Origin of the sequence: Euzebya sp. (assembly GCF_964222135.1) — a bacterium.
GTDB lineage: Bacteria > Actinomycetota > Nitriliruptoria > Euzebyales > Euzebyaceae > Euzebya.
In genome coordinates this window covers 57,672-115,342 of record NZ_CAXQBR010000067.1, presented here as the reverse complement: position 1 = coordinate 115,342, position 57,671 = coordinate 57,672, and the positions used below count along the sequence as shown (strand labels likewise).

51 protein-coding genes (1 of these 51 only partly in view) are annotated in these 57,671 nt (G+C 70.3%); 36 read left to right on the top strand and 15 right to left on the bottom strand.

The genetic code is table 11. The features are described from left to right. Positions 1–951 precede the first annotated feature (951 nt). The 5 genes from ACEQ2X_RS14870 to ACEQ2X_RS14850 all read left to right on the top strand — a co-directional run bounded on the left by ACEQ2X_RS14870 (position 952) and on the right by ACEQ2X_RS14850 (position 6,438). A complete protein-coding gene (locus tag ACEQ2X_RS14870; RefSeq protein ID WP_370326611.1) occupies positions 952–2,127 on the top strand; it encodes a glycosyltransferase family 4 protein in 1,176 nt (391 codons plus the stop codon). After that, positions 2,124–3,260 (top strand): glycosyltransferase, encoded by a 1,137-nt coding sequence (locus ACEQ2X_RS14865; RefSeq protein ID WP_370326610.1) that lies wholly within the window; start codon positions 2,124–2,126, stop codon positions 3,258–3,260. Before ACEQ2X_RS14870 ends, ACEQ2X_RS14865 begins: the two co-directional genes overlap by 4 nt. Before the next feature lie 2 nt (positions 3,261–3,262). Further along, the gene (locus tag ACEQ2X_RS14860) at positions 3,263–4,006 is read left to right on the top strand and encodes an FkbM family methyltransferase (RefSeq protein WP_370326609.1); all 744 of its coding nucleotides are present in this window, start codon (positions 3,263–3,265) and stop codon (positions 4,004–4,006) included. Between the two features lie 56 nt (positions 4,007–4,062). Further along, positions 4,063–5,106, top strand: a complete 1,044-nt coding sequence (locus ACEQ2X_RS14855) for a glycosyltransferase family 4 protein (protein WP_370326608.1) — start codon at positions 4,063–4,065, stop codon at positions 5,104–5,106. A gap of 216 nt (positions 5,107–5,322) precedes the next feature. Beyond that, positions 5,323–6,438, top strand: coding sequence for an O-antigen ligase family protein (locus tag ACEQ2X_RS14850; RefSeq protein WP_370326607.1), 1,116 nt, complete (start codon positions 5,323–5,325; stop codon positions 6,436–6,438). Between the two features lie 296 nt (positions 6,439–6,734). Here the strand turns inward: ACEQ2X_RS14850 and ACEQ2X_RS14845 are convergent, their stop codons facing one another. Then, positions 6,735–7,952 (bottom strand): glycosyltransferase family 4 protein, encoded by a 1,218-nt coding sequence (locus tag ACEQ2X_RS14845; protein WP_370326606.1) that lies wholly within the window; start codon positions 7,950–7,952, stop codon positions 6,735–6,737. 72 nt (positions 7,953–8,024) lie between these two features. Next, entirely contained in the window at positions 8,025–9,587 is a 1,563-nt protein-coding gene (locus tag ACEQ2X_RS14840; RefSeq protein ID WP_370326605.1) for a cell wall-binding repeat-containing protein, read from the bottom strand. Between the two features lie 821 nt (positions 9,588–10,408). Here ACEQ2X_RS14840 and ACEQ2X_RS14835 point away from each other — a divergent pair. The 4 genes from ACEQ2X_RS14835 (at position 10,409) to ACEQ2X_RS14820 (ending at position 16,512) form a co-directional block, all read left to right on the top strand. Beyond that, a complete protein-coding gene (locus ACEQ2X_RS14835; RefSeq protein ID WP_370326604.1) occupies positions 10,409–11,065 on the top strand; it encodes a hypothetical protein in 657 nt (218 codons plus the stop codon). 132 nt (positions 11,066–11,197) lie between these two features. Then, positions 11,198–13,078, top strand: coding sequence for a DUF4012 domain-containing protein (locus tag ACEQ2X_RS14830; RefSeq protein WP_372530569.1), 1,881 nt, complete (start codon positions 11,198–11,200; stop codon positions 13,076–13,078). Positions 13,079–13,094: 16 nt separating this feature from the next. Beyond that, the gene (locus ACEQ2X_RS14825) at positions 13,095–14,768 is read left to right on the top strand and encodes a Wzz/FepE/Etk N-terminal domain-containing protein (RefSeq protein ID WP_370326602.1); all 1,674 of its coding nucleotides are present in this window, start codon (positions 13,095–13,097) and stop codon (positions 14,766–14,768) included. Next, positions 14,761–16,512 carry a cell wall-binding repeat-containing protein gene (locus ACEQ2X_RS14820; RefSeq protein ID WP_370326601.1) on the top strand — a complete coding sequence of 584 codons (1,752 nt, stop codon included), beginning with the start codon at positions 14,761–14,763 and terminating at the stop codon, positions 16,510–16,512. Before ACEQ2X_RS14825 ends, ACEQ2X_RS14820 begins: the two co-directional genes overlap by 8 nt. A 9-nt stretch (positions 16,513–16,521) precedes the next feature. Here ACEQ2X_RS14820 and ACEQ2X_RS14815 read toward each other — a convergent pair whose 3' ends face one another. The 7 genes from ACEQ2X_RS14815 to ACEQ2X_RS14785 all read right to left on the bottom strand — a co-directional run bounded on the left by ACEQ2X_RS14815 (position 16,522) and on the right by ACEQ2X_RS14785 (position 23,297). Further along, the gene (locus ACEQ2X_RS14815) at positions 16,522–17,016 is read right to left on the bottom strand and encodes a hypothetical protein (RefSeq protein WP_370326600.1); all 495 of its coding nucleotides are present in this window, start codon (positions 17,014–17,016) and stop codon (positions 16,522–16,524) included. A gap of 47 nt (positions 17,017–17,063) precedes the next feature. Further along, a complete protein-coding gene (locus ACEQ2X_RS14810; RefSeq protein WP_370326599.1) occupies positions 17,064–19,403 on the bottom strand; it encodes a cell wall-binding repeat-containing protein in 2,340 nt (779 codons plus the stop codon). Beyond that, on the bottom strand, positions 19,351–20,343 hold the full coding sequence (locus ACEQ2X_RS14805; RefSeq protein ID WP_370326598.1) for a HipA domain-containing protein: 993 nt from the start codon (positions 20,341–20,343) through the stop codon (positions 19,351–19,353). The genes ACEQ2X_RS14810 and ACEQ2X_RS14805 overlap by 53 nt, the downstream gene beginning before the upstream one ends. Next, positions 20,333–20,650 carry a HipA N-terminal domain-containing protein gene (locus ACEQ2X_RS14800; protein WP_370326597.1) on the bottom strand — a complete coding sequence of 106 codons (318 nt, stop codon included), beginning with the start codon at positions 20,648–20,650 and terminating at the stop codon, positions 20,333–20,335. Before ACEQ2X_RS14800 ends, ACEQ2X_RS14805 begins: the two co-directional genes overlap by 11 nt. Continuing rightward, on the bottom strand, positions 20,647–20,871 hold the full coding sequence (locus tag ACEQ2X_RS14795; RefSeq protein ID WP_370326596.1) for a helix-turn-helix domain-containing protein: 225 nt from the start codon (positions 20,869–20,871) through the stop codon (positions 20,647–20,649). The genes ACEQ2X_RS14800 and ACEQ2X_RS14795 overlap by 4 nt, the downstream gene beginning before the upstream one ends. Before the next feature lie 156 nt (positions 20,872–21,027). Further along, positions 21,028–22,203: an acyl-CoA dehydrogenase family protein gene (locus ACEQ2X_RS14790; RefSeq protein ID WP_370326595.1), complete on the bottom strand. Its 1,176-nt coding sequence runs from the start codon at positions 22,201–22,203 to the stop codon at positions 21,028–21,030. Further along, the gene (locus ACEQ2X_RS14785) at positions 22,200–23,297 is read right to left on the bottom strand and encodes an acyl-CoA dehydrogenase family protein (protein ID WP_370326594.1); all 1,098 of its coding nucleotides are present in this window, start codon (positions 23,295–23,297) and stop codon (positions 22,200–22,202) included. The genes ACEQ2X_RS14790 and ACEQ2X_RS14785 overlap by 4 nt, the downstream gene beginning before the upstream one ends. 131 nt (positions 23,298–23,428) lie before the next feature. On the opposite strand from ACEQ2X_RS14785, the gene ACEQ2X_RS14780 reads away from it, so the two are divergent. Genes ACEQ2X_RS14780 through ACEQ2X_RS14760 form a run of 5 tightly spaced genes read left to right on the top strand, consistent with a single transcriptional unit; the run spans position 23,429 to position 27,406 of the window. Further along, entirely contained in the window at positions 23,429–24,385 is a 957-nt protein-coding gene (locus ACEQ2X_RS14780) for a Rieske 2Fe-2S domain-containing protein (protein WP_370326593.1), read from the top strand. A gap of 25 nt (positions 24,386–24,410) precedes the next feature. After that, positions 24,411–25,256, top strand: a complete 846-nt coding sequence (locus ACEQ2X_RS14775) for an enoyl-CoA hydratase (protein ID WP_370326592.1) — start codon at positions 24,411–24,413, stop codon at positions 25,254–25,256. Continuing rightward, positions 25,253–25,969 (top strand): SDR family oxidoreductase, encoded by a 717-nt coding sequence (locus tag ACEQ2X_RS14770; RefSeq protein WP_370326591.1) that lies wholly within the window; start codon positions 25,253–25,255, stop codon positions 25,967–25,969. The genes ACEQ2X_RS14775 and ACEQ2X_RS14770 overlap by 4 nt, the downstream gene beginning before the upstream one ends. Then, positions 25,966–26,739 carry an enoyl-CoA hydratase-related protein gene (locus tag ACEQ2X_RS14765; protein WP_370326590.1) on the top strand — a complete coding sequence of 258 codons (774 nt, stop codon included), beginning with the start codon at positions 25,966–25,968 and terminating at the stop codon, positions 26,737–26,739. Before ACEQ2X_RS14770 ends, ACEQ2X_RS14765 begins: the two co-directional genes overlap by 4 nt. Before the next feature lie 16 nt (positions 26,740–26,755). Further along, on the top strand, positions 26,756–27,406 hold the full coding sequence (locus tag ACEQ2X_RS14760) for a hypothetical protein (RefSeq protein WP_370326589.1): 651 nt from the start codon (positions 26,756–26,758) through the stop codon (positions 27,404–27,406). Here the strand turns inward: ACEQ2X_RS14760 and ACEQ2X_RS14755 are convergent. Continuing rightward, on the bottom strand, positions 27,400–27,627 hold the full coding sequence (locus ACEQ2X_RS14755) for a hypothetical protein (protein ID WP_370326588.1): 228 nt from the start codon (positions 27,625–27,627) through the stop codon (positions 27,400–27,402). The two genes, ACEQ2X_RS14760 and ACEQ2X_RS14755, sit on opposite strands and share 7 nt — an antisense overlap. A gap of 38 nt (positions 27,628–27,665) precedes the next feature. Here ACEQ2X_RS14755 and ACEQ2X_RS14750 point away from each other — a divergent pair, with 38 nt between their 5' ends. From ACEQ2X_RS14750 to ACEQ2X_RS14705, 10 genes are all read left to right on the top strand, one after another. Continuing rightward, a complete protein-coding gene (locus tag ACEQ2X_RS14750) occupies positions 27,666–28,517 on the top strand; it encodes an acyl-CoA thioesterase (protein ID WP_370326587.1) in 852 nt (283 codons plus the stop codon). Between the two features lie 25 nt (positions 28,518–28,542). Continuing rightward, on the top strand, positions 28,543–28,932 hold the full coding sequence (locus tag ACEQ2X_RS14745) for a nuclear transport factor 2 family protein (RefSeq protein ID WP_370326586.1): 390 nt from the start codon (positions 28,543–28,545) through the stop codon (positions 28,930–28,932). A gap of 12 nt (positions 28,933–28,944) precedes the next feature. Beyond that, on the top strand, positions 28,945–29,745 hold the full coding sequence (locus tag ACEQ2X_RS14740) for an SDR family NAD(P)-dependent oxidoreductase (RefSeq protein ID WP_370326585.1): 801 nt from the start codon (positions 28,945–28,947) through the stop codon (positions 29,743–29,745). A 146-nt stretch (positions 29,746–29,891) separates the two neighbouring features. Next, positions 29,892–31,286, top strand: coding sequence for an ABC transporter substrate-binding protein (locus tag ACEQ2X_RS14735; RefSeq protein WP_370326584.1), 1,395 nt, complete (start codon positions 29,892–29,894; stop codon positions 31,284–31,286). A gap of 30 nt (positions 31,287–31,316) precedes the next feature. Beyond that, on the top strand, positions 31,317–32,195 hold the full coding sequence (locus ACEQ2X_RS14730; protein WP_370326583.1) for a branched-chain amino acid ABC transporter permease: 879 nt from the start codon (positions 31,317–31,319) through the stop codon (positions 32,193–32,195). Positions 32,196–32,199: 4 nt separating this feature from the next. Continuing rightward, positions 32,200–33,996 carry an ATP-binding cassette domain-containing protein gene (locus ACEQ2X_RS14725; RefSeq protein WP_370326582.1) on the top strand — a complete coding sequence of 599 codons (1,797 nt, stop codon included), beginning with the start codon at positions 32,200–32,202 and terminating at the stop codon, positions 33,994–33,996. Continuing rightward, on the top strand, positions 33,993–34,796 hold the full coding sequence (locus ACEQ2X_RS14720) for an ABC transporter ATP-binding protein (RefSeq protein WP_370326581.1): 804 nt from the start codon (positions 33,993–33,995) through the stop codon (positions 34,794–34,796). The genes ACEQ2X_RS14725 and ACEQ2X_RS14720 overlap by 4 nt, the downstream gene beginning before the upstream one ends. Positions 34,797–34,822: 26 nt before the next feature. After that, entirely contained in the window at positions 34,823–36,436 is a 1,614-nt protein-coding gene (locus ACEQ2X_RS14715; RefSeq protein WP_370326580.1) for a class I adenylate-forming enzyme family protein, read from the top strand. After that, positions 36,437–37,351 carry an SDR family NAD(P)-dependent oxidoreductase gene (locus tag ACEQ2X_RS14710; protein ID WP_370326579.1) on the top strand — a complete coding sequence of 305 codons (915 nt, stop codon included), beginning with the start codon at positions 36,437–36,439 and terminating at the stop codon, positions 37,349–37,351. It abuts the gene before it with no gap. 7 nt (positions 37,352–37,358) lie between these two features. Continuing rightward, complete coding sequence (locus ACEQ2X_RS14705; RefSeq protein ID WP_370326578.1) at positions 37,359–38,159, top strand: FadR/GntR family transcriptional regulator; 801 nt, start codon at positions 37,359–37,361, stop codon at positions 38,157–38,159. Between the two features lie 67 nt (positions 38,160–38,226). Here the strand turns inward: ACEQ2X_RS14705 and ACEQ2X_RS14700 are convergent, their stop codons facing one another. Together ACEQ2X_RS14700 and ACEQ2X_RS14695 are read right to left on the bottom strand one after the other, a co-directional pair. Continuing rightward, entirely contained in the window at positions 38,227–40,203 is a 1,977-nt protein-coding gene (locus ACEQ2X_RS14700; protein WP_370326577.1) for an FAD-dependent oxidoreductase, read from the bottom strand. After that, positions 40,200–41,213 carry an LLM class F420-dependent oxidoreductase gene (locus ACEQ2X_RS14695; protein WP_370326576.1) on the bottom strand — a complete coding sequence of 338 codons (1,014 nt, stop codon included), beginning with the start codon at positions 41,211–41,213 and terminating at the stop codon, positions 40,200–40,202. The genes ACEQ2X_RS14700 and ACEQ2X_RS14695 overlap by 4 nt, the downstream gene beginning before the upstream one ends. Positions 41,214–41,294: 81 nt before the next feature. On the opposite strand from ACEQ2X_RS14695, the gene ACEQ2X_RS14690 reads away from it, so the two are divergent. From ACEQ2X_RS14690 to ACEQ2X_RS14650, 9 genes are all read left to right on the top strand, one after another. Beyond that, on the top strand, positions 41,295–42,218 hold the full coding sequence (locus ACEQ2X_RS14690) for a CoA-transferase (protein WP_370326575.1): 924 nt from the start codon (positions 41,295–41,297) through the stop codon (positions 42,216–42,218). After that, positions 42,215–43,081: a hypothetical protein gene (locus ACEQ2X_RS14685; RefSeq protein WP_370326574.1), complete on the top strand. Its 867-nt coding sequence runs from the start codon at positions 42,215–42,217 to the stop codon at positions 43,079–43,081. The genes ACEQ2X_RS14690 and ACEQ2X_RS14685 overlap by 4 nt, the downstream gene beginning before the upstream one ends. Then, the gene (locus ACEQ2X_RS14680) at positions 43,081–43,845 is read left to right on the top strand and encodes an enoyl-CoA hydratase/isomerase family protein (RefSeq protein ID WP_370326573.1); all 765 of its coding nucleotides are present in this window, start codon (positions 43,081–43,083) and stop codon (positions 43,843–43,845) included. The genes ACEQ2X_RS14685 and ACEQ2X_RS14680 overlap by 1 nt, the downstream gene beginning before the upstream one ends. Continuing rightward, positions 43,842–45,053, top strand: coding sequence for an acyl-CoA dehydrogenase family protein (locus tag ACEQ2X_RS14675; protein WP_370326572.1), 1,212 nt, complete (start codon positions 43,842–43,844; stop codon positions 45,051–45,053). The genes ACEQ2X_RS14680 and ACEQ2X_RS14675 overlap by 4 nt, the downstream gene beginning before the upstream one ends. A 9-nt stretch (positions 45,054–45,062) precedes the next feature. Next, positions 45,063–46,157 (top strand): acyl-CoA dehydrogenase family protein, encoded by a 1,095-nt coding sequence (locus ACEQ2X_RS14670; RefSeq protein ID WP_370326571.1) that lies wholly within the window; start codon positions 45,063–45,065, stop codon positions 46,155–46,157. 62 nt (positions 46,158–46,219) lie between these two features. Beyond that, on the top strand, positions 46,220–47,455 hold the full coding sequence (locus ACEQ2X_RS14665; protein ID WP_370326570.1) for an ABC transporter substrate-binding protein: 1,236 nt from the start codon (positions 46,220–46,222) through the stop codon (positions 47,453–47,455). 40 nt (positions 47,456–47,495) lie between these two features. After that, the gene (locus tag ACEQ2X_RS14660) at positions 47,496–48,383 is read left to right on the top strand and encodes a branched-chain amino acid ABC transporter permease (protein WP_370326569.1); all 888 of its coding nucleotides are present in this window, start codon (positions 47,496–47,498) and stop codon (positions 48,381–48,383) included. A 41-nt stretch (positions 48,384–48,424) separates the two neighbouring features. Then, the gene (locus ACEQ2X_RS14655; RefSeq protein ID WP_370326568.1) at positions 48,425–50,314 is read left to right on the top strand and encodes an ATP-binding cassette domain-containing protein; all 1,890 of its coding nucleotides are present in this window, start codon (positions 48,425–48,427) and stop codon (positions 50,312–50,314) included. After that, a complete protein-coding gene (locus ACEQ2X_RS14650) occupies positions 50,314–51,021 on the top strand; it encodes an ABC transporter ATP-binding protein (RefSeq protein ID WP_370326567.1) in 708 nt (235 codons plus the stop codon). The genes ACEQ2X_RS14655 and ACEQ2X_RS14650 overlap by 1 nt, the downstream gene beginning before the upstream one ends. 15 nt (positions 51,022–51,036) lie before the next feature. Here the strand turns inward: ACEQ2X_RS14650 and ACEQ2X_RS14645 are convergent, their stop codons facing one another. From ACEQ2X_RS14645 to ACEQ2X_RS14635, 3 genes are all read right to left on the bottom strand, one after another. Next, positions 51,037–52,566: a class I adenylate-forming enzyme family protein gene (locus ACEQ2X_RS14645; protein WP_370326566.1), complete on the bottom strand. Its 1,530-nt coding sequence runs from the start codon at positions 52,564–52,566 to the stop codon at positions 51,037–51,039. Between the two features lie 70 nt (positions 52,567–52,636). Continuing rightward, on the bottom strand, positions 52,637–53,893 hold the full coding sequence (locus ACEQ2X_RS14640) for a TetR/AcrR family transcriptional regulator (RefSeq protein ID WP_370326565.1): 1,257 nt from the start codon (positions 53,891–53,893) through the stop codon (positions 52,637–52,639). A 5-nt stretch (positions 53,894–53,898) separates the two neighbouring features. After that, positions 53,899–55,377 carry a class I adenylate-forming enzyme family protein gene (locus ACEQ2X_RS14635; protein ID WP_370326564.1) on the bottom strand — a complete coding sequence of 493 codons (1,479 nt, stop codon included), beginning with the start codon at positions 55,375–55,377 and terminating at the stop codon, positions 53,899–53,901. Positions 55,378–55,450: 73 nt separating this feature from the next. On the opposite strand from ACEQ2X_RS14635, the gene ACEQ2X_RS14630 reads away from it, so the two are divergent. The 3 genes in view from ACEQ2X_RS14630 to ACEQ2X_RS14620 are tightly spaced (each overlapping or abutting the next) and all read left to right on the top strand, a layout consistent with a single transcriptional unit that may run on beyond the window. Further along, entirely contained in the window at positions 55,451–57,079 is a 1,629-nt protein-coding gene (locus tag ACEQ2X_RS14630; protein WP_370326563.1) for a methylmalonyl-CoA mutase family protein, read from the top strand. Beyond that, complete coding sequence (locus ACEQ2X_RS14625) at positions 57,076–57,513, top strand: cobalamin B12-binding domain-containing protein (RefSeq protein ID WP_370326562.1); 438 nt, start codon at positions 57,076–57,078, stop codon at positions 57,511–57,513. Before ACEQ2X_RS14630 ends, ACEQ2X_RS14625 begins: the two co-directional genes overlap by 4 nt. Further along, positions 57,422–57,671, top strand: partial view of an LLM class flavin-dependent oxidoreductase gene (locus ACEQ2X_RS14620; protein ID WP_372530568.1) — the 5' end (the start) only. The gene runs 824 nt beyond the window's last position; 250 of the gene's 1,074 nt are visible here — the first part of the coding sequence; the start codon lies at positions 57,422–57,424; its stop codon lies beyond the right edge, outside the window. Before ACEQ2X_RS14625 ends, ACEQ2X_RS14620 begins: the two co-directional genes overlap by 92 nt.

Sequence of the window (57,671 nt, the reverse complement as noted above, 5' to 3'; positions counted from 1 at the left end):
GACTGGGGGGCTACTCTGCGCAGTATTCAGCCAGATAGCACCTAGCCCCTTGGCAGAGGCTACATGGCAACTCACCCCTTGGATACCAGGCCTTCTAGGGCTTGAGCTAGTCCGGCAGTTCGCATTCGGGAGCGGCAACCCGCGCCTAGTTGCAGCCCTCGACGGAACCTGGCTCCTAGGGCTCGGACTGGGCATCCTCCTCATAGCTGACGGCGTGGGACCGTCAAAGCCTCTCGTCGCTTGGGGACTGGCTGCGTCGGTTGCCTTCGCTGCATCCTTGATATGGGTTCGACCAGTGCTCGGAAGGCCAAGCGAGCTTGTGCAGTGGTTGACTGATACCCGCCATCTTGCGCTGCCCTACACAATAGAGTTCATGGGCTCCATCGTATCGGGGCCCGGTGTCGCCCTGGTTCTAGGAGTAGGATTTAGTGCGGCCACTGTGGCTGGCTTCAGGGGATCTCAGCTACTTCTAGGTCCTATATCTATCATCTATGCCACAGCCGGTGCGGTCTTCGTGCCTTGGGCGTCAAAGCGTTTCGCGCTGGGCCAGGACATCCGTAATGTTCTAATTACCATCTCGGTCCTGATGACGTCAGCGGCGGTTCTAGCGAGCGCCTTTTGGATAGTGGACCCGCTATCCCTTGCACCCGACTTGCTTGGGGCAAGCTGGAGTGCCGCACGCGCATTCTTGCCAGCCGTCGCAGCAATCACCATCAGCAATGCACTTGGTGCGGCCGGCCTGCTGTACCTTCGCGCCGGTCAGCTCGCGCGACGAATCGCTGCCGTCCGGTGGCTGTCTGCCGCCCTGAACGGACTGGCGCTCATGCTGGGTCTCGTCTTGGGAACCGGCGAGGCGACTGCGTTGCTCCTAGCGTTGGCATCAGCCGCCACGACCCTCCTGTGGCTATACAGCGCGAGGTCTTCCGCCCGTTCGGAGAAAGGTGGCCAAGCATGATGCCGCTGGAACTTCTAATTATCACCCCATATCCCATTCACTACCAAATGCCAGTGTTTGAGCGCCTGGCAGAAACGCGGGAAATACATGTGCTCTTTCTGAGGCAAGCGCGAGGGGCATCGGGGTACGATTGGGAATTCGGCAAGAAGGTTGATTTCGGAATCCGCAAAATAGGGTTTGGGAACAGCTTGGCCCTTCCCACCACGCGCGATGAGAAGAGCGAGAGCCAACTCAGCGCAGAGCAATTGCGCCGAGCGCTTGCCGTCATACGGGCCATCGTCCGCTTGAGACCGAAGGCCGTTTACGTGCACGGCTTCGCGGGATTGCCCGAAGTGGCGGCACTACTGACCTGCCGATTGACTGGCATACCTACTCTGCTCAGATCCGTGTCGTATGACCTTGGCGAGCGGAGTCGCCTAAGGAGTGGATTGCGTAAGGTCCTCTATCCGCCAATTCTGAGTCTGGCAACGCGGATTGGATACATAGGCTGGCACAACCGGGCCTTCTTTCTGAACCATGGAGTGAAACCGCACCGCCTCCGCTACGTTCCCCATGGGGTGGACAATGCATCGTTCGACACCGACCCAGAGCCTGACGAAGAACTGGACATGGTTGCTAGACGCAAGTTCACCTTTGTCTTCGTTGGCAAGCTCATCGATAAGAAGGCCCCCGACCTTTTGCTGCGAGCGTTCCGGGCAATGCCAGATCGCGATACAGCCATGCTCGCCATCGTCGGTTCCGGCGCCATGAAGGGGGACCTCCAACGATATGCCGAACAAGAGGATTTAGACGTAGACTTCTTCGACTTCCTTGCTCAACGGCAATTGGCAGCCTTGCTTGGCAGGTGCGACTGTCTGGTGCTGCCCTCGAGGTATCAAGAGACGTGGGGCCTTGTAGTCAACGAGGCACTCGCCTCCGGTCTTCCCGTAATCGTTAGCGACCGCGTTGGCTGCGCGCCGGACCTTGTGATGGGCAAGACAGGGTACGTGTTTGCCTCAGATAGTGTCGAGTCGCTCGTACAGGCTATGGACTCAATGAGGCGTCAGGGACCCAAGTCGGACTATAGAGATCGCACCAAGATGGTTGTGGACTCGTACTCGGCGTCTGCTATTGCCGAGGCTCTCTCTTCAGTCGTCGGGGAACTATTGGTGATGGAGGGGAGTATGGCATGAGAGTGCTCCATCTGATCGATTCGCTCCGGCCCGAAGCAGGCGGCCCGAGTTACGCCGTCCAAAAGATGGCCGAGTCGGTAGCTCTTCGAGGGCATGAAGTGCATGTACTGGCTATGCGGCGACGTGGCGAGACCATTGAGGCGAATGATCCGGATGGTGTCCGACTCTCTACCTATGCGGCCCAGTATGCCGGTCCTGCACCGATATCCTACTCATGGTGGAGGGAGTCGCTCAGGGAGGCCGAGCGGGCGGATCTTGTCCACGCGCATGCGCTGTACCTGCCGCAGAGCCTCGCAGCCTACTTGCGCCGCTCTTCGACGCCGTACGTTGTGTCGCCTCACGGAGCCTTTGATAAGTACCATTACGAACAGCGAGCTGTGAAGAAGCGCATGTATGAGGCTCTCATAGAGAATCGAGTCATTGACGGTGCCAGCGGCGTGCACTTCATGTCCGAACATGAGCGCGACGACGCTTTGAGAGTACGCCATTTTCGGAACTGGTCGATCATACCCCCCGGAGTGGAGACAGCAACTGATGAAGTAAGTGCCGATAAGCCCCGGAAGAACCTCGTTCTGTTTCTCGGCCGCCTTGCAACGAAGAAGCAACCATGGCTCGTCGTAGATGCGCTGGCGTGGACCAAACAGGCCGGACTAGTAGCCCAGGCGATCATCGCCGGACCTGAGGAGGATATTCGCCACTCACTTCTACAGAAGAGGATTAATGATCGTGGGCTGAAGGACGATGTCAAGCTGATTGGTCTTGTACGTGGGGAGGCAAAGCAACAATTGTTACGGAGAGCGAGCGTCTTTGTGTTGCCTTCCTTGGACGAGAGCTTTGGCATTGCGGTTGTCGAGGCTATGGCTTATGGGGCTGTGCCCATCGTCACTCCGGAGGTTGGTGCCGCATCGATTCTATCGGGCACACAGTCAGGGGTCGTGACAGAAGGAAGTGCCGAAGCCCTTGGAAAGGCGCTACTCAACCTTTTGGAACGACCTGGCATGCTGAGCGACATGAGGCGAAATGGCGTGGCCGCAGCGCGTCAGTTGACGTGGGCCAAGGCCGGCAGCGACCTTGAGGCTTGGTACTCAGGAATCGTCAGTAGAGACATCATTCAGCCGGAGGGTGAGCGGTGAGCATGCGCGGTCTCTTGGCTCGGCTGTCCATTCAGATTCCTCCGTTCGCACGGTGGATCGCCTGGAAGGTTCTAAGCCGATTTCTCTTTCCCAGCCATGCTGCCTCCTTGGTCATGTTGCGCAATCGGGCGTGTTGTTTGCGCACGATTATCGATGTTGGCGCTTTCGAGGGCGAATGGACAAGTCTGGTGCGTCTGGTCTTTCCTGGGGCCCGCGTCCTTATGGTTGAGGCACAGGAGTCGAAGGCTGGAGCATTGAGATCTTTGGTGGAGAGCGGCCACGGCGATGTTCAGTTGGCGATCGCCGTTGCTGGGCCGAAGGATGGGCAGTCGGTCAACTTCTATGAGATGGAGACGGGGAGTTCGGTGCTCGGCGAGCTGTCCGATGTGTCGCGCACTGTGACGACTGCCAAGGTTAGGACCTTGGATTCGATTGTCGCCGATCTTCCTTCGCACTGGGGGGCGCCTGACTTCATCAAGGTTGATGTGCAAGGCTACGAACTCGAGGTCCTGCGTGGTGCAGAGGCCGTCCTGTCCAGTGCCCGCTTTGCAATGCTTGAAGTGTCCTTGATTCAATATAATGAGGGCGCGCCGCTGTTGGCAGAGGTCATAGCATTTATGGATGACCGCGACTTCCGTGTTGTAGATATTTTCCAAGAGATGAGGCGCAGGGATGGCCAACTGATCCAACTCGACGTCCTCTTTGAGCGGCTACCAAGCACTGATGAGGATCCGCTGGGCGCATGAGGATTGGTATTGTGCAAGGTCCGTTCTTGCCCATCCCGCCTCTACTCGGTGGAGCCGTGGAAAAGGTCTGGTTTGACCTAGCGAATGAATTCGCCGCTAACGGTCATGACGTTTGGCACGTATCCAAGAGATACCCCGGCCTGCCGGATCATGCGGTTGTGGGCGGAGTAGAGCACGTACGTGTCGGGGGGTTCTCCCAAACACACAATGGCTTGGTTCGTCTCATCCGGGACCTGACATACTCAACTAGGGTGGCGGCCGCGATATCCGACGCCGATGTCATCGTCACCCACAGTTTTTGGTCCCCGGTCATCCTACGAAACACTCGCGCCGTACTATACGTCCATGTGGCGAGGTTCCCGAAGCAGCAGCATCGCTTGTATCGTAGCGCAGACAGACTACAGGCTGTTTCCTCACCCGTAGCGGAGGCTCTGGTTCAGCAGGGAGTACCGTCCACAAAAGTTGTGGTGATTCCCAATCCAGTGCGCCTGCCGGAACTTCGGTCGACATCAGAAAATCCCGTCGACGATATTTGCTTCGCTGGGCGAATTCATCCTGAGAAGGGCGTCTTGGAGTTGTTGCGTGCTGTTGTCACGGCCGAAGGGATCTTGGGTAGACCTATCAATGTCCGTCTTGCCGGACCGACAGACACTGCGGCCGGCGGCGGCGGACGTGCCTACTTCGAGGACTTGAAGCGTGTGGCGGTGCGTATGCGTGGGTCCGTCGACTTCCGTGGTCTCATCGTGGACCGCGAGGAGCTCAACCGTTACATATCGGGAGTGCGAATATTTGCTTATCCGTCATTGGCTGAGCGCGGCGAGACGTTCGGGCTTGCGGTACTCGAAGCGATGTCACTGGGCGTACCCGCATTGGTTAGCGACCTGAGGTGCTTCCTAGACTTCGTTCTTCCGGGGCGGAACGGCATGGTCTGGGACCGTGCGAGTGGCTTGCACGGCTTGGCGCAGGCACTGAGCACGGCACTAGACCAAGAGGGTAGGATCGAACAGATGGGAATGGCGGCTCGAAGGACGGCGGAGGGCTTCACCGTTGAGAAGGTCGCAGGAATGTACTTGGCAGACTTTGAATCAGCAATCGCGTAGCCATCGGTTAGACTGTGAACTGCGGCGTCAACAGCGTGCGTATGCGCGTGTGTTCGAGCCTAGGAATCGTGCCAGTTGCTCGTCTGGTTCGGGTACGCGCTTAGATCGGGGATCTGACCTTTGAATGGCGGACAGCGCGGTGAAGGAGTTCGAAGGCTGCCACTCTTCGGTGGCGAACGGGTGCTGCTTCCTCGCATAGTAGGTTTGGCGGATAGCGTGGGGGCAGCCGGATATCTACTCCTTGGCACTGCGCTGCCTCTACAAGTACTCGGGCTAATATTGAAGGCGGGCCTCCTTCTACGCGAGCGGCCGACAAGATTTGCCATTGGGCGTGATCAAGGTCTTTTCTTGACCGGTATCGGTGTGCTGGCTGCAGTCTCGTTTATCATGAACGTGGGGACGGGAGGCTTTGACTTCCGGGGCTACCTTGTATACGGCGCGGTTGCTGCGTCGGTATGCCTTACTCTATTGCTGGTTGCCCGAGACGACTTTACGCAGTATGCGGTCGGGTTTGTCTCAATTCCGTATGCCGTTGCGGTCGTACACGTCTTCCTCGCCGTTTCAGGGGGCGTTGATGATCATTTTGGACGCGTTCTCTATGTTGGGAACACTCATCCAAACCTCGGTGGGGAGATTGCGTCGGCAGCGGTGCTGCTAGCTAGCCTTTCACTGAGGCCGCGTTCGTTCACAGTTGTGGTGATACCGCTTACGATCAGTGTGCTTCTTCTTCAGGCTAGGGCTGCGTTGGCGTGCATACTCTTGCTCGTCCTGGTGTGGGCCGTTTACGAGTTCAGGCGCTTGCGCTGGTCCCGTGGCGCGCGGTTCGCCGCCGTGAGCCTACTGATGCTAATGGTGATGTCCCTTTGGACTCATGGATCAACTGGGGCACGGTTCGTGCGTGAGGACGTCTTGAGAGTGTCGGACGAGAACCGAGGGATCGGCAGTGGATTCACTGGAAGGGTAGAACCGTGGGGATCGGCCTGGGAGGCATTTCTGGAGACCCCGCTCATCGGGTCAGGGATCGACTTTCGAGCGGAAGGGGATGTGTCCGGCGTACACAATGCCGTGCTGTATGGCCTTGCGCGGCACGGTGCACTTTCTCTGCTCATTTGGGTACCGCTGGTAAGAGCATTTGCAAATATATGGTATCGGGACCGCAAGGCCAGTCTGTGTTTACTCGCATGCCTGCCTCTGGTCTTCCTTAACGATCGATTCATTAACCTCAACCCGTATCCGTTTGGAATGTACGTGACTGTGTTGGCATTGGGCCGCGGGTCGCGTCTGGGGCCCCTGCAACGAATCCGAGGGAGACACATGGTCAAACAGGGCTAGTCGTTGCTCACGGGGACTGCCCAGCGGCCGTTGATGTCGGCACGTTGGCCGGGTCCTCGGCACGAACGGATGTGGCTGTTCGCGTCCCCTACGCCCGCTTGTCCCGCGAAGACGTCGCGTCTTGTGGGCCGGGACCGTGGCTAGACGGTTGTGCCAATAGCTTGCGGCTGACGTTGCAGTACTCTAGGCGTGCCTGACCGATTGGGCGCTGGCCGTTCACCTCGGGGAACGGCGTCGGGGCCGGCAACACCGGCGACGGCTACCTCGGACGTGTGGGATTGGTTCAGCGAAGCGAGCTACGGAATTGGGTGAGGTGTCGCCCGTAGCAGACTCTGCTCCACAATGGATAGAAGCGCTGTGCGGTCGTGATGTGCTCTCGCGTAATCCAAGCCATGGCCGGCGACTCGCGCTGCCAAACCGCGATTGCGGGACAGGTCTAGGATCTGCTTGGCAACTGCAGTAGGATGGATAGGCGCCCAGAAGCCAATGCCGTCTTTGATCAAGGTCTGGAGCGGATCCCCTTCGTCGCAGATGGCCAACATCGGGCGTCCGGACGCGAGAATATTGACCACCTTCGACGGCATTGCGAATGTGCCCGTACCGGATACTTGTGGAACTAGATGGAGGTCCACCGTTCGAAGGGACTCCACGAGCTCATCGGCGGGCACGAACTCCTCAAGCTTGATATTGGTGAGACCACGGGCGGCCACAGTTCGTTCGGCAGCTTCGCGAAGGGCTCCGTGTCCACGGAGGGCCATGGTGACCGGCGCGTTCCGTTCAGCCAGTTCGGTCGCTACGTCGATAAGTAGTGGGATGCCCTGCTTGCGGCCGAAATTCCCGCTGTAGCCAACCGTGAACATGCCATGCGGATCGGTCGGAGCCGAAACGTCAGTAGCTATTGGTATGTCTGCCCAGATGGGTACAACTTCGATAGGTTGGACAACGCCGATCCGCTTGAGCTCCTCCTTCATGCGTTCGGATAGGACCAAGATTCGATCCGCAGCCGATAGGGCCGTGCGCTCAAGGTCTTGCATGATCCTTGCCACGGGTTCCGGTGCCATGCCGGTGGTGCTGGCAAGCCCCGACTGGATGTCATGGACGATGCATGTGGTGGCTACCTGAGTGTTCCAGAGTCGGGCGGCTGGCACGACCAAAGGAGTTCCGGGTGAGAAGGTCAGGATCGCATCCGGCCGAGGGACTGTGCGTTGAAGACCGCGCCATGCGGTCTGGAACGCGAAGTTGATCTCCGACGCGGCACGCCAGCCGGGTTGCCCGCCTCTTGGGACAACCGTTGGCATGCGGAGGATCTGGATCCCGGCCACCTCGTCCCTACGGCGGGACGGCCCCCAGCCCTCGTATAGCTCGAACTGCGGGTAGAAGGGCTGTGCGGTGACGACCGCAACTCGCCAGCCGTTGTCACGAAACCACTGAGCAGCGTCGAAGGCGTACTTGGGTGTGCCAACCGGCTCGGGCCAGAACGTCGGACTGACAATGAGCAGTCTGCGAGCTCTCACGAGCGAGCGTTCCCCCTTCCAGACCGAGGAAAGGGCGGCCCTGACGAGCCGCCCTCCGCCTCGCGCCTTGCGCTAGCTGATGGCGTCCTCGATCGCGTCCTCAACCTCCTGGGACACCGCCGTGGTGCCACCGAAGATCGCGACGGACGTGATGTCCTGGTCGGTCAGGTACTCCTCGACCACCATCGGCAGGCTGTCGGTCTCGACGAACAGCACCGGGCCGGGTACCTGACCGATGAGGGCGCCGCCGGTCAGGGCGTCGGCGAACTCGTCGACGCGGGCGAGGCCGACAGCGGTGGCGTCGGGGAAGTACGTCTCTGCGACCAGCACCGAGGTGTTGACGGCGTCGGCCCCAGCGACGGAGTCCGCCTCCGGCAGGGCTGCGGCCGCCGTCTCGCCGATGGCGGTCACGTCGACCCCCTCGGTGGCCAGGTAGTCAGCGGTCGCGGGCGGGACGGTCTCGCCGTCGGTCAGCAGGACCGCGCCATCGACCGTCGCGGCCGCGGGGCCGGCAACCAGGGCGTCCTGGAAGCTGCCGCCGTCAGCGGCCAGCACTTCCGTCGGGCTGTTCAACCCCTCCTCGGCGATGACGACCGCGGTCTCGAAGCGGTTCGACCCGCCGTACCGGATGACGTCGTAGCCCAGGGTGGTCAGCTCGCTCTCGACCTCTTCGGAGATCGCCGCGGTGCCGCCCAGCAGGTAGACGGGGTCACCGGTGTCGAGCAGCCGGTCGATCTCGGTGTCCGCTGCCGGGCTCAGGGCGTCGGTGGTCGTCAGCAGGATCGGGGCGTCCAGCTCGATGGCCAGCGGGGTGCCGGTCACCGCGTCTGCGAAGACGTCCTGGCGGGCCAGGACGACGGCGTCCGCCCCGTTCGGGTAGGCCTGCTGGCTGATCAGGACCGAGGTCTCGATGCGCTCGTCCCCGCCCAGACGGGTGATGCCCTCGGGCAGGCCGCCGGCATCGAGCTCACCTTCGAAGCCGCCGCCGTTGGGGGCGCTGTCGAAGGTCGCGACGCCGTTGAGGTCCTCGACACGCTGGTCGTAGATCAGCCCGGGGCTGACCGCGACGGACTGCTCGGAGCCGATGCAGTCGGCGGCGAGCGTCACGGACAGGACGCCGTCGGCGTAGTCCCAGTCGACGTCGCACTCGATGTCCTCGGCGGGCTCGCCCTCCAGGCGGTCCTCCACCCCGGCGACGACCTCGCCGGTGTCCGCGTCGGTGTACAGCTTGGCGAAGAACTCCCCGCTGTCGTCGCCGTTCGCGTCGATGAACCACCCGAGCTGCGAGGACTCCCAGTTGACATCCGTCTCGGGGTCCGTCGGCTCAGCGACCTCAGCCGACAGCATCAGGCTGTCGCCGGCGTAGTTCGCGCAGTGCTCCACGATGTCGCCGCGGTCCTCGTCGATGGACGCGTTCTCGTCCTCGAGGTTGATGACGTCGTCGGTGGGGTCGTCCCAGCAGTTCTCGGCAGCGAAGCCGCCGGCGGTGACGGCTGGCGAGAAGTCCTGCCCCGCACCGGCGGCCAGCATGACCTCGGCGGTGGACGGTTCGGCGCTGCCAGCGGGCACGGTGATGCCGAGCATCGCCACGGCCAACGTCGCCAGCATGATCAGACGGGTGCGTCGCGTTTGCATCTGGGTCTCCCCCACATCTCGGAGCTGCGATGCCTGTGATCTCCCGCCACTGAGTCGAAGCACGGGCACACGGCGGAGCAGACGTTACCCCATCATCCCGGGGTAGCGGAAGGCGAAGCTGTTTCAGAAACGCGATCGTTACCGAAGGCGGCGGGCGCGGGCCGGTTGCGAGGCGATCCGGTGCAGGTCGACGTCCTGCCCATCCCCAGTCCGGAGTCGGCTGCTCACGATCTGTGACACGCGGACGCCCGTGAGGGCGCGCGAGGGCCCGTCTCCCTGTGTCGCGGCCGCCTTCCGACGGCGGCGGCGCGGACGCCGGCGTCCGTCCTGCGCCTCGTCAGACGTCTGGGGAACGTCCGGTGCCCCGTCGTCTCTCCCGGCTCGTGGTGCCCGTCCCGGCTCCGGCGGTGCGGGATCTACGATCGATGCCCGTGCGAGTTCGGCGACGCCCCTCGGGCCGGACGTCATCTCGAGGAGCCGGCCGTGCTCGACTGCGCGCGCGAAATCCGACAGGCACATCGTCGAGCACAGATGCCGGCCGTGGTGCAGGGGATGGGCGTCGGGGACGACCTCCGCGAGGTCAGCCAACGGGCGGACCTCGAGCCACCCCTCGCGGCCCGCATCGACGCGACGCTGCAGGCTTCCGCAGACGTCACAGACCAAGGCTTCGCTCATCGTGGGGTTCCCCTGTCGACACGTCCCTTTAACAACCCAGCGTGGAACTTCGTGGTAGACATGTTCACGCCGAGGATTCAGGATGGCAGTCTATGTAGGCGGTCGGCGTCATGTCGTCACCGTCCACCCAGGGGAGGACCCGACCGATGAAGCGAACGATGATCTTGGCAGCGGTCGCCGCACTGCTCGTGCTGACGGCGTTGCCGGCAGCGGCCCAAGGGCCGTACCCGCCGGTCCCTGATGACACCGTCGTCCCCCCCGCCGAGGTCGGGGACGTGGAGACCACCACGCCGTGCAGCACGATCCTCGTTCGCGGTGACGACTGGGGCCCCGGGACTGAGATCTTCATCGACCGCGAGTTCGACGGCGAGGGCTGCTCCGGCGAGGGGAACCCCGACGACGTCGAGGCGGAGCTCGGGGACGGGACCCAGGACGACGAGGAGACGGCTGCATCCTCGTCCGCCTCCTCCGCGAGCAGCCCTTCCGCCGCTGCCGCACCCTTCGCCCAGACCCAGCAGGTGACGGTCGCCGAGGACGGCACCTTCACCGCCCAGGTCGTGGTGCCGGCCGAGGTCGCCGGCGACTACACCGTCACCGTCCGCGGCACCGACCTGTCGGGTCAGGCCAAGGAGCAGACGTTCAGCTACGACGTCGTGCCCACCGCCAACTTCGTCCCCGCCACGACGACCGAGTCCACCCAGGCCCAGGGGTCGACGCCCATCGCCCTGATCGCGATCGTCGCCGCGCTCGTGCTGGCCGTCGGGTTCAACGCCCCGTCGCTCGTCGCCCGGCTGCGCCGCTGATCCCGGACCACGTCATCGCAGGCCCCGGCCAACCGCCGGGGCCTGTCGCACGTCGGGGCTGATCTGGTGCGAGGGGGAGTGGTGGGCAGGACCGCTCGAGGGTGGCCGCGTGGCGTCCGGATCGGGATCGGGGTGGGGCTGGTCGTCATGGTCCTGGCGGGCGTCGCCGCTACGGCAGCCCTGACGTTCCTCGACGCCGAGGACCGGCTGCAGGTGGTCCGCGACCGGCTGCAGGTCGCCGTCGACGCGGTCGGTGCCGGTGACATCGCTGCGGCCGACGACGCGTTCGCCCAGGCCGAGGACGCGGCGGGTGCTGCGGTCGGCCGGGTCCGGTCGCCCCTCGTGCGCCTGGTCGGCTTCCTGCCGGTCATCGGCCCGACCGTCGACTCCGTCGTCGCCACCACCGAGGCCGCCGACCTGATCGCCGGCGCCGGACGCCAGATCACCGCGTCCCTGCGCGACATCCCCGGCGGCCTCGATGCGCTGACCCTCGGCGGGGGAGGGGAGGCGGGGTGGCTCGACGCGGTCCAGACCCTGCAGGACCCGGTCGTCGACGCCGCCGCCCGCCTCGAGCTGGCCCGCGACCTGGTCGAGCACGCGCCGGCGCGCACGCGCGTGGCACGGGTCGACGCCGCACGGACCCGGCTGCTCGACGAGCTGACCCAGATCAACCCGATCGTGCAGAACGGCGCCGCGCTGGCCGGGGCCCTCCCGACCCTCTTCGGCGACGAGCAGCCACGTCGGTACTTCCTGGGGGCGCACAACCCCGCCGAGCTCCGCGGCACCGGCGGGTTCATCGGGGCCTACGCGATCCTGATCGCCGAGGCCGGCGAGGTGACCATCAGCCCGTTCACCCCGACCCAGGAGCTGCCGCAGGACGTGCTGGACGAGGACACGGCCCCCACGGCGACGTTCCTCGAGCGGTACGGCGAGCGCATCGCCGGCAACGGCACGTGGCTGAACGTCAACCTCTCCGCGGACCTCCCGACCGTGGCCGACGCCATCCAGGCGATGTACCAGGCGGCGGAGGGCCAGCGCCTGGACGGGGTCATCCTGGTCGACCCGTTCGCCCTGGAGGCGATGCTGCGCACCACCGGACCGGTCACCTCACCCGACCCCGACGTGGGGACGCTGACCGCCGACACGGTCGTGCCGTTCATCACCACCGAGGCACCGATCGCGCTCGGGTTCGGCGGTGAGCGCAAGGAGGTGCTGGGCGAGTCCGCCCAGGTCGTCCTGGACGAGTTCCTCTCCGGCGACGTGCCCGGCCGCGCCCGGATCGACGCGCTGGCCGAGGCCGTCAGCGGCGGCCACCTGCTGATCCACGCCGCCGACCCCGAGGTGCAGGCGGTCATCGAGGCCGTCGGCGCCGGGGGGGGGCTGCCCGAGCCGGAGGGGACAGTCGCGGCGCTCAGCCTGGTCAACACCACGGCTGGCAAGGCCGACGTGTGGCTGGACCGCACCGTCGACTGGGACGTCACCCTGGACCCCGACGGAACAGCCTCCGCGATCGTCACGGTGGCGCTGTCCAACGGCACGCCGGAGGACCCCTCCCTCCCCCGCTACATCACCGGGCCGGCGGATCACATCGATCTGCCGCCGGGGACATCCCGCCCCCAGGTCAGCCTGGCCTGCGGCGAGTGCGAGCCGTTGCAGGTCAGCTGGTCCGACGCCGGCGACTACGGCTACAGCGTCCACCGCGAGGCGGGCCACGTCACGATCGTCACCTCCCCGGTCCTCGAGCCGGGGGAGGAGGTCACCGTCCGGTTCGTCGTCGACATCCCCCGGGCGTGGGGGAGGTCGGGGACCGGCGGGGTCGTCACCCCGACGTTCTGGACCGCGCCGTCGATCCTGGGGACGGACGTGGACGTGACCCTCACCCCTCCCCCCGGGTGGGCGTTCGACCAGCCCGAGCAGGATGGCGATGTCCGCATCGACGGCGGACGCGCCATCATCGAGGGCACGGACGTGCGCGAGCTCAGCCACGAGCTGACGCTCTCGGTGCAGCGATGACGATCGGACCCCTCACATGAGCCAGCCCGCCACCGCGACGGCGGAGCCGATGTTCGACACCGGCCCGCCGGTGCTGCCCGCGCTGTGGGCGGCGCGGTGGAGCATCCTGCTGTCAGCGGTCATCGCCGGGCTGTTGGGGTTCGGGTTGTCGGCGCTGCAGCCCTCGAGCTACCAGGCCACCGCGGAGCTGCTGCTGGCGGACCCGCGCAACTCCGGGGTGTTCGAGGACACCGGCGTGAACTTCCTGGACCCCTCCCGATACGTCCGCAACCAGGCGGAGCTGGCCCGGTCCGGTCCGGTGATGGCCGAGGCGTCGGCGCTGGTCGGGGGCCGGTTCACCCCCGAGCAGGTGGCCGATCGGGTGGACGTCCGCCCCTCCGTCGACCTGGACCTGCTGACGATCACCGCGTCGGACGGGACGGGGGCCGGGGCGGCGGACCTGGCCAACGCGGTCGCCGAGGCGTACCAGACGGTGGTGCGCCAGCAGGTGGCGGACCGGACCGAGGCGTCGCTGACCGAGCTGCGCGGCCAGCGGGTGCAGCTGGAGGAGACGATCGCGGCGGCGGAGGAGGCGGTCGCGGCGGATCCGGGCGACACGGCCGCGGCGGCGCAGCGTGATGCGGCAGTGGACCAGCTGGTCAGCATCAACAACCGCATCGACCAGATCGCGGTGGACGCCAGCCTGTTCGGGGCCGGTGTGGACCTGGTGGAGGAGGCGGAGATCCCCGGGGCTCCCGCCGCCCCGCAGCCGTACCGCAACGCGGTGCTGGCGACGGTGCTGGGCGCGCTGGCCGCGGCGGGGTGGGCGTGGTGGCGGGCGGACGAGACCGCGACGGTGGATGGGCGGAACGATCCCGCTGAGGTGCTGCGCGCGCCGTTGCTGGGGGTGGTGCCGTCGTATGAGGAGACCCGGACGGACACGGCCCTGCCGACGGTGGCCAGCCCCACGTCGGGGATCAGCGAGGCGTACCAGTTCCTCGTGTCGGCGATCGCCCACCAGCTCGAGGAGATCGACGGCAGGGCGATCCTGATCACCTCGGCAGGGCCGACGGACGGCAAGACCTTGACCGCGGCGAACCTCGCGATCGCCGCGGCCCAGGACGGCCGGGAGGTGCTGTTGTTGGATGCCGACACGCGGGTGCGGGGGTTGACCAGGTTGTTCGAGGTCGAGCCGCGCGGGGGGCTGGCGGACCTGGTGCAGGGCGACACGCTCGAGGACGTCATCACGATCATGCACCTGGAGGACCGCAAGGCCGTGCCGATGATCCCCGCGGTCCCGCTGGGGGACGACACCGCCGCGTTCTTCCGGACCCCGGAGTTCCGGCGGGTCGCGGCGGACCTGTCCGAGGCCGCGGACCTGGTGATCTACGACACCCCGCCGATGTTGCTGGCCAGCGACACCGCGGCGATCGCGAGCAGCTGTGACGGGATCGTGCTGGTCGTGGCGCGGGGGACGTCGATCCAGCACCTCACCCAGCTGCGCGAGCGGCTGGACCGCATCGGCACCCCGGTGCTGGGCTACGTGTTCACCAAGGCCCGCGCGGACCGGTCCTACGGGTACGACTACTACGGCTACGGGTACCGCCACCTCGACTTCACCGAGGAGGAGCAGGCCCGCGCCAGCCGGGCGACGGCGGGCGGGGCGGCTCGCGAGGAGGCTCCGGGCCGGAATCGGAACGCGCGTGCGTAGGCGCGTGCGCCGGCTGGCGGGGCTGGCGGGTGCGTGCATGGTCCTGTCGCTCCTCCCCATCGCGTCCGCATCGGCTCGGGACATCGCCGTGCACCGGATCGCTGGTCCCACCCGGCTCGAGACCGCCGTCGAGGTGTCGCAGGCGGTGCACCCCGCCGACGGGACGGCGGCCGTGGTCGTCCTCGCCAGGGCCGACGATCCGGCGGACGCGTTCGCTGCCACGACCTATGCCAGCGACCGAGGCGGAGTCGTCCTCCTCACCGGTCAGTCGGCGGTGCCGGACCCGACCATGCAAGAGCTCCGAAGGGTGCTCGTCCCCGGCGGTCGGGTCGTCCTCGCGGGAGGAACCGCCGTCATCACCGACGACGTGGTCACCCAGCTGCAGACGTCGGGCGTCGGCACCATCGAGCGGATCGCCGGGGCCACCCGGTACGACACCGCAGTCGCGTTCGCCGACGCGATGGGCGCGGACGTGGACGACGTCCTGCTGGTCGACGGCGATGACTACCGCATGGCCCTTCCGGCGGCGGCCGCTGCGGGGAGCATCGGAGGGGTGGCCGTGCTGACCGCCGGCGAGGAGCTGCCCGACGGGACCGCGGCGTTCCTGGAGGCAAGACTTCCCGACAGCCGGCTGTACGTCGCCGGCCGGGCTGCCCACCGGGCCGTGCAGGACGCCGGCATCGCCTTCGACGGGTCGTCGCCGTCCGCGAACCCCTCCCAGGTGGCGTCGGATCTCGCGGATCTGGTCGCCGGTCGAACCGGGCAGACCACGGCCTTCACGCTCGCATCCGCCGGGACCTTCCCCGACGCGCTGACCGGTGGTGTCCACGCCGCGGCCGAGCGGGCACCGCTCCTCCTGCTGGGTGACGACCTCGATCCCGTCCTGACGACCGCGATCCGGCGGTACCCGGTCAGCGCGTTCACGGTGCTCGGCGGGGCGGCGGCGGTCTCGGACGAGGTGCTGGACGAGGCGATCGTGACAGCGGGCGGGAAACCGCTGACCCCTCCACCGCCACCGCCGCCCCCTCCGTCGCCACCGGATCCGGATGCGGTCCGGATGGAGCAGGCCCGGGCGCTGGCGGATCATCGCCAGTTCGCCTACGACTCCTGCGCGCCCCGTCCCGAGAGCCCGCTGATCCCTGCCGACGCGACGTGCGTCACCGTCTTCAAGACCGACCTGGACGGTGACGGGCTCAGTGCTGACCGACTCGACCCGGTGATCATGTACCACGACGGGACGGGAGAGTCGGTGACGGTGGCGGGGTTCTCGACGGCGTTGGGGACGTTGGCGCCGTACACGACCGCTGCCTGGGTTCCCTGGCCCGATGAGGACGGGACAGCGCGCAGCGGATATGCGACGGAGTGCATCGCCAGCGTCGACACCGACCCAGCGGTCGAGATCTTCGTGACCACCAGCGTGGGGGCGAACACGATCATCGGGTTCATCGCCGACGTCCGGGATGGCGCGATCCGGCCCGTCGTCGAAAGCGGCGTCGAGCTCACCTGGTCGTGGGGCGGTGGGGTCCGGTTCGGATCGGGCTACCGGATCTCGTCCCCGAACGTCATCCTCACCTCGTACGACGACGGGACGGGCAGCCCGTACGGCTGGGCCGAGAGCCACTTCCGGATCGAGGGCGGCGTCGCAAGGCTGACCGGATCGCGCAGCGGATCGACGGCGGACCTGAGCCCGTACGGCACGTCGGGCTGCCCTGGCGGGACAGGGACGTTCGCGCCAGGGCCGTGATCCTCGAGTTCAGTAGAGTTCGAAGCAGGCGCCTTCCTCGCAGATCACGTCCGGACGCCACCTGGGGTCCTCGGTGACCTCGCGGCAGTTGTAGCCGCTGTTGTCACACAGCGTCCACGTCTGCGGAGGTGGGGCGGCCGCACGTATGGCCAACTGCTGCTCGGCATCCTCGAGGGCGGCGGTGACGTCTGCTAGCTCTGCCCGGACGGTCTCGAGCTCGCTCGCGAGGGAGTTGACTCGCTCCTCGGCGGCGGCCGCCGCCGCCGCGGCAGCGGCGCGGTCGGCGTTCACATCGTCAAACTCGGCTTCGACGCTGTCGAGCGCGTCCGTGAGGTCGTCCCGCTCCTCAGAGGTCCGGTCCAGTGCGTCCCTGACTTCTGCGAGCTCTGCCTGCATCCCGGCCAGTTCGCCACGGACGTCCGTGACCCTCTCGGACTGTGTGCGCCACGCCAGGGCGACACTGACCAGTCCCGCGCCGAGGGCGACGAGGAGGACCACGACCACGGTCCGCACGGTCTTGCGGGATGCTCCAGCGGGACGCGATCCCGAAGTCACTCGCCGCACCCGCCTCCGAAGTTGAAGGACTCAATCCGGTTGGTTTGGGGATCGTTGGTGTCGGCGAAGGCGTACAGGCCGTCACCGAAGTCCCAGATCGGGGGTGGGTACCCGTCGTCGTAGCCGGGGTGGAACTCGGCCTGAGCGCCGTAGGCGGCCTGGATCTCTGCACCGGTGGACCCGAGGCCGATGCCGCGCTCGGTCATGAAGCCGTGGGGATCGGGGCGTGGGGTGAACGTGTCGGTTCCGGGATCGTAGTCGAACCCGCCGTAGTACCCGCCCCAGAAGACCTGGCGGCCGGTCCCTGGGTTCCCGAACATGTCCTCGTCCGGATCGATCAGGAACAGCGTCAAGTTGCCCCACTCGTAGGCGCGACCGCGTCCGACGGCCCCGGGTTCACAGAACGGGAAGTACTCCGGTGAGACGTACGTCGGTTCCCCCAGGGCGTCGGTGAGGACGGCCACCGTGTCCTGGGCCGAGGCGCCCAGGTCGACGACCCCCAGCCCGTCGGCTCGGATGGTGATGGGGGGTGTGGGACAGCTCCCGCCATCCTGCGCGTCGATCAGGGCCGTCACCTGGGACGACAGCACAGACGCGTCACCGAGGAGCAACGTCTCGAGTCCCGGTGGTCCCGTCTCGCAGCCGACCCCGACCTTGGCCAGCGTCGCGTTGGGTACGGAACCCGTGTCGGCGACGAGGAGTGGCATCTGCAGGTCGGAAGCCAGGCCAGCACCGGCCAGCCCGTAGGCCCAGCCGTCGTCGCGGTAGCCGTTCAGGACGATGTATCCGGTCGAGTTGCCCCACAGCTGGCTGGCGATGGCCGCTGCGGTGGACGCTCGCTCGGGCCCAGCGATCCGGCGAGGGTTGGGCAGGCCGGCCATGACGTCATCACCGATGGCTGCCGTGCCGCCGAAGACCACCGTCTCCTGGGTTCCGAGGTTGGCCAGGAGAGCCGAGACCCGGGGGTCCAGGCCCGTCGAACCCGTGATGACCAGCGGAGTGCCGGACTGCGCCGTCCAGCCCCCGCCCGTCACGGAATCCGCCCACCCCGCTGTGCCGTCGCCGTACGCGCGTGCGATCGCCACCCTGGATCCCGCGCCGGTCCGTCCGGCGACGAACTCGGCGACCGCGATGGACGTCGCGATCCGGTCCGGTCCTTGGACCCTCTGTGTGGTGAACCCCCGCGCGCTCACCACCTGCTCCACGGCGGGAGTGATCGCGGCCTCACCGCCCAGGACGAGTACCTCACCTCCTGCTGGCAGCACACGACTGATCTCCGCCTCCACCTCGGCTGGCAGCCGATCGCCGGGGGTCAGGAGTAGAGGGGCGTCGTCGAGCAGCGGCGAGGCGGCCAAGGCGTCCGCGAAGCCAGCGGAGGTGGCCAGAACGACGCGCGCTGCTCCCTGGTGCCCGAAGCGCGCCTGGCTGATCGTCACGGCCCCGGCCACCGGCGTACCGACGTTCAGCCGATCAGTCGTGGCGGGGTTGCCATCCGTCGCGACGATCGGGGGATCCGAAGGCGACGTTGGCGGCGGAGCCGTGGGTTCACCGCTGCTCCCGACTGGGGTGCCGTTCCGACCCAGTGTGGGACCGGAGTGCCGCGCCACGGCCAGCAGTCCCGGACGGGCTGGATCCTCGTCGTACATCCAGCGACCGTCCTCGCGCTTGAACACGAAGGCGCCGACGTCAACCCGCTGGGGTGTCCCGATGCACTCGGCGGGAACGAGTGCTTCGATGTACCCCTCTACGACCTCCGCGTCCACGTGGCAGGCGACCGTGGAGTTCTTGCGCTCGAAGACGGTCCCGAATGTCGTGCCGGCATCGGTGTGGACGTTGAGGTCGTAGTCGTCGGCATCGGTGTCCAGGGCCAACGCATGCGTGCCGTCGGCCTGCGCGAACCCCGCTGCGATGGGAGTCGCCGTCGTGAGGGCGAACGCCACGCCGTCATCGCCGTAGTCGACGCACCACCGAGTGAGGTCCGCGGTCTGTGGGTCAGAGCCGGTGATTCCGGTCTCTCGGTCCTCGACGTCGCCAGAGGCGTCAGTTCGACAGATCGGACCACCCCCCTGGAACGAGTCGAGGCCAGGCTCGTCGGGCAGCGGGGCGTTGTCGACGTCTGGACGAGTCCGGTGCGCGGAACTCAGTTCGGGCGCAGCGGCTGCCGGCAACAACCCGCCGACGAACAAGATCGCTGCCAGGATGACCGTTACCCGCATCAGTTCCCCCACTTCCGGTTGCCTATGGCTGAGTCGTCGACGGAGGGTAACAAGAGGGTGGACGGGCTCAGGGCCGGTGCGACAGTCCGCCCCACATCGACGACCGCAGTTGGTCGACACGCGACCTGACGTAGCCCCGGAGCCGCTCGATGACCGGGTGCTTGCCGAGATCACGAGCAGGGTCGGTCACGGCGGCCTCCAGGGCATCGAGGGCCGTGCCGACGATCTCCTCGGCTTCGTCGATGCGCAAGATGCCCCACTTGACCGCACCCTCGATGACCAGGTCCTCTCCGGTGACCTCCGACAGCAGGGATCGGCCGTTGACGAACATCGCTGCTCGATCCGCGAGGGTGGGCCAGAGCGCCGTCGGGACGGTGTCGTAAGCCGGTGCCAACTCGATGCGGTCCGGCGTCGGGTGCAGCAGTCCGACGTTCTTGCCGTGCGCGTCGCCGTTTCCGATGGCGACGGTGAACGTGGCCAGCGCCAGCAGGCGACAGTGCTCCTCGACCGCATCGGCGGCGAAGCGGTCGAGCAGCTGCGCGATGTCGGCGAACGACGGGCCGCCGCCGACCTGGTACTTGCCCATCCGCCTGGGCCTGCCCCCCGCGTCGACGTGCATGCGTTCGGGATCGACGCCGAGGGCCTGGCAGGCGTCCTCCTGGTGGATGCGCCGGACCTCCCCGCCCTCGCCCAAGGCGCGGTCGAAGCGCTCGACGATGACGACGGGGATGCCGCCGATCGTCGTGGCCTCTGCGTGGACGGTGGTGACCCCCACGGCGCGGCCGAGGGACAGGCATGCCGCCTCGGCTGCGGCCAGGCCGTCGAAGCGACGATCCTCGACCTTGAGGGTGTGGGTGGAGGCGTACCCCTCGGCCGGCCGCGCCCACCCGTCGGGGGTCTCCACCAGCAGCAGCTTGTTCTGCAGCCCGGCCAGGGACAGCTCGGAGTCGTCAGCGAGGTCGAAGGACTCCTCTGCCACGCGGCCGACGCTCTCTGCCAGGGCCACATCGTCGTAGGGGACGGTGTGGGGGTTGCGGTCAGCTGTGGTGTCACCGATCACCAGGGCGCCGGCGACGTCCCGCCCGTAAGCGGGCCAGCAGGCCGAACACGTCGGTCGTGAGCACTCCGGCTCTGGCGGCGACGGATTCCAGGTGGCGGCCCTCGGGCAGCAGGCCGGCGAGGAACAGCCGGGCATCGTGCGGACGGCTGCGGACGGGAAGCGAGCAGGACAGCCACGGTTGGTTGCCGTCGGCCGCCACGGTGTCGGCGCGGTACCGGAGGTTGACCTGCGGCCCGCGACCTTCGGTGAGGTCGGCGACGACCTGCCCGTCGATGGCGACCTCCAGTGCGGCGGGCCGTGGGGTCACGACGTCCAGGTGACCGTCACCGTGGCGCCCGCACGCCGCAGCGCGGTGAACAGGTGCTCGATGAGGCGGGTGGTCCTCCCCGTCTCGACCTTCGACAGGTAGGAGCGGGACACGCCGACCCGCTCGGCGAACTCCTGCTGGGTGAGACCGGCATCACGACGGATCTCCGCCAACGCCGCGCCCAGGTCCTGGCCGGTCCGGATCGTGAACGTCCGCTCCACCGGCGACCTCCTCGTGTCTGGGTGACAGTACTGTCCCACGCTACTGCCCCGTCCGTGGCGTGACAATGTTGTCGCACCCCACAGGTAGATGCGGCTGTGACGATTCCGGCACATCGATGACTGGACGTGCTGTACCGGCCCACCTGGCCGGGCCGGTCAGTACGGGCGTGGAAGGCCGAGCTCGCCAGCGGCGATGTTGTTGCGGTAGATCTCCGACGTGCCGCCGTAGATCTTGGTCGCCGGTGCGTGCAGGCGGGCCTCGCTGACCACGCCGGCTGCGGCCGCGCCGACGGCGCCGTGGTCCAGCACCCCGAACGGGGCGGTCAGGTCCGCCAGCGCGTCGGCGTGGCGCAGCAGGGCCTCAGCCGACAGCGGCTTGCCCATCTCGCCCGGCGCGCCCCGGCACAGCTCGACGTCCAGCAGCGCGTCGGCCAGGGCCAGCTCGAGGTGCTCGTCGTCGATCGGCCTGGACCCGTCGGGACCTGCGGGTGTCATCGCCCACACCGCGGTGTGCTCCACGAGCCGCTCGAGGGTGCGGCTGAACATCGTGCCCATGACGCCGTTGATGTCCGCATACGGGTCGGCCTGTCCATCGCGGCCGTGCTCGGCGGCCAGCGGCGCGGACAGGACCTCCCAGCCGCCGCCGACCTCACCCAGCCGGTGGGTGTCCGGGACCACGACGTTGGAGAAGAAGACGATGTTGGTGCGGACCCTCGCCATGCCCTGGACCGGCCGCCACTCGACGCCGGGGCTGTCCATCGGCACCAGGAACATGGTCAATCCACGCTTGCGGTCCTCCGGCGCCCCGGTTCGCGTCAGCAGGAACACGTAGTCGGACTCATGTCCGAACGACGTCCACATCTTCGCGCCGTCGATGACCCAATCCCCGTCCGGCCGCTGCACCGCCCGGGTCCGCACCGCCCCCATGTCCGACCCGCAGTCGGGCTCTGAGTAGCCGAGGCACACCGTCGCATGCCCGCTGGCCAGCTGGGGCAGCACTGTGCGCGTCAGCTCGTCCGACCCGAACGCCTGGATCGCCGGCACCACCGACACGATCAGCGTGTCCCCGCCGGTGGGCACCAGGTAGGCGTCGAGCAGCAGCTCGAGCAGCCGGGCCTCCAGCGGGTCCAGGCCACCGCCACCCTCGGCCACCGGCGCGGTCGGGCGCAGCCAGCCGCGGTCCGCTATCGCACGGCGCAGACCCTCGGGCATGCGCTCGTGGTCCATGGCGATCGCCGTGGGGTCGGGGGACCAGTGGGCCTCCAGCACCGCGCGGACGTCGTCGATGAACGCCTGCTGGGCCCCGGTCAGCTGCACGGTCGCGAAGTTCATCGGGCGGCCACCTCGTGGGCGTGCTGGAAACGGGGTCTCAGGTCGGCCGCGACGTCACGCAGGACCTCGACCGAGCTGCCGCCGACCTGCGCCACCGCGGCGGCGCGGCGGTAGTGCAGGCTGACGTCGGCCTCCAGGGTGATCCCCACACCCCCGTGCACGTGCACCGCACTGGCGGTGACCTCGCGGGCGCAGCGCGTCGCCGTCAGGTGGGCCATGGCAGGCAGCTCTGGCCGTGCGTCGCGCTCGTGGTCGAGGAACCAGGCAGCCTTGCGCGCCAGGTTGCGGGCCGGCTCGATCGCCAGGTGCTGGTCGACCAGGGCGTGGCTGACGGCCTGGAACCGAGCGATCGACCGGCCGAACGCCTCCCGCTCGACGGCGTAGGTCCGGGCCAGCCGTGCCGCACCGTCGGCCAGGCCCACCAGCAGCGCGGCGACGCCGACGCGCCACTCCGCCACGGCGAGGGTCCAGGCCGCCCGGGCGGCGTCTCCGTCGGCCACCTGCGCGGCGCGCCCGGCGGGATCGTCGGGGTCCCACCCCGCCAGGGGGGCGGCCGCCTGGTTGGCCACCTGCGGCGGCGGGCCGTCGCGGGTCCAGGTCCACAGCACGTCGCCGTCCAGGGCCAGCACGGTCGTGGCCACCGACCCGCCCGGCACGAGCTGCGGCCCGCGACGTCGGGCCGACAGCGGCGCCAGCGACACGATCGTGGACCCGTCGGCCAGCGCGGCGGCCATGTCGCCGGCGGCGCCCGTGCGGAGGAGCGCCCGTGCCGCCACCGCGTGCTCGACGACCGGTGCCGGTGCCAGGACCCGACCGAGCTGCTCGGCGGCGACGACGAGCTCGACGATTCCCGCCCCCTGCCCCCCGATCACGTCGGGCAGTGACAACCCGACGATCCCCGCGTCGGCCAGCGACGCCCACACCGACGGGTCGAACCCCTCGGGCTCGCACGCCCGCACCACATCGGGGGTCACCACCTGTCCGAGCAGCTGGGTGACCATCGCCCCCAGGGCCTCCTGCTCCTCGGACAACGCGTAGTCGTTGAAGCGGACGGTGAGCTCGCCGGGGGTCCCCGGCCCGACTGGACCGATCACGGGATCGGATCCTGCCGTGCCGGGGCAGCTTAATCAATATATAGATTCAAAACTTTCTGCACCCGGTCTGTTGACAGCGCATCGGCGCCTGCTGAGAATCATCACTAAGATTCAAAGGAAAGGCTCGGTCCATGACTGCCACGTCGTCGCTGCCCATCCCGGTGGGGTGGTACCAGGTCGCGTATGCCGACGAGGTCGCCGCAGGCCAGGTCGTGCCCCTCCGCAGCTTCGGGGTCGACCTGATCGCCTACCGCGGCGACGGCGGGCGGGTCACGGTGATGGACGCCCACTGCCCCCACCTGGGCGCCCACATCGGCTACGGCGGGTTCGTCGACGGTGACGCGGTGGTGTGCCCGTTCCACGAGTGGCGCTTCGACTGCACCGGCCAGAACGTCCGCGTCCCCTACCGCGACAACGTCAACCGCGGTGCCCGCCTGCGGCCGTGGGCGACCCGCGAGTTGGGCCCGGCGATCCTGTGCTGGTACGGGCCGCCGGGGCATGAGGAACCGACGTGGGAGCCGCCCTCGCTGCCCGAGCTCAGCCGCGACGACCTGATGTGGTACACGCCGGAGGAGGCGCGCTACCGGTTCTCCAGCCACCCCGTGGAGATCATGGAGAACACCGTCGACATCGCCCACTTCCAGTACGTCCACGGCGTGTCCGGCTTCGGCGCGGTCGAGATCGTCGAGAAGGGCGTGATGTTCCGCGCGGACGCCAGCGTCACGATGCAGACCGGCCGCGGCGAGGTGGACGGGTCCATCGAGTCCGAGCTGTGGGGCCTCGGCCTCGACGTCGTCCGCCCCCACGGGCTGGTCGACGGGGTCGTGCTGTGGACCGTCACCCCGGTCGAGCCGGGGATCGTCGACGCCCGCTACAGCTTCCTGCTGCCCCACGTCGACGGCGAGCTGACCAACGGCGCCCGCAAGATGGCGGCGGAGTTCCAGCGCCAGGCCAACCAGGACATCCCGATCTGGGAGCACAAGGTCCACCACGACCAGCCCCGCCTGGCCTCGGGGGAGGGGGCGATCATGGACTTCCGCCGGTGGGCGGACCAGTTCTATCCCGGGGTGGCCGAAGCCCGAGCCTGACCGACCACGACGAAACGGAACCCCCATGGCTGACGAGGAACCGGTCCTCTACGAGGTCCGCGGCACCACCGCGATCATCACCCTCAACCGTCCGCAGTACCGCAACGCCCAGAACTCCGCGCTGCTCTACGCCCTGGACGACGCCTTCCAGCGCTTCGCCCAGGACGACGACGTGCGCGTGGCCGTGCTCACCGGTGCCGGCCCCCACTTCTCATCGGGCCACGACCTCGGCTCGCCGGGGGTCGACTACGACGTGCCCTACACCCGGCGCTCCACGTGGTGGGACCACACCGACAAGGAGGGAGCGGAGCGGTGGATGTCCCACGAGATGGAGATGTACCTGGGGATGTGCCGCCGCTGGCACGACCTGCCCAAGCCGACCATCGCAGCGGTGCGGGGCGGCTGCATCGCCGGCGGGCTGATGCTGGCCTGGTCCTGTGACCTGATCGTCGCCGCCGACGACGCCTTCTTCAGCGACCCCGTCGTCGCCCTGGGCTGCCCCGGCGTGGAGTTCTTCCGCCACCCGTGGGAGCTGGGACCGCGGCAGGCGAAGGAGTTCCTGTTCCTCGGCGAGGCCATCGACGCCGACCGCGCCCACCGGCTGGGCATGGTCAACCGCGTCGTCACCGGCGATGCGCTGCTGGACACGGCACTGGACATGGCCGAGCGGATCGGCGGCCAGCCCGCCTTCGGGCTGGCCCTGGCCAAGCAGGCCGTGAACCGCTGCGAGGAGGCGATGGGCCAGCGCGCCGGCATCGACGCGACCTTCGCGCTGCACCAGCTGTCACACGCCCACAACCAGGTGGTCAGCGGCCAGCCCATCCTTGTGTCCACACCCCGCCGGACCGCCCGGCCCGCCGGCGACGAATGAGCGCCCAGAGGGTCGCCGTCGTCACCGGCGGCAGCGGCGGCATCGGAAGGGCCTGCGGCGCCGCGCTGGTCGCCCAGGGCTACGACGTGGTCCTGACGTCCCGCCGCCCCGAGCCGCTCCACGCCGCCGCGGACGAGATCGGCGCCCGCGCCGTCCCCGCCGACGCGGGGACCGATGCCGACGTGGCCCGGCTGTTCGACGCCGTCGAGCGCTGCGACGTCCTGGTCCACGCCGCCGGCGTGCTGGACGGGACGACCGTCCGCGACCAGCCCGTCGACACCTTCGACGAGGTGCTGCGGATCAACCTGCGCAGCAGCTACCTGGTCACCCGCGCCGCCCTGACGAAGATGCGGGCCGGCGCGAAGATCGTCTACATCTCCTCGGTGGCCGGCCTGAAGGGTCTCGCCGGGATGTCGGCCTACTCGACGTCGAAGGCCGGCGTGAACGCCCTGGCCCAATCCGTGGCCGCCGAGGTCGAGCGGGACGGCATCGGCGTCCACATCGTCGTCCCCGGCCTGGTCGAGACCGAGATGATCGACAACCCCGCGACGATGGCCGCTGCGGCGCTGACCCCCGACCACGTCGCCGAGGTCGTCGCCTGGCTGTGCGAGCTCCCGCCGGAGGTCGTGATCCGCCAGATCACCATGCGCGCGACCGACAGGGGTCCCTTCGCCACCCGCCGGGTCGAGGCGGGAGGGGCCGCGGCAGGATGACCGCGCTGCGCGTCTCCACCACCACCCACGACCAGGTGGCGGTCATCCGCGTCGATGACCCCTCCACCAGCAACGCCCTCAGCCACCGGGCCCGGGTCCAGGCCACCGCCGCACTCGAGTCCGTGGCGGCCGACCGCGACATCCGCGCCGTCGTCCTGACCGGCGGGGACGACACCTTCCTCTCCGGCGGCGACATCGGTGAGCTGGCCGCCGACCCGACCACGGCCATGGCCGCCCGTGACGGCGACCGGTTCTGGCAGGCGCTCGACGACGTGCCCGTGCCCGTGGTCGCCGCGGTCGCCGGCCCGGTGCTGGGCGGTGGGTGCGAGGTCGCGCTCGCCTGCGACCTGGTCGTCGCCGCCGACGGGGCGGTGTTCGGGCTGCCGGAGGTCGGCCTGGGCATCCTGCCCGGCGCCGGCGGGGTGCAGCGGTGGGGGCGGGTCGCCGGACGGCTGCGCGCTGCCGCGGTCGCCCTCGCCGGCCAGACCGTCGACGCCTGGACCGCATGGGATCTCGGGCTGGTCAGCCGCGTGGTCCCCCAGCAGCGGACCGTCGCCGCCGGCGTCGCCCTGGCCGCCGAGGTCGCCGCCCGCCCGCCGCTGGCGGTGCGGTCGGTGCTGGCGTCCCTGGCTGACGTCGAAGAGGTGCCCCTGTCGGTCGCCACGGCCCGCGACCGCGACCGGGTGACCGCGCTGCTGGGCACCGCCGACGCCCGTGAGGGGTTCGCGGCCTTCCTCGAGCAGCGGCCACCGCGCTTCATCGGACGCTGACGTGACCCACCTCCCGATGCGCACGATCGACGTGGCGGGCGAGGTCTGCGACGACCAGGCGCTCGTCGCGCTGACCCGAGCAGTCGCCGGGGCCGGCCGGTCCCCCGACACCATCCTTCGCCTGCGCCTGCGGGGCGACCTGACCGACCCCGTCGCCGATCCGTCCCCCGAGACCCGGCGCGCCCGCGCGGGCGACGTCGTCGCCCCGCTGATCCGGGCGCTGGCCCGCACGCCGGCGCTGGTCGCCGCGTGCGCCGACGGCCGGTTGGTCGGCACGCCTGCGGTGCTGGCGATCCTGGCCCACGTCGTCGTGCTGGCCCCCGCGGCGGAGCTCGTGCCCTACGCGAGCGCCGCCCCGCCGGCGCCGGGGACCGGCTGGTTGCTCCGCCGGGTGCTGCCACCGTCGACCGTGGTCGATCTGGCCATCACGGGCCGGGGCCTCACCGCCGACGTCGCCCAGCAGCTCGGCGTGATCACCGCAGTCGCGGCCGATCCCGCACGGGCAGTCGACGAGCGGCTAGATGCTGTCGGCGCCGCGGGACCGCCTGGCCCATCGGTGCGGCTGGCGGCCGCCCTGGCCGGACCGGACCGTGCGGGGGACCTGGACGCGGTCATCGCCCACGACGTCGAGCTGGCCGCCCTGTGGGGGATGCCGTGCGGTCAGTGACCGTGGGCGACGCCGGAGGTGTGCCGCGGGTCGATCGAGGTCACCTCACCGTCGGTGGCGGCGGCCAGCTCGGCCTCGATCGCCGCGCGGACCACCGCGGTCAGCGACCGCGACCCGGCCGCCAGGTGGGCGTCCAGGCGGGCCCGGTCCGCCTCGGGCAAGGCGAACTCCAGGTACAGCAGCGTCCGCGTCGTCGTCCCGCTCGGTCCAGAGGTGGCCATGTCGGCAACCTACCAACCCCGATCAGGAGAGGGCAGCCGTGACCACACCCCTGCAGTCCCTGGAGCTGCGCCCGGACGGGCCGGACGCCTTCGTCGCCCACAGCGCCGCGCTGGGGGAGGGGCGGCCGGTCTTCGGCGGCCAGCTCCTCGGCCAGGTCGTCGTCGCCGCCGCCGGCGTCGACCCGAGCAAGACCGTCCGGTCGGTCCACGCCGCCTTCCCGCGGCCCGGGTCGCCGGAGGACCCGCTGCAGCTCCGCGTCGACCCGGTCGCCGTCGGACGGACGATGGCCACCGCCACCGTCACGGTCAGCCAGGGCGACCGGCGCGTGTGCGTCGCGACCGTCCTGCTCGACACCGAGGAGGACGACGTCCTGCGCCACGGCCCGCCCCCGCCGCCGGCGGGCGCGCCTGAGCAGGCGCCCGCGACCGACGTGTTCGAGGCACCGGGCGCGGAGGTCCGCGTCGTCGGCGGCCTGGACCTCGACGACACCGGAGCCACCGGCGACATGCGACTGGACCTGTGGTGCCGCTGGCCCGACGTGGCAGAGCTGGACCGGGTCCGCCACCAGGCCCTCGCCGCCTGGCTGACCGACCCGCTGCTGCTGCCCACCGCCCTGCGGTCTCACGAGGGCCTGTCGCTGCGGATGGCGCACGAGGTCGTGTCCACCGCGGTCATCACCCACACCCTCTCCTTCCACCAGCCCATCGCCGCATCCGACTGGCTGCTCATCGCCACCGAGTGCACCTGGGCGGGCGCGGGCCGGGTGTACGGGCGCGGGCAGCTGTTCACCGCGGCCGGCCAGCTGGTGGCCTCCTACGCACAGGACGCAATGCTCCGCCGCTTCCCCGACCACGTGACCGCGCGGGGCGCGTCGTCCGGGGTCATGTAGCCCAACCGACCAGAGAGGTGCCCACGTGCCCACCACCCCCGAGGAATCCATCCGCAACGCCATGGCCGTCTACGCCACCGCCGTCGACGACCGCGAGTACGACCGCCTGCGGCACATCTTCGACGCTGACACCACGTACGTGCTCACCAGCCGCACCTGCCACGGAGTGGACGAGGCCATCGACGCCCTGACCGCGGCGCTGGCCGACCACCCCCGCGACCGCCACCTGATCGCGAACACCCACATCGACGTCGACGGCGACCGCGCGACCGCCACCTCCGACTGGTACCTGGTCGCCCCACCCGTGGGCGAAGGGTGGCAGATCGTCCAGGCGGGCCGGTACGCCGACGAGCTGGTCCACCGCGACGGCCGGTGGGTCTTCGCCCGCCGCGAGATCCAGATCGCACCCCGGTAGGCCGTCGTGGCGGTGACACCACACGACGAGCAGACCTGGGCATCACGGTTCCGCCTGGACGGGCGACGCGTCCTGGTCGCGGGCGCCGGCCAGGGCATGGGCGCGGCGACGTCCACGGCCATCCACGCGCTCGGCGGCACCGTGGCCTGCGCCGACGTCGACCCCGACCGAGCCCGCGCCATCGCCGACCGGACCTCGGGGATCGGCCTGGTGGGGGACCTGACCCGAGCGGCGGACTGCGAGCGGGTCGTCGACCAGGCCGCCGACCAGCTCGGCGGACTCGACGGGCTAGTCGACATCATCGGCATGTGGCCCGACGAGCTCTGGCGCACCTTGGACCGCATCGAGCCCGAGGTGTGGCGTCGAGGAGCGGAGCTGACCCTCGACCACGCCTTCTACCTCTCCCGCGCAGTGCTGCCGCACCTGCGCGACGGCGGTGGATCGGTGGTGTTCATCTCGTCGCTGAGCGGCGCCACATCCGCCCCCCTGCACGGGCCCTACGGCGCCGGCAAGGCCGGCTTGCGGTCGCTGGCCCGGACGCTCGCGCTCGAGAACGCCCCGCACGGCGTCCGCGCCAACACGGTGTCGCCGGGGGCCATCCGCACCCCCCGGATCGCCGCATCGAGCCCGGCGGAGACCCTCGACCGCATCGGCGCGAGCATCCCCGCGGGCCATCTCGGCGACGTCGACGACATCGCGGGGGCGGTGGCGTTCCTGCTCTCGGACGCGGCGGCCTACGTCACCGGGGTCGACCTCCGCGTCGACGGCGGCGCCGGCGTGGTCTACCCCCTCCACACGGTGGGCGACGGCTGACCGCGACGTTCTGCGAAAGCCGTTGACAGCAAATCTTTATCATGATTGCGTAGCTTGTATAGATGCGGGTGCCCGCGCGGGCGGTCTCCCTGCAGAGATGAGCCGAGCCATGTCGATCCGACATGCACGACGAGACAGGGCATGACATGCGAACGAACCGTGTTCTGCGCCGGGCCGCTGCTGCGCTCGCGGCCGTGACGCTCCTCGCCACAGGATGTGCGGGGTCGGACTCGGGCGATGATGAGGAGACCGCGGACGGAGCGACAGAAGTCGAGGAGGCGGCGGGCGATACGGCCACCGAGGACGCGGCGCCAGATGCTGACGGGACGGAGGACGCGCCTGCCGAAACCGGTGCCGAAGAGCCCGCCGCCGCTGACGACAGCTCCACGGCCGACCTCTCGGGCGAGACGGTGACGCTCGCCGTGCTCGCGGCCCTGACCGGCCCCACGGCGACGGTGTTCGGCGAGCCCAGCGAAGCCGGTGCGCGCGCGGCGATCGACTACCTCGAGTCCGAGGGGTTGGCTGCAGGCGGCGTCAGCTACGAGCTCGAGGTCCGCGACAGCGCCGAAGATCCCGCGACGGTCGTCTCCCAGGCCCGGGAGCTCACCAACGACGAGAGCCTCGTTGCGATCCTCTCGCCGTCGACCAGCGAGTCGGCCCTCGCCATGCAGCCGGTCCTCAACGAAGCCGGCGTCCTGGGCTTCACCACCGCCGCCACCCCCGAGCTGTGGGACAACGCCTGCGCTGACTGTGAGTACCCCTGGATGTTCCACGCCTACGAGTACGGCCAGGTCACCGTTCGGCCGCACCTCGAGTGGCTCGTCGCCCAAGCCGACCCGGGGACGACCGTCGCGTTGGCCTACCCCCTCTCGGGCTACGGCGAGTCGCAGGCCGAGGCCACCGAGGCGGCCGCTGAGGAGATGGGCGTTGACCTGGTCTCCATGTCGTTCCAGCCCGGGGCGCCGGACCTCTCCGCCCAGCTCCGCCAGCTCCGACAGGACGCCGGCGACACCGACCTGCTGCTGACCTGGGCCGCCTACGGCGACGCGGTGCAGCTGGTCAACGGCCTGCGGCAGATCGACTGGACCCCGCACGTCGCCGGTCCGCTCGGCATGGTCGAGGCGCCGGTCCTCGAGGCTCTGGGCGAGGAGAACCTCGACCGGCTGGCAGCCGGCGTGGTCCCCAACACCATGCTGGTCGACGCAGAGGGTGACGAGCCGGAAGGGCTGGCCGTCGAGTTCTGGACCCGCTTCGCCGAGGAGACCGGGGCCGCGCAGGCAGGCACTGCCTCGTTCGTCGGTGCAGCCGCCTTCGACATGGTCCTCGTGGTCAACGCGGCAATCGAGCAAGCGGGCTCGACCGACCCCGCGGCGATCCGCGAGGTGCTGGACGCCGGGCTGACCGTCGACGCCTCCCGCGGCGCGTACGAGTACAGCGCCGACGACCGGCTCGGTCAGGAGGACGCCGCGGACTTCGGGATGATGGCGGCGCAGTACAGCTGCGAGACCGGTGCGTGCGTGGCGGTGGGGACCGGCGGCTGACCGATCGGCCCGGGCGACCCAGGGAGCCACATGATCAACTTCGTCAACGACGTCCTGATCCCCGGCCTCGGGATCGGCATGGCCTACGCCCTGATCGCGGCCGGGTTCAGCGTCATGGAACGCGTCACCGGCGTCGTCAACTTCGCCCACGGCGGCCTGGTGTCCCTGGCCCCGGTCTCCGTGGTCGGCCTGGTCGGCCTCGGCTGGTCTCCCGTCGCGGCCTTCGCCGGCAGCCTGGTCATCGTCATCGTCGCGGTCCTGGTGGAGGAGTGGGCGGCGATCCGCCCGTTCATCCGGACCGCGTCGTCCTTGACGTGGATCCTGTCCACGTTCGGCGTCGGCATCGTCATCGAAGAGGTGGCGCACATCATCAGCGGCGGCGTGCCCGCCAACTTCCCCTGGCACCTGGGGTACCAGCCGATGACGCTCGGGCCGTTCCGGATCACCGGGGTGACGCTGACGCTGATCCTGGCAGCCCCGGTGCTCATCACGCTGATCGGCCTGCTCTACCGCCACAGCCGCGTCGGGAAGATGATGGAGGCCGTCGGACAGGACTTCGACGGTGCCCGCAGCGTCGGGGTCGACGTCGCGGCGATGTCCCGGCTGTCAGCGGTGCTGTCCGCGGTCGTGGCCGCCATCACCGGCTGGTTGATCGCCCCGATCTTCCTGGCGTCACCGGAGATCGGGATCCTGCTGACCTTCAACGGGTTCGTCGCGCTGGCCTTCGGCGGCGTGGGGAGCCTGCCCGGCGCACTGGTCGGTGGTACGGCGGTGGGCCTCACGGTCCACGCGGCCGGGGTGGCGCTCGGACCGTCGTGGAGCAACCTGATGCTCTTCGCGCTGTTGCTGGCCGTGTACCTGGTCCGGCCGGGCGGCGCGTTCCCGCCCGCCCACGCGCGGAGGGTCTGAGGCCATGTCCCGACGCGAGTCGCTGGGAGTGGTCGCAGCCGTCCTCCTGGGCACGGGGGCCATCGCGCTCCTCGGACCCCAGTCGTTCCCCGCGCTGGTCATCATGCTGGGCGCCGTCAACGTCATCGCCGTGCTCGGGTTGAACATCCCGGTGGGCTTCACCCGGGTGCTGTCCATCGGACAGGCCGGCGCCTTCGCCCTCGGCGCGTACGTGTCGGCGATCACCAGCGTCGAGTACGGCTGGCCCTGGTGGCTCGGTGTGGTCCTCGCGATCATGATCGGCTTCGCGAGCGGCCTGCTCCTCGGCCTAGCGGCCCTGCGCGTCACCGACCTGATCGGTCTCGCGATGATGACGTTGGGCTTCGCGGTGCTGGTCGGCGACCTGGCCATCGGCTGGAACGACCTGACGAGGGGCTTCTCCGGAATCGCCGGCGTCACCGCGCACTGGTGGTTCGACGGCGGCGGGACGCTCTCCCAGCTACATCTCGGCGGCGTCATCCTCGTCGTCACCGGGTTGGCCTACTGGTTCCACGCGGCGTTCAGACGCCACCGCATCGGGTTGTCCTCCATGGCCGTCGGCCAATCGGAGATCGGCGCTGTCGCGATCGGCATCGACGCCACCCGGCTCAAGATGCTGTCGCTGGGCCTCGCGAACATGCTCGGCGCGGTCGGTGGTGCGCTGTTCGTCTACGTCTACGCGTTCGTCTCGCCCGGCAGCATCAGCATCTGGGTCTCCGTCACCCTCCTGCTGATGGTCATCCTCGGCGGCGCCGGGTCCAGGGTCGGGCCGGTCCTCGGCGGGTTCGTGCTGACCGCCCTGCCGCTGTACCTGTCGGTGGAGCTCCACATCGAAGGCCTCCAGCCCTTCCTGTACGGGTCCCTGGTCGTTCTGATGATCCGCCTGCTGCCCGACGGGTTGGTCTCCAAGGTCAGCCTGCCGAGCCTCGGTCCCGAGGTGGGATCGGCTTCTGAGGGAACCGAGGACCTGCACCTGGAGGTGCTCGACGCCGACGTCCCCCCGTCGGGGACCGAGGACCGCACCGGACCGCTGCTCGAGCTGCGGGGGGTCGCCATCCGCTTCGGCGGCGTCCGGGCGCTCGACGGCGTCGACGTGACCGTCGACTCGGGGGAGGTCGTCGGCCTGGTCGGCGCCAACGGGTCGGGCAAGACCACCCTGCTGAACCTCGCCTCCGGCTACTACGCCCCCACGGAGGGGGAGGTGATCGTGTCGGGTCACCGGTTGAAGCGGGCCGATGCCCGCCTGGCCGCCCAACACGGCATCGGCCGCACGTTCCAGACCCCGAACACCTTCGGTCGGCTCAGCGTCGCCGAGCACCTCGCCCTGGGACGCCAGCACCCGCCGACCGGTGGGTCTCCGGCGCGCCAGGACTTCTTCGCCGACCTGGGCGAGCGGATCCTCGCGCGCTGCTGCGGCCCCGATGTCGCGGACAAGGACGCGCGGAGCCTCTCCCACGGCCAGCTGCGGTTCCTCGAGATCGCCATGGCCGTCTCCCGTGCCCCCCACGTGCTGCTCCTCGACGAGCCCGCCGCCGGCCTGTCCCCGGCGGAGATCGAGCGGTTGGGAGAGGTCGTGCGGGCGATCGCGGCCCTCGACGTCGGCCTGGTCCTCGTCGAGCACCACCTCGAGTTCGTCCGCGGCCTCGTCGACCGGGTCGTCGTGCTGGACCGCGGATCGGTCCTGTGGGCGGGGAACCCCGAGGAGCTGAGCCAGCAGGCCGACGTCCAACGGGTCTTCCTCGGCGGTCGTCGGGCGACCCCTGCGGTGGAGACCGGACCGTGAGGCCCTTCGGCAGGCGCCGCCCGACGCGCGGCACGGCGCCCCAGACCCTGGCGGTGGAGGGCCTGTCGGTCCAGTACGGCGGGGTCACCGCCGTCAGCGGGGTCTCGTTCGAGGCGCCGCCCGGGAGCTGCACGATGATCCTCGGCGCCAACGGTGCCGGGAAGACCAGCCTGCTGCGCGGCATCAGCGGCTTCGAGCGGTGCGCGGCGGACACCCGCATCCGCATCGGCGACACCACGATCTCGTCGCTCGCCCCCGCCGGCCGGGTGCGTGCCGGCCTGGCGCACTGCCTCCAGGACCGCAACGTGTTCCCCAACATGACCGTCGAGCACAACCTCGAGGTCGCCGCGGTGGCAGCTGGCTCCGGCGTGGCCGTCGAGGAGGCCCTGGAGGCCTTCCCCGATCTCCGCACCATGCTGCGCGCACCCGCCGGGGCGCTCTCCGGCGGGCAGCAGCAGTTCCTCGCCGTCGCGCGGTGCCTGATGCTGCGGCCGACCGTGATCATGCTCGACGAGCCCAGCAACGGGCTGGCCCCGATGCTGATCGATCGGGTCTGCGAGGTGGTCGAGGACCTCACCCGCGGGGGGTTGGCCGTCCTCGTCGTCGAGCAGCGCCTGGAGCTGGCCGCCGAGCTGGCCGACCGGGTCCTGCTGATGGCGAACGGACGCATCGTCGAGGAGCTGTCCGGGTCCGACGCCGACCTGGTCGCCAAGGCCGAGGCGGTCTACCTGGGCGACCGGTTCGAGCCGACGACGGACACAGCGGCGACCGTCGAGGACGATCCCGCGACGTCGCGCTGACCGTTCGACCAGATGGAGGGATGCACGTGCAGCTGCCAGAGCTGACCACCACCGCGGAGCTGCTCCGCACCGCCTACGACGTCCACGCCGACCGGGACTGGATGCGCGTCGACGGCGAGGTCCTGACCTACGCCGACCTGGCCGAGCAGGTCCAGGCGGTCGAGGTCGCCCTGGTCGCCGCCGGTGTCGAAGCCGGCGACCGGGTGGCCCTCTACCTGGAGAACCAGGCGCGCTGGCCGGTGATCCAGTACGCCGCCAGCTCGCTCGGAGCGATCTTCGTGCCCCTCAACACCCGGTACGGACCACGAGAGCTCGAGCGGGTCCTCGACCGGGCCCGCCCCTCGGTGCTGGTGTGGGGGACCGAGGTGTACGACCGCTCCACCCTCGAGGGGCTCGAGGAGATGCGGCGGCGGCTGCCGTGGCTCGGGACCGACTGCCAGGTCGTGCTCTGCGGTCCCGATGCCGACGCCGTGGACGGCGCGCGGTCGTTCGAGTCCTTCCTCGACGTCAGCGACGCCGCCCGGCTGCGGTCGGCGGTCGAGCGGATGGAAGCCGCCGTGGACGGGCACGGACCGGCGATCATGTCCTTCACGTCGGGCACCACGGGTGATCCGAAGGGCGCGCTGCTGAGCCACCGAGGCTGCATCCTGCGGCTGTTCATGTGGACCCGTCGCATCGGCCTGCGGCCTGACGACTGCAGCATCCTCGGCTCCCCGCTGTTCTGGGGCTTCGGGTGCGTGATGAACTCCTACGGCGGCCCCCTGATCGGCTCGTCCACCTACATGCAGCGCCGATTCGATCCCGCGGACTTCCTCGCCGCCGCCCAGTCGTTCGTCACCCACCTGCAGGGCGCCCCGACCCAGTACGAGCTGATGCTCAACGCCGCCGGGGGCGGCGCCCCGGACCTGTCGGGGTTGCGCATCATCCAGTTCGGCGGCACCGGCGGCAGCGCCGATCTGGTCCGCCGGCTGCGGTCGGCCGCGCCCAACGCCGTCTTCGTGACCTCCTACGGCCTGACCGAGGGCGGGTTCGTCAACACCTGGACCGACCCGGACGCGACCGAGGAGGACCTGGCCACGACGATCGGCCGGGCGGGGGACGGGAACACGGTCGCGGTGATGGAGCTCGACGCCGACCGGCCGGTGGGGCCTGGCCAGGTCGGCGAGATCTGCGTGTCGGGTCCCAGCGTGATGCTGGGCTACTACCGGCCCGAGGGTGGCGGTGCGCACGCCGGCTGGCTGCGGACCGGTGACCTGGCGACCTGGGACGAGTGGCAGGAGATGACGATCGTCGGGCGGCTCAAGGACGCGTTCCGCTCCGGCAACATGAACATCTACCCCGAGGAGATCGAGGAGGTCCTCCTGGACCACCCGCAGATCGCCTTCGCGGCCGCGTTCGACATCCCCGACGACCGGCTGGAGGCGGTGCCGGCGGCCGTCGTCGTGTCCGCAGAGCTCACCCACGACCAGGTCGCCGCCTACATCGCCGAGCAGATCGCCGACTACAAGCGGCCGCGACGGGTGCGCGTCGTCGACCACATCGACCTGCTGCCGATGACCCCGTCCGGCAAGATCCGCAAGCGCGACCTGCGACAGGCCTGGCGCGACTGGGTCACCGACGACACCGTCGTGGGTCGCTGAGTGGCCCTCGACCTACAGGGGCGGGTCGCGGTCGTGACCGGTGCCGGCGGCGGCATCGGTCGTGCCACCGCGCTGGCGCTGTCCGACCTCGGCGCCGCCGTGGTGGTCAACGACATCGGGGTCGACGAGTCCGGTGTCGCCACCGCGACGCGGGTGGCCGAGGAGATCGGTGCGCGCGGCGGCGAGGCGGTGGCGGCGACTGCATCGGCCGCCGAGTGGCGCGGCGCCGAGTCCGTCATCGCCGCGGCGTCGGACGCCTTCGGACGCGTGGACGTCCTGGTGACCAACGCCGGGGTGGGGTGGGCCGGCCCGCCGTCGGCTGTCGACGAGGTCACCTTCGACCGGGTCGTGGACTCCCACATCCGAGGGGCTGCGTTCTGCGCCCGGCACGCGCTGGAGGCGATGCTGGCGGGCGGGTGGGGCCGCATCGTCAACCTCGTGTCGCGGGCCGGCATCGTCGGGCTGCCCAGGACCATGCCCTACGCCGTCGGGAAGGGCGGGGTCCTCGGCCTGACGAACGCGCTGGCGCGCGACGTCGCCGGCACCGGTGTGACCGTCAACGCGGTCAGCCCCGCCGCCACCCTGACACCCATGACGGAGGCAGCGGTGGAGAGCCTGGCCGGTCAGGGCGAGGAAGAGCGAGCGCGAGCGGCGCAGCTCAGCGCCGCCATGCAGCCACCGGAGGCGGTCGCGGTGGCCATCGCGACCCTCTGCCTGCCACAGGCCGGGCACGTCAACGGCCAGGTCTTCCTGGTCGAACGCGGGGTGGTCGGGCTGTTCCAGCCCCTCACCGTCACCCAGCAGGTCACGTCGGACGCGCCGTGGACCCCGGCCGAGCTGTGCGCGGCGTTGGACGATCTGCAGTTCCACGCGCTGTCCGACGTGTACGGCCCCCAGCCGAGCGCCGGGCGGTAGCGCGACGATGACCTCCCGGTCGGGCACCGCGAACCGCCTCCCGCTGCGCCAGCCCCGGATCGCGGAGCTGATCGCCAACGACCTGCGGTCGAGCATCCTGTCCGGCGAGCTCTCCGACGGCGATTCGCTGCCCAAGCAGGAGGACCTCGCGGCCCGCTTCGGGGTCAGCCAGCCATCGATCCGCGAGGCGCTGTTCACCCTTGAATCAGAGGGGCTCGTCGTCGTGCGACGCGGTGCCCGCGGCGGTGCGGTGGTCCGACGGCCACGCTCGGACGTCGCCGCGTTCATGAGCGCCATGGTCCTGCAGTCGGGGGGCACCAGCATCGACGACCTCGCGGCCAGCGTCGCCCTGGTCGAGCCGCTCTGCGCGGCCGAGGCAGCATCGTCGGCGGATCGCGCGACGCTGGTCGCGCACCTGCGCCAGGTCCAGCAGGCGGCCGAGGCCGCGGTCGGGGACGGTGCGTCGTTCACCCCGCTCGCCCGGCAGTTCCACGACGGGATCGTGCGGGGCTGCGGGTTGCAGAGCCTGAGCCTGGTCGTCGGGGTGCTCGAATCGCTGTGGTCTGCGCACGAGCGCCGGTGGGCGGCGCGCACGGCGGGGGAGGGGCGATACGCGACGGATGCGGAGATGGAGGCGGTCCTCCACGCCCACGCCAAGATCCTCCAGGCCATCGAGGACGGCGACCGCGACACCGCGGCGGAGATCAGCCGCCGGCACGTGCAGGCCACGCAGCGGCGCGTGCTCGAGGAGATCCGGGACCACACGGTGGAGGCGTCGGCGCTGGGTCCGAGGTGGACCCGGTCGTGAGGCCCTACGTGCCCTACGCCAGCTCAGGCGGGTCGCCGACCTCACCAGCGCGTCCGGCTGGCGCGCGCTAGATCGTGCGGGCGACCTCGTGCGCCTCGCGGACGGCCTCCTGCAAGGTGCGGACGGCAGCGGCATCCCCCACCGTCACGACCTCGATCTCGTCGTGGGACGGGGCCAGCACCGGGATCTCGGGCACCCCCCCGCACACCAGCACGACCAGGTCCGCGGCGATGTCGGTTCGGTCACCGCTCTGGAGATCCTCGATGGCGCAGCGGTCGGGGTCGACGGCGACGAGCAGGTGCTCCGGCCACACGCGGACGCCACCGCGACGGAGGCGACCCCGTGCCGGCTGTCCGATCAGCGGATCGTCCAACATCGATGCCGGGTGCGTGTGCCGGGTGACCCACTCCACGGCGACGCCGCGTGCGAGCAGGACCTCCGCGACGCTGACCGCCTCGTGGTGGCCGATGTCGTCGACCACCACCGCCCGGGCAGCCGAAGACGGCACGATTCCGGCCATGACGTCACGTCCGGTGATGACGTGCGGCTGGCCGATGCCGGGCGGCACATGTCCCGGCCGGGCGATCTGGCGGCCGTCGGTGCGCGCCGTCGAGCCGGTCGCCATGACCACGACGTCGGGGTCGGCCTGCGCCACCACGTCATCATCCACCGACGTGCCCAGGTGGACCTCGACCCCGAGGCGCCTGACCTCGCGCTCCTGCCAGTCGACGAACGCGCCGAGGCGGTCGCGCAGCGGCCCCCGTCGAGCCAACGCCAGCTGGCCACCGAGGTGGTCGGCGCGCTCGACGAGGATCACGTGGTGGCCGGCCATCGCCGCCACGCGTGCCGCCTCCATCCCCGCCGGCCCGCCGCCGGCGACCAGCACCCGTCGTGGTCGGTCCGTCCGACCGGGCCGATCGGCCCGCAGCTCCCGACCCGCGGCGGGGTTGACGGTGCAGCCGATGCGGCCCGCGGCAAGGCCGCCGACGCACCCCTGGTTGCAGGCGATGCAGGGGCGGACCTCGTCGGCCCGCCCATCGACGGACTTCGCGACCAGGTCCGGATCAGCGATGGTGGCCCGCACCATCGACACCATGGACGCGACACCGGATGCCAGGATCGCCTCCGCCTCCGCCAGCGTGGTGATCCGGCCGGTGACGATCGTGGGTGTCCGCACCGCCTCGGCGACGGGGCGGACGTGGTCGAGCTGGTAGCCAGGCGCCTCGTGGGCACCGCCGATCACCGGCGGGTACGCGAGGTAGCCGCCGACCGACAGGTCCACGAAGTCGATCAGCCCGGCGGATTCGAGCCTGATCGCCAGCTCGGCGACCTCCGATGGGTCGAGGCCGGCGGGGATCAGGTCGTCGGCGCTCAGCCGCACGCCGACGGCGATGCGGTCGCCGACGCGGTCACGCACCGCCTCCAGCACCTCGACGACGATGCGTGCCCGCCCATCGGGGCTCCCCCCGTAGGCATCACCGCGGAGGTTGGTGTGCGGGGAGAGGAACTGGTGCAGCAGGTACCCGTGGCCGGCGTGGACCTCGACCCCCTGGAGGCCGCCGGCTTCCCCGCGGGCCGCGGCGGCGGCGAACGCCTCGACCAGCTCGCGGATCTGCCCGCGGTCCATCGGGGGGGCGGTGACGCCGATCTTCGGGCCGGCCACCGCCGACGGTGACCAGGGCGCCCGCCAGCCCCCGGGGGCCACCTGGTGCCCGCCGTGCCACAGCTGCTGGAAGACCGCCATGCCCGAGGGGGCGACCGCGTCGACCAGCCGGCGGTACCGATCGACGATGCCGTCGTGCCACGCCCGCAGGAACGCCGGGCTCGACGGATGCACCGACGCGACCTCCAGGATGGTCAACCCGACGCCGCCGGCAGCCCGCGCGGCGTGGTAGGCGATGAACGCGTCGTCGTCCCCCTCGCGGGCGAGGGAGCCGGTGGCGTGGGCGGTGCGGACGATCCGGTTCCTCACCGTGACGGGTCCGACCCGGATGGGGCTGAGCGCCAACGGGTACGCCGCCGGTGCGTCGCCGCCCACGTTCATGCCTCGAGCTCGGCCAGCACCTGCACCGCACGCAGGTCGGTGCTGCTGACGAGCAGCGAGGTGACCAGCGATGACCGCCACGCCTCCAACAGCCCGCGGATGCGGTCCGGTGGTCCGCAGAGCGCGACCTCGTCGACCAGCGCGTCCGGCACCGCCGCGGCCGCGTCGTGCTTTCGTCCATCGAGGTAGGCGTCCTGGATGCGCGCCGCCGCTGCTTCGTAGCCGTACCGGCAGGCCAGCGAGTTGTAGTAGTTCTGCCCCTTCGCGCCCATGCCGCCGATGTACAGGGCCAGGAGCGGCCGGACCGCGTCGCGGCATGCGTCGAGGTCGTCGCCCACCACGACGTTCACCGTCGCGGCGAGGTCGAACCCCTCGTCGACGCGGTCGCGCAGCACATCCACGTCGGTGAGGGCATCGAGCCGTTGGGGGCTGAGGAAGACGGGAAGCCACCCATCGGCGATCTCGAGCGCCAACGCCACGTTCTTCGGTCCGAGGGCGGCCAGGTAGATCGGCACGTCGGGACGCCGCGGGTGCACGTTCAGCTTCAACGGGACGCCGAGCCCCGTCGCGTCCTGACCGCCGTAGGGGAGCTGGTAGTGGGCACCGCGGTAGGACACCCGGCCGTCACGAGCCAAGATCGCCCGCACGATCTCGACGTACTCGCGGGTTCGCTCGAGCGGCCTGGCGAACGGCTGGCCGTGCCACCCCTCGACCACCTGTGGTCCCGAGACGCCGAGGCCGAGCCGCAACCGGCCGTGGGAGTACAGATCCAGCGCGGTGGCCGTCATCGCGGTGCTCGCCGGCGTCCGCGCCGGGATCTGCATGATCGCGGTCCCGAGTCCGATGCGCTCGGTCTGGGCGCCCACCCAGCTCAGCGGGACGACCGCGTCGGTGCCGTAGCCCTCTGCCGTCCACACCGAGTCGTAGCCCAGCTCCTCCGCGCGCCGCGCCAGGCTGAGCAGCGTCGACGGGCTCGGGTCCAGGGCGCTGAGGTTCAAGCCGAGTCGCATGGGATCTCCCGGTCGACGTTGACATCTGGGTCGTCGATGGACGATAACATGACGCCAGGTCCACCCGATCGGAGGCCGGCAGTGCAATCCAAGGTCCGTCCACTCGAAGCGCTCGGCGACATCGTCGGAGACGGCGCGACGGTCGCGCTCGGCGGGGCGTGGTTCGCCAACCACCCCATGGCCGCGGTGCGCCAGCTGCTCCGCGACGGTCGGCGAGGTCTGCACGTCATGAGCCTGATCGGCTCGGTCGACACCGACCTGCTGCTGGGCGCCGGCGACGACGTGGTCGAGCGGCTGACATTCTCCATGGTCACCCTGGAGGCCTTCGGCCTGGCGCCGAACCTGCGCCGCCGGGTCGAGGGCGGATCGCTCGAGATCGTCGAGATGACCGCCCTGTCGATGGAGGCCGCGCTCGACGCCGCCGGGCGGAACCTGCCGTTCATGCCGTACCCGGGGCTGGGCAGCCCTCCGGGCTCGGCCGTCCCCGGCCTGCACCCGGATCTGTACGTCGAGGTCGAGGACCCCTTCGGCGGCCCGCCCGTGACGCTGGTCAAGGCGCTCCGCCCAGAGGTCGCCATCGTGCACGCCACCCGTGCCGACGCCTCCGGCAACGCCCAGTTCGACGGCAGCTTCGCGATCGACGACGACCTCGCCAAGGCCGCCGACGTGGTGGTGGTGACCTGCGAGGAGGTGGTGCCGACCGACGTGATCGCGGCCAACCCGCACGCCACCAAGATCCCCGGGTTCCTCGTCGACGTGGTCATCGAGGCGCCGTTCGGGGCGCACCCGACGACGCACGTCCCGCGCTACGGCCTCGACGGCTGGCAGATGCTGGAGTACGCGGAGGCGGCGCTCGAGGGAGGACCGGCGTTCGAGCGCTACGTCGAGCAGCTGGCCGCCGAGGATGAAGCGGCCTACCGCAGGCGCGTGCTGGGGGACGGGCGCGGGGCCGTGCTCGAGGAGCTGGCGCGCCAGGGTCGCGTGCTCGAGGGGGTGCGGTCGTGAGCGAGTACACCGTGGCCGAGCTGATGGTCTGCCGCCTGGCGGCCGAGATGGAGGAGCGGGGCGTCACCGTCCTCGGGTCCTTCACGCCGCTGGCGTACGCGAGCTACATGCTGGCCAAGTGCACCCACGCCCCGGATGCGTACCTCGTCGGGTACAACGCCATGGGCATGGCGCCCGTGGAGCTGTCGTTCATGAGCTCCGAGGCCGCCGCCTACGAGCGTGCCACCGCCCGCTGGGGGTTCCTGTCCGCCGTCAACGTCATCCACCTGGCCAACCGCGGCAACGTCGAGTGCGTCTCCTCGGCCCAGATCGACGGGGACGCGGCGATCAACCTGTCGGTGATCGGTGACTACGACCGGCCCAAGGTCCGCCTGCCGGGCGGGGTGGGGGCCCCCGAGGTCATCCAGAACTACCGCAAGATGCTGGCCTACTTCGGCCGCCACGACGCCCGGACGCTGACGCGGGAGGTCGACTTCGCCACCGGCAAGCGGACCCCGATCAGCGCAGGCGCCCGCAGCCAGCGGGGCCTGCAACCCGGGCCAGTGATCATCGTCACGCCGATCGCGGTGCTCGTGAAGGATGACGACGGCGCGCCGTTCACCCTCGAGAGCGTCCACGACGGGGCGACGCCCGATGACGTCGTCGCCGCGACGGGGTTCGAGGTCCGCGTCCCCACCGCCGTCCGCCAGACCGTCGAACCGACCCCGGAGCAGCTGCGGCTGCTGCGCGAGGAGATCGACCCCTTCGGCACGATCCAGTTCGACTTCCTGGCGGGGCGTGAGCGCCTCCCATACCTCCGGGGGATCCTGGAGGCGGAGTGGGCACGGGCCGAGGCAGCGGTCGCCGGCCGGGAGACGACGTGATGGCCACCGATCCAGGGGTCGTGGTCACCGACCGCGACGGCGTCCGGCTGGTCACCGTCGACCGGCCTGCGGTGAAGAACGCGCTGCACACCGCCGCCTACGACGCGATCACGACGGCCCTCACCGAGGCGCGCGCACGCGACGACGTGTCCTGCGTGGTGCTCACCGGCTCGGGGTCGGACTTCACCGCGGGGTGGGATCTCGCCGAGGCCGCCGACCCCCCGCCCGCGGTGGACGACGGGCGAGAGCACGGGTACCCGCCGTTCATCGAAGCGGTGGAGTCCTTCCCCAAGCCGCTCCTCGCGGCGGTGCGCGGGGTAGCGGTCGGCATCGGGTTCACCCTGCTGGGCCACTGCGACCTGGTCGTGTTCGGGCGCACAGCGCGCCTGAAGGCGCCCTTCGTCGGCCTGGGGCTGTGCCCTGAGGCGGGCGCCACCGTGACGCTCCCCGCGCTCCTCGGCCGCCAGCTCGCCACCGAGCTCCTGCTGACGGGCCGCTGGCTGCAGGCGGAGGAGGCGGTGGCCGCGGGGCTCGGGGTGGCCGTGGTCGATGACGACGACGTGCTCGACCACGCCCTCGACCTCGCGGCAGCGCTGGCCGCCCAACCGATCTCGTCGCTGCGCGCCACCAAGGAGCTGCTGCTCGCCAGCCGCCTGCCGGCCGCCCAGGCCGCCAGGCGTCTGGAGGACCAGACCTTCGCCGGCCTGCTGGGAAGCCCGGCGAACGTCGCCGCGGTCGAGGCGCTGACCGGAGGTCGTCGGTGACGAGGGTCGACACCACCGACCCATTCGGGCTGCAGGCGGACCTGCACGTCGACCTCGGCGAGGACGTCGAGGCATTCCGCGCCGAGCTGCGCGGCTGGTTGGCCGGCAACGTGCCGAGAGGGCCTCGGCCGACCGATGAGGCGGCGCGCTTCGAGATCGGCCGCGCGTGGCAGCGGCGCATGGCCGAGGCCGGGTGGGCGGGGATCGCCTGGCCCACCGAGTACGGCGGGCGGGGGGCCGGCGCCCTCCAGCAGTTCGTCTACTACGAGGAGCTCGCGCGTGCCGGGGCGCCTGCGCCGGTGAACCAACCGGGGATCATCCTGTTCGGCCCGACGCTCATGGTCTACGGCAGCGAGGAGCTGAAGCGCCGCTACCTGCCGCGCATGCTCACCGCCGAGGACGTCTGGTGCCAGGGGTTCTCCGAGCCGGAGGCGGGATCCGACCTCGCCGGCCTGCGGACGACGGCGCGGCGGGACGGCGACGGGTACGTCGTGCACGGGCAGAAGATCTGGACCTCGTGGGCCGCCTACGCCGACCGCTGTGCGCTGCTCTGCCGAACCGACCCGGACGAGCCCCGCCACCGCGGCCTGTCGATGGTGATCCTCGACCTGCACCAGCCTGGCGTCGAGGTCAGGCCCATCGTGCAGATCACCGGGGAGCGGGACGAGTTCGGCGAGCTGTTCCTCGACGGCGCCACGGTGGCGGGCGACCACCTGGTGGGCGAGGAGGGCCAGGGCTGGGCGGCGGCGATGCGGATGCTCGAGTTCGAGCGATCCGACCTCGGCCTCCACGACCACGCCCGCCTGCAGGTCCGCCTCAACACCATCGGGGCGTTCCTCGCCGATGCGATCAGCGACCGGCGACTCACCGGCCTCGACGCCGTCGACCTCAGGCGTCGCTTCGCTGATGCCTGGGTCCGCTGCGGGCTGCTGCGCCAGTTCAACCTGGGCGTGGCGTCGGAGCTCGCGGCCGGACGCCGCCCCGGCGCGATGTCATCCGTCCTCCGGTTGTACTGGAGTGACCTGGCCCAGGTCGTCGAGTCCCTCGGCCTCGACGTGGTGGGACCGGACAGCCCCCTGGCGGTCGACGACGTCCGCACGTACCTGCACAGCCGCCACACGACCATCGCCTCCGGGACCTCAGAGGTCCAGCGCGGCATCGTCGCCGAGCACGTCCTCGGCCTGCCCCGCGACCGTCGCGGGGGGTGAGGAGCGACCATGCAGATCCCCTTGGATGAGGAGCAGGCGACGTTCGCCTCGGTCGTCCGCGAGGTGCTCGTCCGCACCGACCCGCCGGGGGAGCGCACGTTCGACCCCGGCACGTGGGCTCAGCTCGTTGCCGGTGGGTTCCTCGATGCGGTGTCCGCCGACGAGCCGGGCGGCACGGTCTTCCTCGGGTTGCTCGCCGAGGAGGTCGGACGTGCGGCGAACCCGGTGCCCGTGACCGCGTCGGTGGTCCTCGCCGGCCACGCCCTGTCAGCTGCCGGCGCCGATGAGGATCAGGTGGCCGCGCTGCGCGGGGGACACCGGCTGGCGGCGCTGCTGCTCGACGTGGGGCAGGCCTGGGAGACACCGGTCTTCGGGCTCGCCACCGGAGGTGATCAGCTCGTCGTGTCCGGGAGCTGTGCCGCCGTCCTCGGCGCCGGCATCGCGGAGGTGTGGATCGTCCCGGCTCGGCATCTGGACGGCGGCACGTGCCTGGTCCGGGTGGACCCTGCCGCATCGGGCGCACACGTCGCCCGGTCGCACCTCGACCTCACCGGGACGGTCGCGACCGTCACGCTGGAGGGGTGCCCGGCCACGCCGCTCCACACCGCCCGAGACGTCGCCACGGCGCTCGACGCGGCGTTCCAGCGCGCCGCCCTCGCCGACGCGGGGGAGATGGTCGGAGCCGCCCAGCGCTGCCTGGACCTCACCGTCGCCCACCTGACCACGCGTCGGCAGTTCGGCCGGCCGATCGGGACGTTCCAGGCGCTGCAGCACCGCTGCGCGGAGCTCGTCGTCGACATCCACGCCGCACGCAGCGCCGTCCGATGGGCCTGCCGCGCTGCCGATGGAGGCGATCCGCTCAGCCACCTGCTGGTCGCCGGCGCCCAAGCGGTCGCCACCCGCGCGCTGCAGCGGGCGGCGGAGGAGTGCATGCAGATGCACGGCGGCATGGGCTTCACCTGGGAGCACGACGCACACGGCCAGCTCCGCCGCGCCACGTCGGGGAGGTGGCGGTTCGGGACAGCCGAGGTGAACCTCGCGCGCATCGCTGGGGGCCTCCAGGTGCCGGCGCCGCCCATTGACACCTCTGCATCCGCCAGATAAGAAGATAATCCGGTGCCAGTATTTCGAGCCGAGGAGGCCCTGAAGTGACGCGACGACTTGTGGTGGCAGTGCTCGCCATGGCGATGGTGATGGCCGCGTGCAGCGGCGACGACGGCGGGGGAGACGACGGTGGTGCGGACGTCTCGTCCGACGCCACCGAGCAGGGCGGCGACGCGGGTTCCGGCGGGACGTGCGACGACGGAGACCCCCTGCTCATCGGGGCGGTCCTGGACATCACGGGCGCGGTCGCGGAGGTCTCCCAGCAGCAGCAGGAGGGGATGGAGATCGCCGTCGAGGAGATCAACGCCGGCGACGGCGTCCTCGGCCGCTGCGTCGAGCTCGTCGTCCAGGACAGCCAGAACGATCCGACCCAGGCCGCCACCGTCACCCGTGAGCTGATCGACCGCGACGAGGTCGACGTCCTCGTCGGGCCGGTGAACAGCGGACCGCAGGGCGCGAGCATCGAGGTGTCGCGGGAGACGGACACGTTGCACGTCGTCGGCGCGCTGGCGCCCATCGACTACGAGGAGTTCCCCTTCGTCTTCCGCAACGAGTTCGCCTCGCAGCAGGTGGGCCCCGGGTTCGTGTCCTTCGCCGAGGAGCTGGGTGCCGACGCCATCGGCATCCTCGCCTCCAACGACGCCTTCGGCACCTCCATCGCCGACGCGGTCCAGGCGACCGCCGAGGAGACCGGTGCGGAGATCACCGCCGTCGAGTTCTTCGACCCGCAATCGGTCGACCTGCTCCCGCAGGTGCGCGCGGTCCGGGACTCCGGTGCAGAGGTCGTCGTCTCCGTCATCACCGGCCAGGCGGGCATCTCCGCCCTCAGCGCCCGCCAGGAGCTCGGCTGGGATGCACCCGTGCTCGGCTTCTCGGGCATCGCGACCCCTGAGATCATCGAGGGCGTCGGCGAGGAGGCGATGGACGGCGTCTACGTGACGCTGAACTACGACAACCTCGTCCGCTCCGAGGGGGAGTCACAGCCGTCCGACGAGGCGGTCCAGGCCTTCATCGAGACGTTGAAGGAGTTCCGCGGCGAGGACCCGCTGACGTTGAACGTCCAGTGGCCGGCCGGTGGCTACGACATGGTGATGATGCTCGCCGACGCGATCGAGGGGGCGGGCGACGTGGATGCCGAGGCGGTGCGCCAGCAGCTCTACGACAACGGCTACGACGCCCTCAAGGCCGACTACGAGGCCGAACCCGGAGACCACGACCTCATCCCCGATGACGCGCTGGCGTTCGTCGTCGCCGGCACGCTGGAGGACGGGACCCTCGAGCGCGTCGAGACGGAGTGACGCGCCGCCACGAGCGGCGGGGCCAGGGAGAGAGCAGAGCATGAGCTGGTTCCTCGAGACCGCGATCGTCGGGTTGACCGGCGGTGCGATCTACGCCCTCATCGCGATGGGCTACAACGTCATCTTCGCCACCACGGGCGTGCTCAACTTCGCGCACGGCGAGTTCTTCATGGGTGGGATGATGCTGGGGGCGTTCCTGTTCGTCAGCTTGGGCCTCCCCGTGCTCGTCGCCCTCGGCCTGACCGTCCTGGCCGCCGCGGTCGTGGCCGTCGCCGAGGAGCGCATCGCCGTCCGCAGCGCCACCAAGACCGGGCAGGGCCTCGGCAGCCTCGGGTGGGTGCTCTCGACCCTCGGCGTCGGGATCATCATCCGCTCGGGCTTCACGTTGACCATGGGACCGCAGCTGCGGACGTTCCCCGACGTCATCCCCCTGGGCTCCTTCCGACTGTTCGGCGCGGTGATCTCCGCCCACCGCGTGCTGCTCATCGTCACGGCCCTGGCGGTCGGGGCGCTGCTGTACGCGTTCCTGGAGCGCTCGCTCCTCGGACGCGCGCTGGGCGCCGTGGAGCAGGACCCGGACGCCGCGCACCTGCGGGGCATCCCGGTCGTCCGGCTCGGGGTCCTCGCGTTCGCCATCGGCGGTGGGCTGGCCGCCTTCGTCGGCTTCCTGGCAGCGCCGCTCAGCGCCGCGGTCTCCTCCGTCGGGCTGATCTTCGGCCTCAAGGGGTTCATCGCGGCCGCAGCCGGTGGGATCCCGTCCATCAAGGGTGCCCTCATCGCCGGCTTCGGCGTCGGGCTGCTCGAGGTGTTCGGCGCCTCCTACCTGGGTGCGGGGTACCGGGACGCGATCGTGTTCGCAGCCCTGCTGCTCATCCTGTTCATCCGCCCGTCGGGGCTCTTCGGCTCCGAGAACGTCCGGGCCGTCTGATGGAGCGCTTGACCTCTGCGGGTCGACGTCGCCGTCCAGCCGTGCCCGCGCTGGCGGTGCTGGTGCTGCTGCTGCTGGGTCCCGGCGTCTTCGCCCGGGCCATGAGCGGCCTCACCAGCATCGTCGTGTGGCCCTTCACCAGGGAGCTCGAGTTCGCCTCGAGCCGCTACGAGATCTTCAACGCCGAGCTGCTGCTGACCTACGTCATCGTCGTCCTCGGCCTGAACCTCGTCTTCCAGACGGGGATGATCTCGCTGGGCCACAGCGCGTTCTTCCTCGTCGGGGCCTACACGTTGGGCCTGACGACCACCGCGCTCGGCTGGTCCTTCTGGCTGGCCCTGCCCGCCGCTGCGGCGGCGAGCGCGCTCGTCGGGCTGGTCCTCGGCGTGCCCGCCATCCGCCTCGGCCTCTTCACCCTGGCGATGGTCACCGTCGGGTACGCCATCGTGTCTGAGACCCTGGTGCTCGAGTGGCGATCCATCACCGGTGGCGGCGACGGCCTCCGCGGCATCGAGTACCCCGGCCTGTTCGGCGAGCTCGAGTCCTACTACTGGCTGCTCGTCATCGTCGTGGTGGGGACCTTCCTCCTCACCCGCAACTGGCTGCGGTCGCCTCTCGGACGTGCCGGACGCGCCACCGCGGACAACCCGGTCGCCGCGCAGTCCATCGGCCTCGACGTGCGGATGGTGAAGGTCCGGTCCTTCGTCGTCTCCGCGGCGCTGGCGGGCCTGGCGGGTGCCCTCTACGCACCCCTCATCGGGTTCCTCTCACCCGAGGGGTTCCGCGTCGACCTCTCCGTCCTCTTCCTGCTCATGGTCCTGCTCGGCGGCGGCGGGACGGTCGCCGGACCGATCCTCGGCGCCGTGGTGCTGTTCCGCATCCCGCTCGCCGTCGAGGACATCACCGGGCAGGCAGGCGACATGAGCCTGCTGGTGTACGGCATCGTCCTGGTCATCTCCGTCCACCTCGTGCCGCAGGGCTTCATGAGCGCGTGGCGGTTCCTCCGCGACCGCGTCGGGCTGGGGCGGTCCGCCGCGGGTCAGGCGGGATCCGAGCCGGTGTCCCCCGATGCCGCGGACGACCTCGGGGGGTCGCGGATCGCGATCGGCGAGCACCTGCCCGCCACGTCCACCACCGCGGGCCCGGTCGCCATCCATGCCGAGGGGCTGCGCAAGAACATCGGCGGCGTCCAGGCGGTGGACGGCGTCGACCTCCGGGTCGGCCCTGGCCAGGTGCACGCGCTGATCGGTCCGAACGGCTCGGGCAAGACCACGACGCTCAACCTGCTGTGCGGCTACGTCCCCACCGACGCCGGCACCGTCTCGCTCGGCGGGGAACCGGCCGAGGGACCCGCTCACGAACGCGCCCGTCGCGGGCTGGCGCGCACGTTCCAGACCCCCTTCGTGTTCGAGAACATGAGCTGCCTCGAGAACGTCATGGTCGCGCTGGACCGGCACCGCTCGGTCAGCGCCCTCGCGTACCTGCTGCGGACGCGCGCGGCCCGGGCGGAGGAGCAGGCGGCCTACGACCGGGCCGTGGCCATCCTCCGCGGCGTCGGGCTGGACGACGTCGAGCAGGAGGCGAGCGTGCTGCCGCCCGGTCGACGGCGGCTGCTCGAGATCGCGCGGGTCATCGCGTCCGCGCCGACCGTCGTCATCATGGACGAGCCCGCCGCCGGTCTGGGACACGAGGAGATGGCCGACCTCGAGGCTGCGGTCACCGCCTTCCGGGAGGGCGGCCTGGCCGTGCTGCTGGTGGAGCACCACGTCGACCTCGTGATGCGGCTGGCCGACGAGATCACCGTGCTCGACTTCGGGCAGGTGATCGCCCACGGCGACGCGGACGTGGTCCGCGATGACCCCGCGGTCGTCGCCGCCTACCTCGGCACCGAGGCGAGCGCGGCGCTGGACGACCAGGTGGAGGGTGCGTGATGCTCGAGATCGCTGACCTGCACGCCGGCTACGGCCTGGTCCCCGTCCTCCACGGCATCTCGCTGTCGGTCGCGGAGGGCGAGGTCGTGGCGGTCATCGGCGCGAACGGCGCCGGCAAGTCGACGCTGCTGCGGACGATCTCCGGGTTGACCGACGTGACCGCGGGCGCCATCACCTTCGACGGCCACGAGCTGGTCGGCCGCTCACCCGCGGCCATCGCGGGGACCGGCATCGCCCACGTCCCCGAGAACCGCCGGGTCTTCCCCCAGCACCCCGTCCAGGACAACCTCCGGCTCGGTGCCTACGTCCACCGCCGCGACCGGAGGGCCATCAGCGAGGACCTCACCGCCGTCTACGAGCGGTTCCCCGTCCTGGGGGACCGGCGGACGCAGCAGGCGGGGACGCTGTCGGGCGGCGAGCAGCAGATGCTGGCCATCGGCATGGCGCTCATGGCTCGCCCACGCCTGCTGATCATGGACGAACCCTCCCTCGGGCTGGCGCCGATCATCGTCGAGCAGGTCTTCGCCGAGATCGGGTCGCTCGCCCGGAGCGGCATGACGATCCTCCTCGTCGAGCAGCTCGCCCGCGCCGCGCTCGGCATCGCCGACCGCGGCATCGTGCTGCGGCTCGGCCGGATCGTGGCGACGGGCTCCGCCCAGGCCCTCCGCGACGATCCTGAGGTGCGAGCGGCCTACCTCGGCACCTGATCCGCCGACGGCACCTCAGCGGTCACCGACGGCCAGGTCGGCGAGGACCTGGCGGCGGAGCACCTTGCCGCTGGCCGTCCGGGGCAGCGTGGCGCTGATCCGCACCTGCTTCGGGACCTTGTGGCCGGGGAGCCCGGCACGGCAGAAGTCGATGAGGGACGCCTCGTCGAGGACCACGCCCTCGCGTGGCACCACGACGGCGCACACCGCCGACCCCCAGCGATCGTCAGGAACGCCCACCACGACGGCCTCGTACACGTCCGGGTGCTCGTGCAGGACGTTCTCCACCTCGCTCGGGTGCACGTTCTCCCCGCCGGTGATGATCATGTCGTCCTTGCGGTCGGTGAGGTACAGGTAGCCGTCGTCGTCGCGGTGACCCAGGTCACCGGTCCGGAGCCACCCGTCCTGCAGCGCGGCAGCGGTCGCCGCCTCGTTCCGGTGGTAGCGGTCGAGCAGCGCGGGCCCGCGGACGACCACCTCTCCCGTCGTGCCCGGCGGTACGGGCACACCGTCCGGGTCGACCACGGCCGTCTGCATCCCGATGCCGTCGCGACCGACCGAGCGGAGGAGCTCGGGGCGACCTCGGGGGTCGTGCTCCTCGGGGCGGAGGGCGGAGATGCCGAGCGCCTCGGTCATGCCGTAGACGTTGAGGAAGTCGCAGCCGAGCCGCTCCATCGCCCGCCGGAGCAGTGCCGGGGGCATCGGTGCGGCCCCGTACATGATGCGCTGCAGGCTGCCCGCATCAGCGGGCGTCACCTGACCCTCCTCGAGCAGCATGTTCAACATGGTCGGGACCATCTGGGTGTGGGTGATGCCGTGGCCGCGCAGGGCATCGATCACCGGACCGGTCTTGAACCGCGGCAGCACCACCGACGTGGCCCCCACGTACGTGAAGGCGTACCCGACCTGGGAGCCGATGTGGAACAGGGGCATGGCGGCGAGGTACGTCGAGTCGTTGCGGGCGGCCATCTCGTGGGCCATGGCGACGATGCCCGCGTGGAGCGCCCAGTGGCTCAGCACCGCGCCCTTCGGCCGACCCGTCGTGCCGCTCGTGTACATGATGGCCCCGGGAGCGGACGCGTCGATGAACGGCGGAGACGCGGCCGGACGGGCGCGCTCCAGGACGACCTCGTAGCCGGTCTGCTGGTCATCGTCGTCGAGACGCCACACCAGCGGGACAGCCGGAGCGCTGGACGGGAGGTCCATCCCGCGTCCGAGGATCACGGCCGCGGGCGTCGCATCGGCGAGCACGGCCACGAGCCCGGCATCGTCGTAGCGGTAGCTCAGCGGGACGAAGACGGCGCCCGCCCGGTGCACGCCGACGCGGATCTCGACGTACTCCGGCTCGTTGTAGGCCAGCAGCGCGACGCGGTCGCCGGGCTGCACGCCGCCGGCGCGGAGGGCTGCCGCAAGCCGATCGGCGCGCTCGTCGGCCTCGGCGAAGGTGATCCGGCGAGCTCCCGCGACGATGCACGGGCGGCGGGGGGTGCGCGAGGCGCCGTGCAGGAGCAGGTCGGGGACCTGGCGTGCGGGCGGGCCGGTCATGGACACGTCCGGGCCGGCCACAGTGCACACAACATGGCGTCGGATTATAGATCTGGTGCGCCGGGAGGTGCTAGCGCTGGAAGCCGCCGATGAGGAGCCGCTCCAACATGTCCGCCAGCTGCGCGTGCGATCCTGCGGGCTCGAAGCGGAGCACGAGCAGGGCACGTGCCGCCGCCTCGTTGCCGATGGAGTAGATCGCAGCGGCCAGGTGGGCATCGATCGAGTCGTCCACCTGCCCCTCCCGCTGGCCGTGGCGCAGCACCCGAGCTGCCCGCTCGATGAACCGGCTGCGCATGCCGTCCCAGGCCTCGGCGAGCTCCGAACCGGGCTGCATGAGCTCCTGCCAGGCGCGGAGGACCCCGAGGTGGCGTTCGTAGGCGGCCACGTAGGCCAGGAACTGCGCTTTGATGGCCAGGCGACCGTCCTCCATCGGCAGGTGGGAGTCGCGGATGATCGCCTCCTCCGCCGAGGCCTGCAGGCTGCGGAAGATGTCCTCCTTGTCGACGAAGTACCGGTAGACCGTCCCCGAGGCGACGCCGGCGTGGGTGGCGATGTCGAGGACCGTCGCGTCGGTCAGGCCGCGCTCGCCGAAGACCTCCACCGCGGACTCGCGGATCGACTGCCACGTCCGCATGCCCCGAACCGATCGCGGCGCGACCTTGTCGGAGGACCGCTCCCAGTGGATGTGGGGGTCGAACCGCGGGACGCCCAGACCCGCGGCGGTCGTCTCGCCAGCGGCTCGCGGCGCGTCGGGGATGTAGATGCCACGGGTGACCATGTGCGCGAGCGTCTCGGCGACGTCGGCGTGGTCCGGGTCGGCCGAGGGCGCGAGGAAGAGGCTGTACTGGAACAGCAGGTCGGTGAGGAACCGCGCAGGCGTCCGCCCGAGGCGACGGGGCACCGCGAGGTGGGGGGCGAGTGCCGCTGCCCAGCCGGCGCGCTTGGCCTCGAGGACGCGGTGGACGTCGGTGCCCGGTCGCGCCAGCTCGAAGGCGACGCGCAGGGCGCCGGGGTGCGACGCGGCGCAGCGCAGCCACTCGGCGAACGCGCTGGTCATCGACGGGGCGGCGTCGAGCGCCTCGACCAGCCTCCCGTCGAAGGTGTCGAGCACCTCGTTGGCGACGTGGTCCTTGCCGTCGAAGTAGCGGTAGAACGCACCCGTCGTCACCCCTGCGTCGGCCGTGATGTCGACGAGCCGCGAGCCGGCGAAGCCGTGGGCGGCGATGCTGCGGCCCGCCGCCCGCACCAGGAGCTCGCGCGTGGTCATCTCCTCGGCGGCTGGTGACGAGTCCGCCCCCGTGGCCGCTCCTCCGCTGCTCTTCGCCACCGCCGTCAACCGTACCGCCTGCGCAGCTCTGCCTTGGGGACCTTGCCCGCAGCCGTGCGCGGCATGTCCTCGACGACCGAAAGCGATCGGGGGACCTTGTACCTCGCCAGCCGCCCGGCGCAGTGCGCCTGCACCGACGCGAGGTCGACCGTCGTCCCCGGGCGTGGGCGGACGACGGCGTGGACGACCTCACCCCAGTGCGGATCCGGCCGACCGATGACCGCGACCTCCTCCACGTCGGGGTGGGTCGCCACCACCTCCTCCACCTGGCGGGAGGCGACGTTCTCGCCGCCGCTCACGATGATGTCCTTGAGCCGATCGACGACGAACAGGTACCCCTCGGCGTCGCGGTAGCCGAGGTCGCCGGTCCGGATCCACCCGTTGCCGACGGGGTCGGCGCCCCAGTAGCCCGACATCGCCGAGGGGCCCCGGGCGGCGATCTCACCGTGGACGCCGACGGGGGCGGGGGCGCCGTCGGCCAGGTCGAGCACCACCACCTCGGTGCACAGGTCCTCGACCCCGGCCGCGGGGAGCAGCTCCGGGCGGGTGTGGTCGTCAGCCCGCAGCACCGTGGCGGCGCCGAGCTCCGTCATCCCGTAGAACTGCACGAGATCGCACCCGAGGATCGCGGAGGTCCGGGCGACCAGCTCGGCGCTGATCGTCGAGCCGCCGTAGGACAGGCACCGCAGCGTCGATGTCTGATCGCGGCTGGGCTCCACGTCGCAGAGCGCCTTCATCGCGGTGGGGACGAGGAGCATCTGGGTGACCCCGTGGCGACCGATCGAGGCCACCACCGCGTCGGGATCGAAGTCCCGCGCGATCACGTTGGCCGCCCCGCGGTACGTGAAGGCGAGGGACACGTGGGCGGAGATGTGGAACAGCGGCATCGGCTGCAGGAAGACGTCGTGAGCGGTGATCATCAGCTCGGCGACGTAGCTGCACGCGCGGGCGAAGATCGCGCGGTTCGAGATGCACACCCCGCGGGGCGTGCCCGTGGTCCCGCTGGTGTAGAGGAGGGTGCAGATCTCCTCGGCCGAGATCGTCGCGCGCTCGCGCCGGGGCGCGTGATCGGTGAGCAGGGCCTCGTAGCGGGCGCCCGGCCCGTCCTGGTCGCCGAGCCACCACACCGGCGTGTCGACGGCGGGCGGGATCACACCGGCGCCGACCACGAGCACCGCGGGGCGGGCGTCGTCGACCAGCCAGCGCAGCTCTCCCCCTGACAGCCGGTGGTTGAGCGGTGTGAGGATCGCCCCGGCGCGCTGGCAGGCCACCACCAGCTCGACGAACTCGATCTCGTTGCGGGCGAGCAGGGCGACCCGGTCTCCCCGGTCGATGCCGTGGGTCCGGAACGCCGCCACCAGCCGGTTCGCGCGGTCGTGGACGTCGGCGAAGGTCAGCATCCGCCCGGACTCCACATGGCTCACGCACATCGAGTCGGGTGATCGCAGCGCGGTCGACGCCACCATGTCGGGGACCGTCCCCATCGCCCTCGTCCTTTCCATGCCGACCGTAAACTGGTACCATGTTATCTCCTGGGGCTGTGTGGGAGCGATGGTCGTGGCAGAGCACGTGACGGACGGGTGGCGCACCGCGTCGGGGCTTCCGCTCGCACCCTGGTACGACGCGAGCGACGTACCGGACGACTGGTGGGCGGCTGTCGGGGCACCGCCGGGCCGAGCGCCGTTCCTCCGCGGGCCCTACGAGGGCATGTACCGGACGCAGCCGTGGCGCATCTTCCAGCTCAGCGGCTACGGCAACCCCGAGGACGAGGGCCGGCGGCTGCGGTTCCTGCTCGAGCAGGGTGAGACCGGCTTCATCATGGAGCACGACCGGAACACCGCGGACCACCTGTACGACGTCGACAACCCGGAGGTCGTCGCGCGTCGCGAGGACGTGGGACGCGTCGGTGCGGTGATCATGAGCGTGCGGGACTACGAGACCGTCCTCGAGGGCATCCCGCTCGAGTCGGTGTACGCCCACCCCGGCGGAGGCGTCGTCCAGCACGCGCCGTTCACCCTGGCCGCCTACTGGACCGTGGCGCGTCGGCGGGGGATCGCCTTGGACCGCCTCTACGGGACCGGCCAGAGCGACTTCTTCCTCACCTACGTCGGGTGCCCGCCCAAGCAGCAGATCCCCCCGGCGGCAGGGCTCCGGTTGAACGCGGACATCATCGAGTTCTGCGAACAGCACCTCCCGCACTGGGTCCCCGTCTCCATCGCGGGGTACAACGGGGCCGACAGCGGCTTGAACGGCGTGCAGGAGCTGGGCGCGGTCATGGCGGCTGCGGTGGCGCACCTCGATGAGATCGCCAGGCGCGGTCACGCCGACCTCAGCGCCCTCGCACGAGGGGTGGGCGGCATCAACCTGCGGGCATCGATGGACCTCTTCGAGGACGTCGCGAAGTTCCGGGCCGCCAGGAAGATGTGGCACGACCTCCTGGCGACCAGGTACGGCATCACGAACCCGCGCTCGTCGCAGCTGCGCATCCACGCGTTGACGGCCGGGTCCGCGATGACCTACCAGCAGCCCCTCAACAACCTGGTCCGCGGCACGATCATGGGCTTGGCCGGTGTCCTCGGAGGCGCGCAGTCCCTCGGGGTGTCCGGCTACGACGAGGCGATCTCGATCCCCTCTGACCACGCCCACCAGATGTCGATCCGCACCCAGCAGATCCTGCAGCACGAGACGCCGCTGATGGCGGTGGCCGATCCCTTCGCGGGGTCGTACTTCATCGAGTCGCTGACGGCGGACGTGCTCGAGGCGGCCTGGGCGGTCTTCGAGCAGATCGAGGCGCGCGGGGGCTTCATCGCCTGCTTGGACGACGGCTGGCTGCACGACCTGGCGCGCGACAACGAGGCCGAGCTGAACCGTCGACGGCGGGAGGGGAACGCGCACACGATCGGCGTGACCACGGCACGGTCAGACGTCAGCCCCTTCACCGTCCAGGGGTTCGAGGGCACGACCGACGCCTGGGAGCGCGGCATGGAGCGACTCGCCGCACTGCGGCGCGAGCGCGACGGCGCCGCCACGACCGCAGCGCTGCGCGAGCTCGGGCGCGCATGCGCGACCGGTGCGAACACCATGCCGGCCGTCCTCGAGGCCGTGGCGGCAGACGCGACCATCGGGGAGATCGGCGACGTCTTCCGCGCGGAGTTCGGCGACTGGGACTCCCCGATCAGGTGGTGAGCGCTGACGTGGACGTAGCAGGCGGCGCCGCGGCCGGAGGCGGAGGACGTCGACCGGTCAAGGTGCTCATGGCGCAGACGGCGCTGGACGGGCACTGGCGGGGGCCGGCCCTGGTGGCGAGGACGCTGCGGGACGCGGGGTTCGAGGTGGTCGTCCTGGGGATGGCGCGTGGCGAGGAGATCGTCCGGGCGGCCATCGACGAGGACGTGGACGTCATCGGGCTGCACGTCGGCGGGCACATCGCCGTCGTCGAGCGGATCATCGCTGCACTGCACGACGCGGAGGTGGAGGCACCTGTCCTCGCCGGCGGCACGCTGCCCCCGCAGTCCGTCGCCCGCTTGGATGAGCTGGGTGTCCGTTCCTTCCCACCCGGCTCTGCGCTCGACGACATCGTCGCCGAGGTCCGTCGGATCACGGGCCGCGCTGAGAGGTGATCAAGGCATCCTGACGTCACCGAGTGCCGACGCGGAGAGCGGGCTGGCCGTCGGCTTGGCGCTGCTGACCGGCCAGACGCCCACCGCGCAGACCCCCGCGGGGGACGAACCCTTCCGCGGCATGGTCCATCGGGCCATCGCCGCTGAACGGGCGGGGT

Excerpts from the sequence above, each read along its gene's own strand:
- ACEQ2X_RS14705 (WP_370326578.1), top strand. The coding sequence starts at position 37,359 with ATGACCTCCCGGTCGGGCACCGCGAACCGCCTCCCGCTGCGCCAGCCC.
- ACEQ2X_RS14825 (WP_370326602.1), top strand. The coding sequence starts at position 13,095 with ATGAGCCAGCCCGCCACCGCGACGGCGGAGCCGATGTTCGACACCGGC.
- ACEQ2X_RS14730 (WP_370326583.1), top strand. The coding sequence starts at position 31,317 with ATGATCAACTTCGTCAACGACGTCCTGATCCCCGGCCTCGGGATCGGC.
- ACEQ2X_RS14760 (WP_370326589.1), top strand. The coding sequence starts at position 26,756 with ATGCGCACGATCGACGTGGCGGGCGAGGTCTGCGACGACCAGGCGCTC.
- ACEQ2X_RS14695 (WP_370326576.1), bottom strand. The coding sequence starts at position 41,213 with ATGCGACTCGGCTTGAACCTCAGCGCCCTGGACCCGAGCCCGTCGACG.
- ACEQ2X_RS14770 (WP_370326591.1), top strand. The coding sequence starts at position 25,253 with ATGAGCGCCCAGAGGGTCGCCGTCGTCACCGGCGGCAGCGGCGGCATC.
- ACEQ2X_RS14870 (WP_370326611.1), top strand. The coding sequence starts at position 952 with ATGATGCCGCTGGAACTTCTAATTATCACCCCATATCCCATTCACTAC.
- ACEQ2X_RS14650 (WP_370326567.1), top strand. The coding sequence starts at position 50,314 with ATGCTCGAGATCGCTGACCTGCACGCCGGCTACGGCCTGGTCCCCGTC.
- ACEQ2X_RS14670 (WP_370326571.1), top strand. The coding sequence starts at position 45,063 with ATGCAGATCCCCTTGGATGAGGAGCAGGCGACGTTCGCCTCGGTCGTC.
- ACEQ2X_RS14765 (WP_370326590.1), top strand. The coding sequence starts at position 25,966 with ATGACCGCGCTGCGCGTCTCCACCACCACCCACGACCAGGTGGCGGTC.
- ACEQ2X_RS14700 (WP_370326577.1), bottom strand. The coding sequence starts at position 40,203 with ATGAACGTGGGCGGCGACGCACCGGCGGCGTACCCGTTGGCGCTCAGC.
- ACEQ2X_RS14865 (WP_370326610.1), top strand. The coding sequence starts at position 2,124 with ATGAGAGTGCTCCATCTGATCGATTCGCTCCGGCCCGAAGCAGGCGGC.
- ACEQ2X_RS14775 (WP_370326592.1), top strand. The coding sequence starts at position 24,411 with ATGGCTGACGAGGAACCGGTCCTCTACGAGGTCCGCGGCACCACCGCG.
- ACEQ2X_RS14660 (WP_370326569.1), top strand. The coding sequence starts at position 47,496 with ATGAGCTGGTTCCTCGAGACCGCGATCGTCGGGTTGACCGGCGGTGCG.
- ACEQ2X_RS14840 (WP_370326605.1), bottom strand. The coding sequence starts at position 9,587 with ATGCAAACGCGACGCACCCGTCTGATCATGCTGGCGACGTTGGCCGTG.
- ACEQ2X_RS14725 (WP_370326582.1), top strand. The coding sequence starts at position 32,200 with ATGTCCCGACGCGAGTCGCTGGGAGTGGTCGCAGCCGTCCTCCTGGGC.
- ACEQ2X_RS14790 (WP_370326595.1), bottom strand. The coding sequence starts at position 22,203 with ATGAACTTCGCGACCGTGCAGCTGACCGGGGCCCAGCAGGCGTTCATC.
- ACEQ2X_RS14780 (WP_370326593.1), top strand. The coding sequence starts at position 23,429 with ATGACTGCCACGTCGTCGCTGCCCATCCCGGTGGGGTGGTACCAGGTC.
- ACEQ2X_RS14860 (WP_370326609.1), top strand. The coding sequence starts at position 3,263 with ATGCGCGGTCTCTTGGCTCGGCTGTCCATTCAGATTCCTCCGTTCGCA.
- ACEQ2X_RS14755 (WP_370326588.1), bottom strand. The coding sequence starts at position 27,627 with ATGGCCACCTCTGGACCGAGCGGGACGACGACGCGGACGCTGCTGTAC.
- ACEQ2X_RS14635 (WP_370326564.1), bottom strand. The coding sequence starts at position 55,377 with ATGGGGACGGTCCCCGACATGGTGGCGTCGACCGCGCTGCGATCACCC.
- ACEQ2X_RS14680 (WP_370326573.1), top strand. The coding sequence starts at position 43,081 with ATGGCCACCGATCCAGGGGTCGTGGTCACCGACCGCGACGGCGTCCGG.
- ACEQ2X_RS14835 (WP_370326604.1), top strand. The coding sequence starts at position 10,409 with ATGAAGCGAACGATGATCTTGGCAGCGGTCGCCGCACTGCTCGTGCTG.
- ACEQ2X_RS14645 (WP_370326566.1), bottom strand. The coding sequence starts at position 52,566 with ATGACCGGCCCGCCCGCACGCCAGGTCCCCGACCTGCTCCTGCACGGC.
- ACEQ2X_RS14735 (WP_370326584.1), top strand. The coding sequence starts at position 29,892 with ATGCGAACGAACCGTGTTCTGCGCCGGGCCGCTGCTGCGCTCGCGGCC.